This window comes from Prosthecobacter sp. (genome assembly GCF_044227185.1).
In the GTDB taxonomy this organism is placed as follows: domain Bacteria; phylum Verrucomicrobiota; class Verrucomicrobiia; order Verrucomicrobiales; family Verrucomicrobiaceae; genus Prosthecobacter.
The window spans coordinates 1-57671 of sequence record NZ_JBGAFO010000022.1; the positions used below are offsets into that span (position 1 = coordinate 1).

A 57671-nucleotide genomic window follows, 5' to 3' on the forward strand; every position below is an offset into this window, starting at 1 on the left:
TTTGGCTGGCTGTCTCCCTACGGTCGGCTCCTTCGGACTCAGCCTCACGGCTGACGCCCTTGCCTTTCAGCTAGCACTTCCCCTTGCCGGGTGTGCGGCGGACTTGAACCGCCAAGTGAGTGCGCCCTGCCGGGCGCACGTAGCAAAAAGGGCAGGACTCGCGTCCTGCCCCTTCGTGATTTGTCTGGATACCGCGCTACTCCAGCGGCGGAGTCGGCGGCGCCTTCACCGGCTTCGGCGCCGGAGCCAGAGCGGGTGCCGGTGTCAGGGCCGCAGGCGCGGCGGCATGGTCGCCATGATTTTCCCCATGATGATCGTCATCATGGTTATCGTCATTCTCGTCGTGCTTGTCCTCACGCGGGTCATGCCCCTCGTGATGCTCCATTTCGTGATGCTCCGTCACACCCTTCAGGTGCGTCTTGAACTTCCGGTGGCGCTGGCGCTCCGGCAGCGGGCTGAGCTGCATGTTGATGTTGCGGCCCGCCATGCGCGGATCCTGGTCCACATGCCCCATGGTGATGAGGTCTTCCTTGATCTTCTTGGCAAGCTGGTGCCCCAGCTCCTGATGCGCCATCTGGCGCCCGCGGAACTGCAGCTGGATGCGCACCTTGTGCCCTTCCGCCAGGAAGTCTTCCGCGTGCGTGATCTTGATCAGGTAGTCATGCGGGTCGATGCCGATGCGGAATTTCATCTCCTTCACCTTGCCGCCCTTCTGGTGCTTGTGGGCCTCCTTCTTGTGCTTCTCCTGAATGTACTTGTACTTGCCGTAGTTGACGATCTTGCACACCGGCGGCTCGGCGTTCGGCGCCACTTCCACCAGGTCCAGCCCGCGCTCCTTGGCGATGCGGATGGCCTGCGCTGTGGGCAGGATGCCGAGCTGATGATGCCCGTCCTCTTCAACCACACGCACCTTCGGCGCACGGATGCGCTCATTCACGCGCGTCTGATCCACGAACCGGCCGTTCGGGCGGTCACGTCCGCCCGGCCGATTGCCACCACCAGGACGATAGCCACCGCTGTTCGATCCTTGATAACCACCTGCGGGACGCGGAGGGCCGGAGGGTCTGGGGGCTCCCATGGGAGGGCCTGCTGGACGCGGTGCTGAATTGGGCGGGCCGCCTTGACCTGCCGGCCTCGGTGGGCCGCCTGTGCCTTGATTTTGCTGGGGACGTGGCGCAAAACTGCCGCCGCTCAACTGCTGGAATGGATTGCTTATGGGATACCTCCGGGTGTGTTCGAAACTCCAGGCAGCCCTGTTCCGGCCACCTGGAAAATTGTTGGGAAAAGACGCGCTGAAAAAAACATCATATCAGCACAGACTCGATTCCGGCATGCACGCGCCTTCCGCCTCCCGATCATGCGGGGTGTGTGGACGCGACAAAGAAAAAATCATGCGGAAAAAGTCAGATAAAAAAGCGCTCTCAGTGGAAAGCCGCTGGCGGAGCCGTGGACTCAAACGCTGCGCATAGGTAACGACTTTCATCCGATTCATCAAGCCGATTTATTCTCCCCGACCCATTCTTAGTGGTCTTTGCCACAGACCCGGCACATGAAGCGGTTCCCCCGCTCAGGAATTTCGTAGCTCTTCCCTCCGCAAAACGGACACCTTACCGGCACGCAGTTCCGCACAAACCACCGTGTGGCCATCGCAGCCGCCAGCCCGCCCACCATCATCGTCACCAGCGGCGGAATCTGGTGGTGCTCCAGCCAGCGCCAGATCAGCCCCACGAAGCCGCAAAACGCTCCGAATGCCACCACCGGCCCGAAGAAGCTGAGTACAAAATGACGCGAGGAACTCATCCGAATCAGGTACTCATCACGCCATCACGGCATTCTGCAAGCCCTCACGCATCACTTTCAGCGGTGCCGGCCGGTCAAACCAATGCTCAAATGAAATCGCCCCCTGGTGCAGCAGCAGGGAGAGACCATCCACCGTTTTCGCTCCTGCACGCCGCGCATCCGCCAGCAGCGGCGTCTCGCCCCCGGCACGATAAACCATGTCAAAGACGAGATGCCGCGCCTCCAGCGCATCCCCGGGCAGCAGCCTGCCATCAGTAGGCTTCATGCCTAGTGATGTGGCATTTACGATGAGGTCGCTGTTCCCCATTTGATTCGCCAGATGGACATCATCCATCTCGATGGCTTCCACAGCGCCTGCCTTGCCCGCCCTGCTTGCGGTGCCCACTGACTTCATCACATCGCGAATTTCAAACATGACACCGACGGCCTTTTCATGGGTGCGATTCGCCAGAACGATATTGCTGCAACCCGCCAGAGCACACTGCACCGCCACCGCCCGCCCTGCCCCGCCTCCCGCCCCAAGGATCAGCACCCGCAGATCCTTCACCTCCACGCCAAAGGCCTCCTTCACACTGCGCAGAAAACCGGGGCCGTCGCTGTTGTAGCCGTGCAGCCTGCCCTCACGAATCGCCAGCGTGTTCACCGCGCCGAGCTGTTTCGCCAGAGGGTCCAGCACATCCACCGCATCCAGCGCTTCAAACTTGTGCGGAATCGTGATGTTCACGCCGAGAAAACCACAGGCGGCGAACTGCCGGAACGCCTCCGCCACACGCCCCACCGGCACCTGCACCCGGATGTACTGCGCCTCGATTCCGCAGGCCTGCAGCGCGGGATTGTGCATCTGCGGACTGCGCGAATGCGCGATCGGATCTCCGATCACCGCCAGCCGCGCCGGCGGCGTGAAGCGCCCGGCCACCGCGTTCCAGTTCATCAAGTCTTCGTATGATAAAAAATCTCCCACGCGCCAGACATGCCCCGGAACCACGGGCTGTCAAAGCGGCCCGCAATTTTCCCGCTCGACATCCCGTTCCATCCGCGCTGCATTCAGCTCTCTCGTTTTCCCCAACCACCCACCCCTCATGCGCCTCTTCCTTCCCCTGCTCACCCTCGCCGTCTCCGCGGCCCTGTTCTTCGCCCAGGCAGCCGATACCGCCGTCAAGCCTCTGCGCGTGCTCATCGTCGCCGGCGGCTGCTGCCATGACTATGAGAAGCAGCACCAGGTGCTCAAAGACGGCATCGAAGCGCGGCTGAACGCCATCGTCGATGTGGCCTACAACCCCGACAAATCCACCAAGGCCACCTTTGCCATCTACAAGGCCAAAGACTGGGCCAAGGACTTCGACGTCATCGTACACGACGAATGCAGCGCCGATGTGACCGACCCCGCCTACGTGGGCGCCATCCTCGAAGCCCACAAGGCCGGCAAACCCGCCGTGAATCTGCACTGCGCCATGCACAGCTACCGCTGGGGAAACTTCCGCGAGCCCGTGCAGCCCGGTGCCGACAATGCCGGCTGGTATGAAATGCTCGGCCTCCAGTCCACCGGCCACGGCCCGCAGCAACCCATCGACATCACCTTCACCGACAAAAACCACCCCATCACCCAGGGCATGGAAGACTGGACCACCATCAACGAGGAGCTCTACAACAACGTCCAGATCCTCACCGGCAAGCCCCTTGCCAGCGGCCACCAGATCGTGCCGCCGAAGGCCAAGAAAGGCGAAACCCTCCCGCCCGATGCCAAGCCCACCGAAGCCACCAGCGTCGTCGCCTGGACCAATGAATACGGCCCGAACAAGACCAGGATCTTCTCCACCACCATCGGCCACAACACCGCCACCGTCAGCGACGCCCGCTACCTCGACCTCGTCACCCGCGCCATCCTCTGGACCACCGGCCACATCAACGAAAACGGCAAGGCCGAGCCGGGGTATGGCAAGTAACCCCGCCTCAAAATGAATCCCCTTCGCATTCGCCCCGCTGTTCTCGCCTGGCTGCTCATCGCTGCCCCCGCCTTCGGCGGCGAGTCGATGCTGACCGTCACCTACCAGCCGCTGGATGGAATGGGATCCGGCTCCATCGTGATTGCCGAAGTCACCTGTCATGACTGGTATGCCACGAGTGGCATGGCCACTCAGATCGGCCTGATCTCCGCACGCAACGTTCCCCCCACCAACAATCTGGAGCAGGCCAGGAACGACGTGAACCTGGCCTCTCTGTGCGGGCTGCGCTTTGAGGCCAGTGATATCGGCAATCGCACCGCTCCGCTGGGCCTGAAACTGGATGCGACCAAGTTTTCCGTCCCAAAAAGTGCCAGCGGCACGCCCGAGGAAATCATCAGAGCCTCCCTGGAGTGCCTGCGCCGCTGCCTTCCCGCAAAACTCCGCACCACCCCTGTCACCCTTTCTTGCCGTGACAGTGACAAGGAGTGGCTCCAGAAGATCGTCTCTGAATTCAACGCGCACGACCGCACCAAGGTCTTCTTCATTCCGCACACCTGAGGCTGCTTCCACCTCAACGGACAACGACCGCCACCCAAGGAGTGCAAAAGAGGATTCGTCTTCCTCATTGCATGCTCGCAGGCAGCGCGGACGTATCCTCCCGGTCCCCGCTTCCCACCACCGCCCATGCGCCGCTTCATCATTCCAGCACTCCTGCTCTCCATCTCCGTCTCTGCCTACGGCGACCCCGGCCACTCCGCCAATGGCGAAGCCTTCAATGAGGGGCCGCGCCAGGCCGCCGTTTTCATTCCCGGCTGCGGCGATGCCGTGCACTTCACCATCAGCACCAGGAACGCGGACGCGCAGAAGTTTTTCACCCAGGGCGTGGGCCAGCTCCACGGCTTCTGGTACTACGAGGCGGAGCGCTCCTTCCGCCAGGTGGCGGCGCTGGATCCCGACTGCGCCATGGCCTACTGGGGCATGAGCATGGCCAACGTGAACAACGAAAGACGCGCCAGCGCCTTCATCAAAAAAGCCACGCCCCTCAAATCCAAGGCCACACCGCGCGAGCGCCAGTGGATCGCCGCCCTGGAAAATCTCTACCGTGACAACGACAAGCGCGACAAGAAGCAGAAGAGCCTGGACTGCATCCGCGACTTCGAAGCCCTCGTGCAGGACAATCCCAAGGACACCGAAGCCAAAGCCTTCCTCATCTGGCGCATCTGGTTCTCCCGCGAGGAGGCCCCCATGTCCAGCCTCCAGGCCGTGGATGCGCTGCTGGATCAAGTCTTCGCCGCCGAGCCCACCCACCCCGCCCACCACTACCGCATCCACCTCTGGGACCAGACCAAGCCCATCCGCGCTCTCAAATCCGACGCCCAGTGCGGCCAGTCAGCCCCCGGCATCGCCCACATGTGGCACATGCCCGGCCACACCTTCTCTAAATTGAAGCGTCCGGACGACGCCGCCTGGCAGCAGGAGGCCAGCACCCGCGTGGATCACGCCTACATGATCCGCACCTTCATTTTGCCGGATCAGATACACAACTACGCCCACAATGAAGAGTGGCTGACCCGCACCTACAACGACCTCGGCCGCGCCAAAGACGCCGAAGCCCTCGCCCGCAGCCTCATCGCCATCCCCCGCCATCCCACTTACAACAACCTCGAAAAGCCCTCCACCTCAGCCAGCTACGGCCGCACCCGCCTCATCGACACGCTCATGAAGTGGGAGCACTGGAAAGAAGTGAAAGCCTTCACCGCCGCCCCCGTCGGCGTAGCCGCCCATGACATCTCACGCCTCTGGGCCCGCGGCATCGCCTGCTACCAGCTCGGAGACTCCGCCTCTCTGGCCGCCGCCCTGAAGGATCTGGAAGCCGTATCCACCGCAGCCCCCAAGCCCCCCGAGCCCAAAGCCGGTGAAAAAGTGGCCGCCAAAGCCGCTGACAAACCCGCCGAAAAAAGCGCCGACAAGCCTGCTGACAAAACAGTGGCCGGAGCCCAGAAACCAGCCGCTCCACCCACCACCAAAACCTCTTCATCATCAACCACCACCACCGCCTCCACCGACAGCAAACCCAAGCGCACGCCCCGCCCTGAAGTGAAGGCCAAAGCCAATGCCATCGCGGAACTCACGGCGCTCGTGGCCCTGGCCAGCAAAGACGGCTCCGTGCGCCGCGCGGAAACTCATAAGCTGCTCTCCGACCTCAAAAGACTCGACGTGCCCAAAGAGCGCCTGGCGCGCTACTGGCTGACGCTGGATGACAAGGTGCAGGCCGAGGAAATGACCCGCAGCTTCACCTCCGATCTCGTCGGCCTCGCCATCAAGACCGAAATCCTGCAGGCCTGCGGCAAAACGGAAGAAGCCAGGAAAGTCTTCGAAGAAGTGCGCAAGCAGGCCTTCGCCATGGACCGCGACCTGCCCATCGCCAAACGTCTCGACACACTGGCAAAAACCTTCGGCATCCAGGGCAACTGGCCCGCCCCCGCCCCGAAGCGCACGGACAGCGGCGTGCGTCCGGAAATCACCACCCTCGGCCCCGTGCACTGGCACGCTCCCGACGCCCCCGTTTTCGAAGCCCTCACCCTCGAAGGCAAACCGGTCAAAAGCACCGACTTCACCAGCAAAAAGCCCACACTCTTCCTCTTCTATCTCGGCCACGACTGCGGCCACTGTGTGGAGCAGATGCAGGCCTTCGCCAAAGCCGCGCCAGATTTCGACAAGGCCGGCATCCAGCTCGTCGCCGTGACCATCGACGACCCCAAAGCGGCCGCAGGCATTCGCCCCAAGCTCGGCCTCAAAGACGGCCAGCCCCTCCCCTTCCCCCTCCTCAGCGATACCAGCCTGAAAGCCTTCAAAGCCGTCCGCTCCTACGACGACTTCGAAAAGGAAAGCCTCCACGCCACCCTCCTCATCGACACCCACGGCAAACAACGCTGGCAGGACATCAGCTGGGAGCCCTTCAAAGACACCAAGTTTGCGCTGGAAGAGTCGAAGCGGCTCCTCACCTCAGAAAATTGAATGAAGCAGGCCGGATGGCTGTCTGCCACCTTACTTCCAGACAGCCATGGTCTTTTTATACCACTCCCGGCGTTCCGCGATTCCCGTCTGGCCACCGTTGATCAACTGGGTGATCTTGGTGATGTTGTCCGCATCAGCCCACTGGTTGCAGCCTTTCGCCTTCCACTCTTCAGCAGCGATCTTCAGCGTCACTCCGGCTGAAGACGCCAGATCAGGGTTGCCGATCAGATCAGCCTTCACCAGAGCGCCATATTTCCCGTAGTCCTCGCGGCCGGTCACCTGCATCAGACCGCGGCCGATGAAACGCCAGCCATCGCCCGACGCTTCATTGCCATTGCCCATCCGGCTGGCATAGACGTGGTTGGCCAGTTTCTCGGGATTATGTGCGTAAGGCTGCGCTGATTTCAGAGTGGGAAAGCGGCTCGGCCACACCACCATCATCCGTTCTGCGCTGTAGTTCATGCTTTCGATCAGAATGGTCAGCCCTCCCGACTCATGCAGCACCTGCGCCATGAAGTGCCGCAGCCGGAGCTTCGTATCGTTGATGCCGTAGGGCGCGAGGACTGCGTCTGCAGCTGCGAAGGCCTGCTGGTAAACAGATTTGGCATTCGGCGCGAGAATTTTGAGCTGGTCGTTGGTGATGGAGATCATGACAGGTGGGTGGGAAGTAAAAGTGAAAGAGGCGGGGGGGCTCAGAGGGGAGGCTCATCATACGAGTTTCTTCAGCGAGACGCGCAGGGCTCCGATCCTGGCGTCTTCGCCCGGCTTCTCCTCTCCCAGAGCCTTGAGCTGGTCTGCGATCTCCTGCTTGTTCTTTTTCAATTGCTCTTCAGGGCTGAGAGGAGCCGCGGAAGGATTCCCCGACGCGTCGGATGTGCTCTTGCCATCGCCGGTGCCGCTCGCGCCTTTCTCCGTGATTCCCTTGGACACCAGATAGGAACCAGAGCTGATCCCCAGCAGCATAAGAATGCCCGCCGGAATCTCAGTGGGAAAACGCGGCCTCGTTCCGTCGCCAACGATCACAAGGAAAAGTGACATCGCTATTACAAAGGTGAAAATGAAAAACTGAAACCTGGAAAAGCTCGCGTCACGGCTTCCTCCTTCACTGAACAGCCGCGACATGTCGATCTTCCCGATCCATATCTGCCAGAGAATTGTCAGACCAGCCAGCCCCACCAGCAGGCAGAGCATCCAGCCAATGGTGAGAGTCAGCACACTCATCGTAAGCAGCGGATTGGATGTGAGATAGGCTACAAGCGCAAAAAGCCCCGCAATAAGCAGCACGAGAATAAGCATGGACCGATTGTTGTTCATGGAGTGTTGGGTGTGAAATGCCGTTACAATATCCGGTTCGCTAACGCACCGGCCTTGGTGGTCAGATAGAGCACCTGGCTGCCGCCGATGAGCGCCAGGGCTTCAGGAGGGACTTCGGGAAATTGCGCCGCCTCCCCGGCGGTGGCCGTCTGCGTCAGCATGTGCATGGCAACTCCCAGGGTGCACAGCAGGGCCTGCACCCGCACTGGGCTGACCTCGAGCCCGCGCTCCTTGTCTGCCAGCAGGCCCTTCAGCCTGATCTTTCCGGTGAACATCTGCCAGACCATGAGGGCGACTGCCGCACAGAAAAACAGGCGCACTTCCAGAATGGCGAATGACAGCAGCGATTTCATGATTTCAGAGCCAGGGTCATGGGCGGGCGGGCGCGTGATTGGAGCGGTGGTTCTTCACAGGAGGGCGTCGTCAGGCGCCATCATCTTTTTTCGGGACGCCGTTCAGCGACGCCATGTTTTCAAATTTCTTCAGCCCCTCGCTGAGCCGCCGCGCATGCGTGGTGGTGGCCGCGTTCAGCTGCTGCTTCAATGCTTCCGGAATGCTGGCCCTGGTGACCTCCTTTTGGATTTCAGCTATGGCCTGCTGAGACTGCACCAGGTGCTGCTCGGCCTCTTTCTGCACCGTCTCAGTCTGCTCCCGGGCAACCTGCACTTTCCCAGCGTTGTTGCGGGCCAGGTAAAAGCTTGCTCCGGCGGAAACCACCGCAAGGCTGATGCACATCTGCATAAACCGTTTGATCAGATCAGGAACCCATCTGGGGGTTTCAGTCGAAGCCTTCGAGATCAGGGTGAAGCTTCCCAAGACGCCCAGGACGCAAATTGCACCGCAGCCGATGTTGGCGAGCTGCACGACTGTCTCAGCCGGATAGCCAAAGATAGTGCTCGATTCAGTCATAAGGAGAAAAGAGGTGAGAGTCCCTGGCTCAAATGCCGCCATCATCCATTGGGAGGAAAGGACCATCTTGTTTGCCAGAAGAGTCCTGTCCCGTCCTGATCAGATGCCTTGAAGCCATTAAGCGATGCACCTCAATTCAAGCCAGCAACTCATACAATAACAAACTTTTTATTAATCTTTGTGATAGATAATCACGACCTGATGGCAGGATAACTGCTTATTCTAAAGACTGTAAATTTCATCTTTTGAGACCCAATTTCCAGAGAAACACGCCTGATTGGATTTTTAAAACACGTCTCTTAAGGATGCCTGGAGATGAGATATCCTCAGCAATGCGCCCGGAATGACAGGGCACGCCTGAAGCCATGAGCAGGGTGTGGCCAAAGGCGCCTCTGCTGAAAAAGCCTCATATTCCCGCCGGACCCCTGCAGGGCCCGCAGTGATTCGCGTATTTTTCTCCTGCCCGCACCGTTGCCGGGCGCGCTTTTAGCAGCTAAAGGCGGAGCATGATTTTCTCTCGTGTTTTTCTCCGGGGCGTGGCGGTGCTGAACGCTCTCATTCTGGCGGCGTGCGAACTGCCCGCACCGCAGCCTGCGTATCAGCCCGCCCAGATGGCCCAGCCCCAGCAGGCTTATCAGCAGGGCCCCTTCATGCTCGGCATTGATGTTTTGGCCTCGCGAAACTTTGACCTCATCCGCGGCAAGCGCGTCGGCCTCATCACCAATCAAACCAGCATGACTGGCCGCGGCGAGCGCACCCGCACCGTCATGCAGCGTGCCCTGGGTCCCAATCTCGTCGCCCTCTACGCTCCGGAGCACGGCATCGATGGCACCATCGGCGCGGGGCTGCATGTCAGCACACGGCGGGACAACGTGACGGGCCTCACCGTCTATTCCCTCTACGGTCCCACGCGCAAACCCACTCCGGCCATGCTCGCGCCCATCGACGTGCTCGTCTTTGACCTGCAGGACATCGGCTGCCGCAGTTACACCTACATCAGCACCATGATCGTGGCCATGGAGGCCGCGGCGGAGTGCGGCAAGCAGTTCGTCGTTCTTGACCGCCCGAACCCCCTCGGCGGCTGGCGTGTAGAGGGGCCGCCACTGGAGTCCAAATGGAAATCCTTCGTGGGCCAGATCCCCGTCCCCTACGTGCATGGCATGACGGCGGGTGAACTCGCCATGATGGCCGGCGCGCGCGGCTGGATGGCACGCACGCCGCGTCTGGACGTGGTGAAAATGCAGGGCTGGAACCGCGGCATGACCTGGCAGGACACCGGACTGCACTGGTATCAAACCTCCCCGAATATCCCGCACGCCACCTCACCCTTCTACTACGTCGCCACCGGCATCCTCGGCGGCGCCACCTCGGTGGACATCGGCATCGGCACGGAGAACCCCTTCGGCTATGCCGGCGGCAGCGGCGTGAATCCGCAGGCGCTGTACGCCTACTGCCAGCGCCTCAATACTCCGGGCGTCAGCTTCTCTCCCTACTCCAAAGACGGCTTCGGCGGCGTCCGCCTCAACATCTCCCCGCGCGCCACCGCGGACATCACCGCGCTGGATGTGCTCCTGCTGGCCGAGATCAACCGCCAGACCGGTGGCAAGGTCATCGGCCGCATGAGCGGCTCCAAGCTCAATCTCTTCAACAAAGTCTATGGCAGCGAGTCCCTGTATTCAGACCTCCGCCGCGGCGTGCCCGCCACCAGCATCGTCGCCCGCTGGCAGGGCTACAATCAAAGCTTCCGCTCCCAGCGCCAGCGCTTCCTGCTCTACCCCTGACCCTGACCCCGCCAGCGGTAGCCCACGCCGCGCACCGTCTCGATGATCTCCTCGCTCTCGCGCTCGATCTTCTTGCGCAGCTTCGCGATGTGCTGGTCCAGCGTGCGGCTCTCCGGCATGTAGTCCAGCCCCCAGCACACATCCAGCAGTGTGTCCCGGCTCAGCACCTGTCCGGCACGCTCATGCAGCAGTTTGAGAATGGAAACTTCCCGTGGCGAGAGATCCATGCTCTCCTCATCCCGCTGCGCCCGCAGCTCGGCGGGAAACACCCGCAGCGCGCCCAGTTGAAATCCGCTCTCCGTCGGCGCCTTCACCGCGCGCGTGCGCCGCAGCGCCGAACCAATGCGCGCGATGAGCTCATGCTTGCCGAACGGCTTGCGCACAAAATCATCCGCCCCCAGCCGCAGCCCCACCACCACATCGATCTCCTCGCTCTTCGCCGAGAGAAAGAGAATGGGCACGCCCGCATCCACCGCGCGCACACGGCGGCACACCTCGTAGCCGTCCACACCGGGCATCATGATGTCCAGGCACAGCAGGTCCGGCTTGTGCTTCTGCCAAAGCGCCAGCGCCTCCCCGCCATCACGCGCCAGCAGCGTGCGAAATCCCTCCGGCTGCAGGCACGCGGCGAGGCTTTCGAGAGTCACGGGATCGTCATCGGCGAGGAGAATCGTCATGGAGGAAAAAGTGGTTGGCGAGAAGACAGTTCTGAATGGTTGTGGCCAATGACGAAACCAGAATGATGAACGACGAATCCGAAGGACGGCGTGAACTCCCCACGCGTCAAATATTCGCTCTTCTGATCTGCAATCAGAGTCATTCGAGTTAGGTCATTCCTTCGTCATTCGCCATTCTGGTTTCGTCATTCGAACGTTCCTTCATTCGATCCGCGTTTTCCAAAAGCACGCACAATTCAAAGCACGCCCCCTTCTCCCCCGGCAGCAGCTTCAATTCACCGCCCATCCTCCGCGCCAGATCCCGCGCGATGCTGAGGCCCAGCCCCGCACCGCTCACGCCTGCCCGCACCCGGTCATCCACACGATAGAACGGCTCAAAGATCCGCTCCACTTCACCGGCCGAAATGCCCGGCCCGCCATCCTGCACCGTCAGCCTGAACCCCTCCCCGCTCTGCCGCGTATGCACCGTGGCCGCGGCACCCGGCGCATACTTCTCCACGTTGGAGAGCAGATTCGCCGTGATCTGCGCCAGCGCATCCGCATCCAGCACGGCCTCGGCCTTCTCCCCTTCGTGCGTGCATGTCAGTGTGATCCCACGCCGTAGCAGGGCCGGCTCAAACTGCCGCACAATGCCCGCCACCACCTCCGCAGGCACGCAGGGTGCGGCGTTCAGCCTCAGCCGCCCCTCCTCCCGCCGCGAAAAAGTCAGCACGTTTTCGATCAGCCGGCTCAGCCGCCCCGCCTCCTCGCGCACCAGGGAAAAACGGCTTGTCGCCGCGTCCGGCACCGCTTCCTCGATCACATCCAGATTGAGCAGGATGTTCGTCATCGGCGTGCGCAGTTCATGGGACACACGGTTCACAAACGACACCCGCTGCTGCGCCAGCCCTGCGGCGCGGCGCTGCTGCGCGCTCAGCCCGATGCCCAGCCCCGCCACCAGCAGCGCCAGCGCCAGAGAACCCGCCAGCGTCGGCACGTGATACGTCCCCTGCACCTGCCTCTCGTCCCAGGAGAGAATCTGCCACACACCGAAGCGTGAGACCACCGGCACCAGCATGTCTGGTTCGTGGGCTGGCGGCACCCCGGCTATCTCCAGCGTCTTGCCATGGGCATCCTGCACCGCATCAGGCCCGCCCAGTTTCGCCACAGATAAAAAGCCCTCCTCCAGCCAGTTCCGGAAATGCCCTGTCATGGCCGTCTCCACCGCCTTCGGATCAATGATCAAAATCACCGCTGTCCCCAGGGTCTGCACATAAAACATCAGCGGCTTCCCCGGTTCTTCGATCCAGCCGGAGCTCTTCCCTGCGGGATCGGCAAACAGCATCCTCGACTCCAGCAGCACGCGCGGGCGTGGAATGCCCCGATGCTCCTTCTCCAGAGTCGGCTCCGGCAGCGGCGGGCTTGCCGGAAAGCCCAGGTTCAACTGCGTTTCCGGGTTCGCACTCTTCCAAAACAGCCACGCCACATGCTCCACACCCTCGATGTTTTCCGCCAGCCGCCGGGCCGTTTCCGGGTCCCGCCATGCCTGCGCCAGAAGCTCGCCCGTGCTCTGCAAATGCGTCTCGTACAGCTCCTCCAGTTTGCGCGCCTCCGCCTGCATCCGGGCCCCCAGCACGCGCTGCGCCTGCAGATCACGCTGCCTCCTCACCTCCACCTCCCGCCGGGACACCAGCACACCCCCGGCGGCGATGCAGGCCGCAAGCACGAGCATCATGCCCAGCACCATGCCCGCACTGGAAACTCGGTGGCTCTCGTGGGTGTCGCTCATTGCAAATTCACATCCATAAACACCAGCCACACGCGTTCCTCGTCCTTGTGTTCGTTCACCCCCGTGGCTCCCGGCGGGTTCAGCGTGCCGATCAGCGCCGTGGTGCCAGGCATCTGCGTGTACTCCGTGCTGAGCGTCTGACTCGAAAACACCGGCAGCTCCAGGTAGTGCTCGTTCCAGTTCCTGTCTTTCAGATTTCCCGTCATGCGCACATGCTCAACGGTCACCGTCATGCGCACAAAATTTCCGTCTTCCGCAAGCACCGGATCCAGGTCGATGCGAAACCCAAGGTCGCGGCTTTCGAGCGCCATCGGCTCCGGCCCGCCCGGCGCTTTCAGCGTCGTGGGTTTCGGAGCTTCTGCCTCTACTTCTGTCAGCGAAGGCGGAGGCATCTCGCTGCCATAGGTGTAGCGCTCGCCCGATTGATGCACGGCATGCACTCCGGAGACCGTGCACGTCGTCGAAACATGCTCCAGCACCGCCTGCTTCCCCGCCAGCAGCGGCTTCAGCTCCGCCAGGCAGGCCGCGCCATCCGCCGCATGCTTCTGGAGCAGCGCCCTTGCCTTCGTGCGGTCCAGCGAGATCACCCGCGCAGTCATTCTCACCGTGCCCGTGCGTGGGGGCGCGGGCGCTTTCGGCGCCGCCACTTCCACCACCTGCGGCGTGGCAAACACCAGCGTGATCGCATCCCCCTGCGCATCACTGAGCGTGGAAAGCAGTGCGGGCACGCCAGGAGCCAGCCGGCAGTGGGACTGGCCTTTCTGAAAAAAACACTCCGCCACCGGCACTCCCGGCAGGGTGCTGTCTGCCTTGGTCAGGCGCAGTCCCTGGAAGCGCCCCCTTGAGAAGCACTGGACAAAATCCAGCCTGCCACCCTCTTCATTCAAGGCGGGCTCAAGCTCAAACAAATCCCCCAGCAACTGCATGTCGAAGGCGCTCGGATATTGAAGGCCCTTGCTGTCGGCATCTCCCCAGTGGGTCACGTCGATCAGCTCATCCACGCATGCCACCCGGCTGCGCGCGCCGCTCTGACCCAGGATCAGGTGGCAGCCATCCAGCTTCGCCCTCCCCGCCGTCACGGCGGCCCGCACCCGCTCGTGAAGTTTGGCATGGCCCTCCGGCGCATCCAGCAGCATCGCGTAGTCTGTCTTTGAAAGCGTGCAGGTCTCCACCAGGCAGAGAATGTTTTTCGCTGCCGCCACCGCCCCACCCGCCCGCGGTTGATCCTGCGCGGCCAGCAGCCCCGCACATGCCAGAGAGAGACAGAGGAGAAGTTTCATGGTGCGGGCAGAGGGCTTTTCAATCAGCGCCAGGGTTCAACCACCTCTGTTCATTCCGAGATCACATCCATAAACAGCAGCCACATGCGGCCCTCATCCTTGTGCTCATTGGCACCGGTGTCTCCGGGCGGGTTCATCGTCCCGACCAGCGCCGTGGTGCCAATGACCTGCGCGTAGCCCGTGGTGATCTTCTGGCACGAAAACAGCGGCACATCAGGATAATGCTCGTTCCAGTTCTTGTCCTTCAGGTTGCCCGTCATTTTGACGAATTCAGGCGCCAGGGTCACCTGGGCCACCACGCCGTCCTCGCTGCGCGTCGGTTCCACCTCCAGACGAAACCCCGTGCCGCGGCTCTCCGTGGCAGTCGTCCCCGCCAGCCCCTCAGGCCGGGCCTCAGCCGCTGCTTTTTTCACATCATTGCTCCTCTGCACCAGCGCATTCGCGGTCGGGGGCGCATACTCCGTCCCATAGGTGTAAAGCACGCCCGACTCATGCACGGCACGCACGTTTGACTGCGTGTTGATCGTGGCGATGTGCTCCAGCGTCGCCTCCTTGGACGCCAGCAGGGGCTTCAGCGCCGCCAGGCATGCCCCGCCCTCCATCGCATGCGCTTTGAGCAGCTCCCAGCCCTTCATGCGATCCAGCGAGATGACGCGGGCCGTCAGCACCAGGTTGCCCCTGCCAGAATGAGCGGCCGCCTTCGGCTCGGGCAGGGTGATGAGCTGCAGGGTGGCAAACACCAGCGTGACGTCTCCCGCCTTTTCATCCTTCAGGGTGCTGAGAAACGTCGGAATGCCGGGGATCACCCGGCACGTGGATGAGCCCTGGCGCAACAGCATGTCCGTCACGGGAATGCCCGCCAGCGTGCTGTCCGCCTTGAACAGCCGCAGCCCCTGCAGCCGGTCCCGCGCAAACACCTGGGTCACGTTCAGCGCGCCGCTGCCTTCCTCCAGGGTCGGCTCAAATTCAAAATGGTCTCCCAGCTGGTGCATCTCAAACGCCGTGGGATATTGAAAGCCGGTGCGGTCCGCCTCGGTCCACTCCGTCGGGTAGATCAGCTCATCCGTGCTGTCCAGCGTGCTGCGTGTGTTGGGGTGGGTCACCACCAGATGGCAGCCATCCAGCCGCACCTTGCCCGCTTTCACCCCCGCCACCAGGTTCGTGTAAAGCTTGTCATGCCCGCCCGGCGCATCCAGCAGCGCGGCATAGTCCGCCTGCGGCAGCGTGAAGGTCTCCACGAAACAGGGGACGTTTTGCAGTTCCGCCGCCACCGCCGGACCGTCCGCGGTCGCCGGTGCGGGGGCCGCAGCCGCCGCCTTTTTGTCCTTCACAAACGGGTCCTTGGGCGCCTCCTGCCCGGTCAGCAGGCTGGCAGTGGCGAAGAGAAAACAGAGGCAGAGGTGTGGTTTCATGGTGCCGCCACACTGGCGCACCGGCCGCGCCTTGCGTCAACGCTGCATGAACGGAGTGTAAAACTTCTGTCAAAAAGACCAAATCCGTGCTTATGGCTGTGCGTTAGCTACAAACAACCATGGAAGACCTCGAAATCGCCCGCGCCTGCGCCCTTTACGCCGATGACAAAAAAGCGGAGAACATCCGCATCCTGGACCTGCGCGGCCTCTCCCCCATCTCCGACTACTTTGTACTCGTCACCGCCATGTCCACGCCGCAGCTCCGCGCCGTGCGCGATGAAATCGTCGAGCGCATGAAGGAGGAGCACCGCATGCCCCCCACCGTCAAAGACGGCAATTTCGAAAGCCAGTGGATCATCCTCGTCTATGGCAGCGTCATGGTGCACATCCTCACTCCGGAGAAGCGCGAATTCTACGCCCTCGAAGAACTCTGGGGCGACGCCCCCGAACTCGCTCTCACCGCCGAGGCCCCGCCGCCCGAACCCAAGGAGCCAAAGCCCAAGGCCGTAAAGAAAAAAGCCGTCGCCAAAAAGACCGCTGCCAGGAAAGCCCCCGCCAAAAAAGCCGCGAAGAAAAAGTAGCTCCCCCGTCAGTACGATAGACACTCCTGTCTGTCGATCAGCGCCCCCGCCAAAATCCCGGCTCCCGCACTGCCCCTCACCAACGCCACATCAAAGGCATGGGCCTCCAGCGCGTCCGTCTCGGAGCAAATCGTAAACCCACCCGCCAGCGAAAGCGCTGATCAACGGGCAGGAGCCCCCTCGTACCTTCTCCGCACAGCCCCCAAGCCGCAGGCTTGCACTGCGCCCCCGCATTCGCTAAACAGCGGTCATGTCCGCCCGCACCCTGCTCGTTCTCGTCTCCTGCGCCCTGAGCGTCATCACCGGCCTCGTCATCGCCCGCGGCGGCACAGGCCTCACCGCAGCGCGCCAGCGCCCGCTCATCGGCCTCTCCATGGACACCCTCAAAGAAGAACGCTGGCAGGAGGACCGCGATCTCTTCACCGCCAAGGTCAAGGCCGCAGGCGCCGATGTGATGGTACAGTGCGCCAACAGCGATGACGCCGCCCAGCTCCAAAACGTCGAGAGCCTCATCACCCAAAAAGTCGATGCCCTCGTCATCATCCCTCACAACGGCGTCGCCATGGCCAAGGCGGTCAATCTCGCCCATCAGGCCGGCATCCCCGTGCTGTCTTACGACCGCCTCATCACCGGCTGCGATCTCGACCTCTACCTCACCTTTGACAATGTGAAGGTGGGAGAGCTCCAGGCGAAATTCCTCACCGACCGCATGCCTCAAAACGGCAGGCTGCGCCTCATCCGCATCTACGGCGCCAAGACCGACAACAACGCCAGACTCTTCAAACAAGGTCAGGACAACATCCTCCAGCCCCTGATCGCCGCCGGCAAGGTGGAGGTCGTCTTTGAAGACTGGGCCGAAGACTGGAAACCCGAAAGCGCCAAGAAGATCACCAACGCCGCCATCACCAAAAACGGCCCCAACTTCGACGCCATCCTCGCCAGCAACGACGGCACCGCCGGCGGCGCCATCCAGGCCCTCACCGAAGAAGGACTCGCCGGCAAGATCCTCGTCACCGGCCAGGACGCCGACCTCGCCGCCTGCCAGCGCATCGCCCAGGGCACCCAGGCCATGACCGTGTACAAGCCCATCCAAAGCATCTCCACCGTCCTGGTCGAGCTCGCCTTGAAACTGGCCCAGCGAAAACCCATCGTCGCCAAAGACTCCACCTCCAACGGCCACACCGACGTCCCCTCCGTCCTCATCAACATCATCCCCGTCACGAAGGAAAACCTGCGCGACACCGTTGTGAAAGATGGCTTCCACAAAGAGGCCGAAGTTTTCCAGCCCACCCAGCCATGATCCTCAGCGCGTACAACATCACCAAACGCTTCCCCGGCGTCACCGCCCTGAAAGACGTCTCGTTCGATCTCAAAGAAGGCGAAATCCACGCACTCTGCGGCGAAAACGGCGCGGGCAAAAGCACGCTGATCAAGCTCCTCTCCGGCATTCACCCACACGGCAGCTACGAGGGCCGCTTTGATGTGAATGGAGAAGAGGCAAAGTTTGCCACCATCAAAGACGCGGAGAAAGCAGGCATCGCCGTCATCTACCAGGAGCTCGCGCTGGTGGAGGAAATGACCGTCGCGGAAAACATCTTCCTCGGCCGCGAGCCCCGCCGCTGGGGCGTCTTCATCGACTGGCCGCGCATGTATCGCGAAGCGCAGGCATTGCTGAACCGTTTCAAAGTGAACCTCGATCCCGCAGCCCCCGTGCGCACGCTCGGCGTCGGGCAGAAGCAGCTCGTCGAAATCATCAAGGCCCTCGCCAAGAATTCCAAGATCCTCATTCTCGACGAGCCCACCGCCGCTCTCGCCGAACACGAGGTGCTGATCCTTCTCGACATCCTGCGCGATCTCCGCCAGCGCGGCATCGCCAGCATCTACATCTCTCACAAGCTCGATGAAGTCTTCGGCGTCGCAGACCGCATCACCGTGCTGCGCGACGGTTCCACCGTGGGCACCAAAGACGCCGCAGACACCAGCAAGGCCGAAGTCATCCGCCAGATGGTGGGCCGTGAACTCGGCGATCTCTTCCCCCGCCGCACCACCCATCCGGGAGAAGTCATTCTGCGCGCTGACTCCCTCAGCGTGGCCGATGCGGAAACCGGCGCCACACGCCTGCAGGACATCAGCTTTGAGCTCCGCGCCGGCGAAGTGCTCGGCATCGGCGGCCTCATGGGCGCCGGGCGTACAGAGCTCCTCATGCATCTCTTCGGCGCCTGGGGCCGCCCTGTTTCCGGCAGTGTCAGCTTGAATGGACAGCCTCTCTCCGGTCTCACGCCCGAGACCATCATTCAGCGCGGCCTCGTGCTCGCCTCCGAAGACCGCCGCCGTTACGGCCTGCACCTTGAGCAGGAGATCGGCTTCAATCTCTCGCTCTCCTCCCTCGGCGCCGTCACGCGTGGCGGATTCATCCAGCGCAATGCCGAAATCCGCCGCAATCAAAGCATGTTCGCCTCCCTCCGCGTCAAGGCCACCGGCCTCGAAGCCATCGTCGGCAGGCTCTCCGGCGGCAATCAGCAAAAGGTCGTGCTGGGCAAGGCCCTCCTCACCGAGCCCACCGTCATCCTGCTCGATGAACCCACCCGCGGCATCGACGTCGGCGCCAAGCTGGAGATCTACGAGATCGTCAATCAGCTCACCGCCGCGGGCAAAGCCGTCATCCTCGTCTCCAGCGAGCTCCCCGAGCTCATCGGCATGAGCGACCGCATCCTCATGCTCAATGAAGGCCGCGTCGGCGGCTCCTTCACCCGCGCCGAAGCCACCCAGGAAAAACTCATGGCCGCCGCCATGGGCCACGCGGGGTGAGGTGAAGCCTCTATGGAGCGCGGGCCTCGGAGGCTGATCTTTACCCACAAAGGTGAAGATAGAAATTGTACTCTGGCGGTGAAGGCTATCTTCGGGCGGGTGTCCACTGCATCCGACTGTCCTTGTCCGCCCTTCCAAGCAACGCCCGATGGGCGGCCCAGGAGCTTGGCTCCGTTGAGCTGGGGGATGCGCGCAGCAGCCGGCGGGTGGTCAAAGTCTTCACTCAAATGCTCAACTCTCCCGGCAAATCCATCCCCCAGTGCTCGCGCAGCGTGGCCGAAGCCAAGGCCTTCTACCGTCTGCTCGATGTGGAGGAGCTCACCGAAACCGTGCTCTTTGAAGTCCACCGCCAGGCGGTGCTGCGGCGTGCTCAAAGCAGCGGCTGCGGCGTTCTGCTGGCCATCCAGGACACCACGGCGTGCAACTTCAACACCCATCATTCGCTTGAAGGCCTGGGCTCGATCTCCAGCAGCAAGGTGCGTCCGAGCATCGCCGGGCTGCATGTCCACAGCACCTTGCTGAGCTCCGCCGACGAGGATGCCGTCTTTGGCCTGCTGGGAGCCAAGTTTTACGCCCGCAAGCCGCCGGGCAAAGGGCGGAAAGTGGGTGCGCGCAACCGCGAGCCCATCGAGAGCAAGGAAAGCATGCGCTGGCTTGAGAGCCTGGAGCTGGCCGGCCAGGCCCGGCAATGGCTTGAGTCCGCATCTGAGAGCTCACCGGCGCAGCCCCCGCTCATTGTCAGCGTGGGGGACCGCGAGGCGGACATTTACGAGCTGCTGGCCGAAGCGCAGCAGCACCGTGAGCAGGGGCTTGGCCTGCTGGTGCGCTCACAGCACAACCGCAGCCTGGAGGGCGAGGAGGCGCAGATGTGGCAGCACCTTGCAGAGAGCGAACAGGCAGGCAGCCTCACACTGCATCTGCCGCGCAGCCAGGGAGAGAAAGCACGCGAGGCCACGCTGAGCGTACGCTTTGCCGCCGTGACACTGGCCGTGCCGGTCAAAAAGGCGAAGTATAGGAAGAAGGACACGCCGGTGGAGGCCCGCGTGGTGGAGCTGCGCGAGCAGGATGCGCCAGCGGGCAAAGGTGTTTGCTGGCGGCTGCTGAGCACGCTGAAGGTGGACACACTGGAGCGAGCGCTGGAGCTGGCGCGCTGGCATGCCAAGCGCTGGCAGATCGAGGAGTTCCACCGCATCCTCAAAACGGGCTGCCGGGTGGAGGCGCGGCAGATGCGCAGCCTGGAGCGGCTGCGGCCGATGATGGCGCTGGACATGCTGGTGGCGTGCCGGATCATGGGCATGAGCGCAGGAGCGCGGCAGAGCCCGCAGGACCCGGCCACAGACTGGCTCGATGAGGATGAGATCAACGCGCTGGAAGCGTATGAAAGTGAGGGGAAGAAGCCGGCAAAAAATAAAAATGCGCCGCCGATGAGCCTGGGAGCAGCAGTCAAAAGCATCGCGCGCCTGGGCGGTCACCTCGGTCGTAAAAGCGACGGTCACCCCGGAGCACAGGTCCTCTGGCAGGGGCTCACCAAGCTCGACACAATCACCGCTGTCTGGCGCAGGCTTCGCACCCAGCAGACTTATGGGTAAAGATCAGCCCGCAGCAGGTGGCAAACACCTGTGAGGATGACCATGGTTCTACGTGGGTGGCAAACGGCGCGGCGTTGAGAAGATTTGGAAACGTGGATGTGCATAGCCAACGCTGATCCTGAGCAGCAGCGCTGGGAATATGCGCAGCATGAGGTATGGCGGAGCGCTGCAGGGTCGGAGGCCCGCGCTCCTGGATTGCACACCTCCCCACTTTTCTTGCAAAGACTCCCCGTTTCCTTCGTTCGCACATCACACTCATCCGCACGCATTCGAGCTTCCGTCATTCATTCGTCATTCCTCATTCTGATTTCGTCATTCCATCCAGCCATGCTCCGCTCCCTCCTCGCCTCCTTGCTGCTCGCCTCCGCCGCCAGCGCGGCCCAGCCGCCAAACATCGTCTTCATCTTCTGCGATGACCTCGCCTACCAGGCCATCAGCAGCTACGGCGACCACCGCAAGCTGCTCGACACACCCAACATGGACCGCATTGCCAGGGAAGGCATGCGCTTTGATCGCTGCCTCGTCACCAACTCCATCTGCGGCCCCAGCCGTGCCGTCATTCAGACCGGCAAGTACTCCCACGCCAACGGCTTCTACAATAACAGCAACAGCAAGTTCGACAGCAGCCAGCCCACCTTCCCCAAGATCATGCACGAGCACGGCTACCAGATGGCCATGATCGGCAAATGGCACCTCATGACCGATCCCGTCGGCTACGACTACTGGAACGTCCTTCCCGGTCAGGGCGCCTACTACAACCCGCCCATGATCGACAACGGCAAGCCCGTGAAGCATGAAGGCTACGTCACCGACATCATCGGCGATCTCACCCTCGACTGGCTCAAGCAGCGGGACAAAACCAAGCCCTTCATGATGATGTGCCAGCACAAGGCCCCCCACCGCGAGTGGGAGCCGCCCCTCCGCCTCCTGAACTTTGACAACGACCGCGTGTATGAGGAGCCTGAGACCCTCTTCGACAGCTACTCCGGCCGCAGCAAGGCCGTCAGCGACCACGACATGGGCATCGACCGCACCATGACCGACCGTGACACCAAGCTCGTCACCCCCGGCAATCTCAACGAAGAACAAAAGAAAGCCTGGGACGCCTACTACCAGCCACGCAACGCCAAGTACCGCGAAGCCGCTCCCGCCGGCCGCGACCTCGTCAAATGGCGCTACCAGCGCTACATGCACGACTACCTCGCCTGCGTGAAGGCCGTGGACGAAAACGTGGGCCGCGTGCTCGACTACCTCGACAAAGAAGGCCTCGCCGAAAACACCGTCGTCATGCTCAGCAGCGATCAGGGCTTCTACCTCGGCGAGCACGGCTGGTTCGACAAACGCTGGATCTTCGAAGAGTCCCTGCGCACGCCCTTCATGGTGCGCTGGCCCGGCGTCATCAAGCCCGGCACCGTGAACAACAAAATCGTCAGTCTCATCGACTTCGCCAGCACCTTCCTGGACATCGCCCAGTGCCCCAATCTCCCGGACGTTCACGGCCGCAGCCTCGTCCCTCTCTTCAAAGGCGAAGCCCCCGCCGACTGGCGCAAATCCTTGTACTACCACTACTACGAGTACCCCGTGCCCCACCACGTGCGCCCGCACTACGGCGTCATCACCGACCGCTACAAGCTCATCCACTACTACAAGCCCGACGTCGATGATTGGGAGCTCATGGACCGCGAGAAAGACCCGCTCGAAGTGAAAAGCTTCTACAACGACCCCGCCTACGCCGACACCGTGAAGGAGCTCAAAGCCGAAATCCTCCGCCTCCAGGCCGAAGTCAAAGAGTCCATGCCCCCGCCCCGCTACGCCTACGGCAACAAAGCCTTCGAAGGCGAAGCCAATCCCCCTGTCCAGCCGCAGGGCCAGGGCAAAGGCAAAGGCGCCGGAAAGAAAAAAGCGGGAGCCAAGAAGGCAGAATAGTCGCGCACGAAGCTGGCGGCAGCAAAGTAGCCTTGTTGCTGTGCAACAAGGGTCAGCTCCGTCACACCCACATTCCACGCCATTCCCGCGCTCCTGCCCATGGCGATGCGCCGCATGCTCCACAAGAACAGGGCGAACCTCACCGCCACATCGTCTTGCCCGCTACACCTTCACCCGCTTCGACATCGACGGACACAGTCCCGATGCCTTCGCCGCCGTCTCCTCGCTGCCTTTGAGGAAAAAATGCAGCACTCCCTTTGGGTCGCAGAACCACACCTCTTCAGCACCCGCCGCAAAGTAAAGTTCACGCTTGTTCTCCATCTCCTGCCGGGTGTTCCCAGGCGACACCACTTCAACACAAATCTCCGGCGCGATCGTCAGCACATCGTCCTTCAATCCACGCTTCACCCGGCTCTCCGAGATCCAGGCTGCATCGGCACCTTTGATGCCATCGCTTGTCAGCACGGCGCATTCAGTGAGCGCACGCCCCCCCGTTCATGAGCACCTTGAGGAGATGACCGATTTCCAATTGAAGATTGGAATGAGTGAACCCAGGTGTCGGCATCATGACGATGTGTCCGTAGCGGTTGGTTTCGATCCGGCCCGGCAGTTGTCTCAGTCTCGGATCGGCGGACACCTTCCTCCAGCGCTGCAGATGGAACGCGGTGGCATTCTTAATGCGGGGGATCCCAAGCAGCGCCGCCATGATGTCAGAGGGTAGTGGTTCGCGGACTTGCCTTCAACCCGAAAACTTGGGTTGAGGAAATCTCAATCTCTGTCCCGCCACGGCCCTGATCTCACCGCCACATCGTCTTGCTCACATACCACTCCACCATCTGCGGGCCGTAGAAGAGCCACAGCACCGCCGCCATCGCCAGATACGGGCCAAAGGGAATCTTCGCGCTCCATTCCGCCTTGCCCAGAATCCGTGGCACCGTGGCAAACACGGTCCCCAGCACGGACGCCGCGAAAATGGTGAAGAGCACCGCCTGCCATCCGCAGAAAGCTCCGATCATCATCAGAAACAGCACATCGCCAAAGCCCATCGCCTCCCGCGGTATCACCACCTGCGTCACCGTCCCGCGCAGCGTTTTCACTCCTTCCAGGGGAAACTCCTCACCGCCCTCCTTGTCCGCGGCCTTGGACTTCACCAGCAGCTTTTCCATCCACATCACCGCCGTCACATCGCGCCAGGTGCGGTCGTTCACCTGCAGCTCCTCGCAGGTGACCACCATATGGTCGGAGTCGCGGTATCCATAAATGTCCTCCCACGCCATCTTTTTGGCTCCGATCGAAACGACCGGCGGCGTCTCCTCATCCTCCTGCACCACGCTCCATTTCACCGGCCCGTCCAGCCACTCGCTGCCCATGAATTTCCCCGCCAGCCGGCACATCGCAGGCGAGGCAGACTTCAGAAAGCCCGGCTTCTGCCGGTGGTTCACCTTGCCAAAGGCCAGCTTCCCCAGCTCCACAATGATCCACAGCAGCCCCAGCCCCAGCGCGGCGCTGGCCAGCGAGATCAGCAGCCCGCGCAGATGCGTCGTTTCTCCCACCAAAGCCGGCACCCACCAGGAACACAGCACGCCTGCCACCGCCCCGCCCACGGTAATCGTATGCGGCAGAATGAAGTGGTCGATGTCAATGAACGTCCCCGAGATAAGCAGGCTCATGAACACCCACAGGCACAGCACCTGCAGCCCCCACAGCTTGATCATCGGCCAGGGATTGCCACCCGCCGCGTACTCCGCGCTCACCTTCATGAAGACCATGTAAAACATCACCCCCGTCAGCAGCTCCACCAGAAAGTACCTCACGGAAATCCGGCTGCCGCAGTTCGCGCACTTGCCCCGCAGCAGCAGCCAGCTCAGCAGCGGAATGTTCTGCCACATCGGGATCTGGTATTTGCAGGAGGGGCAGAAGCTCCGCTTCGGATTGTTCACCGAAATGTCCAGCGGCAGCCGGTAGATGACCACATTGAGAAACGAGCCGATGCCCGCCCCCACGTAAAAGGCCAGGCAGTGCAGCAGGGTGTTGAGAATTTGGAAGCGCATGAAAAGTGGCAGAGTTTGCAAACTTGGCCCGCCGTGCGTGAATACGGAAGCAAAAATCTCGGCATGACTTCAGATTCCTGGCACCGGCCGCCCCTTCTCCTCCTCCTCCTCCTTTCCGCCCTCGCTCTCATCGCAGCCTCCTGCGCCGGTCCGCAGGCGGGCCGCGGCACGCAGGTGTCCGCCCGCACCCTGGCCCTGGCACGCGAGCGCAAGCTCGTGGACCTGCGCAAGGAGATACCCGGCATCGTCATCCACCTCCGCTACGCCACCGCCGCAAACATCACCGGCAGCCCCATCTACCCGCCCCGCATGCCCTGCCTGCTGCGCATCGAGACCACGGAGAAGCTCAAGACCGCCCAGGCGCTCCTGAAAGCCCAGGGCTACGGCCTCTGCATCTGGGATGCCTACCGCCCGCCCGAAGCTCAGGAGACCCTGCACCGCCACAGCGGCAGCACCGGCATGTTTCTTTCCCCCAATGCCGGATGGAGCCGCCACTGCGGCGGCATCGCCGTCGATCTCACCCTCGTGGATGCCCAGGGCCGCCCGCAGCGCATGCCCACAGATTTCGACCAGGACTTTGCCCATGCCGGCGTCAACTACACCGGCACCGATCCCCTCGTGCGGCAGAACCTCCAGATCCTGAAGGCCGCCATGAAGCAGGCCGGTTTCATTCAACTCGAATCCGAATGGTGGCACTTCGATGATGCCGACTACCTCACCGATCCCCAGCCCGTCATCTACGGCAGAAAAATCGAGCTCCCTGCCATGTGACCCCCGTGAGCATCCGCAACAACGCCACCTTCACCGTCATCGACGAAACGGACGACTACATCGTCGTCAACAAACCCGCGCCTCTGCAGATCCATCCCGGCGACCCCAAGGGGCCGCCCACCCTCTGGCACCGCGTCTGCGATCTCCTCTCCTATGAAATCGCCAACGGCGGCCAGGTCTCCATCATCAACCGCCTCGACCGCGAAACCAGCGGCGTCGTGCTCATCGCCAAAAACCACGAGCACGCCCGCCTCTTCGGCATGGCCATGCAGGAGCGCCGCATTCACAAAACCTACACCGCCCTCGTCCACGGCTGGCCCGATTGGGAGCAGCAGACACTCGACGCCCCCATCGCCAACGCACGCGATGTCCAGCCCACCGACATCTGGGTCAAGCAAATCGTCCACCCTCACGGCACCGCCTGCCTCACCGCCTTCCGCACGTTGGAGCGTTTTGAGCGCTCCGGCGAACGCTTCGCCCTCATCGAGGCCCGCCCCGAAACCGGCCGCATGCACCAGATCCGCGTCCACCTCCATCATCTCGGCCTCCCCATCGTCGGAGACAAACTCTACGGCCGCGACGACCGCTGCTACCTCGAGTTCATCGAGACCGGCTGGACCGCAGCCTTGGAGCAGCGACTCCTCCTCCCCCGCCAAGCCCTCCATTCCTCACGCCTGGAGCTGAACCTCGAAGGCTTTCCCAGCCATTGGGACGCGCCGCTGCCAGAAGCATTTGTATTGTAGTACCGGCTTTAGTTCTACATTGTTAAGCGCTCCGCCAGGGCGGCAGCCCCAAGTAGCTCAGTTCCTGTGGAACTGAGGAGCGGCACCGTCATGCCGGACGTGTGAGTGGTTCAAGCAGGGGACTTGCTGGGGCAGTGTGTTCCATTTTTAACAATGTAGAATTAGCCGGTTCTGGATGTCATACCACGATCTATTGAAAACGGGGCGATTCTCTTCATCCACACCGCCTCCGCACTTTCACCAGCCCCAAAGGGGCGGCGGATTCAGCCCAGGGCGCCGCGAGGAACGAGCAAGCCCTGGGTCACCCACGCAAAATCCGGTCGAGCAAACCCAGCGCTCCTCAATACCACGCAGGGTTCCAGCAGCGCCTGCACCGCGTCCCGCCGCGCTCTTCTTGCGCAATCACCCATCCCTTTCATCTCACAATGCGACGCCGCATGACCTCATCACCTGCTTCAATGGAATGCCACTCGCGCAGACTCATTTTCAACTGCGTCTGGTATCAGGGACGCCCGCCCAGAACCGGCTAAAGCCGCCACGACAATACTCTGAGTCTACGCCCATCGCCGCACCCGGCTGTCGAGCTGAAACACCTGCCCGCTCACGCTCTCCATGCCATGCAGAAACACAACAAACCGCGCCGCGTCCTCCACCGTGTTCAATCGGCCCAGCGCGTGGCCGTCGAGGAGCCCCTCCTTCCACGCCACATCCTCCAGCAGGTGTCGCGTCATCTTGGTCTCCAAAAAACCCGGCAGCACACAGTTCGCCCGCACATTCCGCGCGCCGTATTCTTGGGCCGTGCTCTGCGTCAGCCCGATCAGCCCCGCCTTCGCCGCCGCATAGTTCGCCTGCCCCGCAGGCCCGCTGAGCGCGGAGTAGGAGCCAATGTTGACGATGTGCCCGTGGCGCTGCCTGGACATGAGCTTCACCGCAGCCTGCGTGGTGAGAAAAGCGCCCTTCAGACTCACATCGACGACGTGGTCGAAATCGGCCTCGCTCATCTTCACCACAGAGACATCACGGCACACACCCGCATTGTTGACGAGCAGATCCAGTCCCGGCAGCGCTGCAAAGAAACCGCGCACGGAGTCCGCGCGGGTCACATCCAGTTCATCACGCCCGGGAGCAAAGACCTTGAACCCCGCGCCCCGCAACTCCGCCGCGATGCATTGCGCCAAATCCCCTTCACCGCCGGTGATGACGGCGGTTCTGACGGATTCAGACGACAGTGGCATGGATGGCAATGGGCCCAGAATCCAAGCAATGGCAAATCTCTGTCTTCAGGATTGGCGGTAAAAAAATGGGGGCTAAAAAGATTTTTCCAGACTCTGATTCTGAAATTTTTTACCCCTAATTTTTTTGCCCTAACCCTCTTGCTTCTTCACCCCAGCGTGAACGCCGGCAGCTTCACAATCTTCCCGCCCGCCATCGCCGACTCATGCGCGCAAAGGCCCACGCAGGTCCAGTTGGCCGACTGCGCCGCATTCGGAAACGGCTGCCGCTTCTCCGCCAGCGCGCTCGCAAACTCATGCGCCAGATGCGGATGGCTCCCGCCATGGCCGCTGCCCTGGGTGAAGCTCAGGTGCGTCTTCGTGCCCAGGTCATACACACCCTTCGTCGTGAAGCGCTGGATCGCCTTCGGCAGCCGCTTCGCAAAGTCAGGCGCTTTCACCAGCTTCGGAATCTTGTGCTCCGGCAGCTTCGCGCGGTGCATCACCAGCGGCTCATGCTCGATCAGCGGCCACTCAATCGACACCTTGTCTCCATACACATCGATGCTCTCCCGATACTGCCGCGCCGTGTCAAACAGGCTGCGAATGATGCGCGCATTCACATCCGTGCCCTTGAACTTGATGTGCGCCGTCTCCACCGCAAAGGGGGAGCCATAGCACTTCTGCAGCTCCTTGCGCACCGTCCCCGAGCCAAAGCAGCTCACGTATTCCGCCGGCTTGCCGATCAGACCCGCCACCGGCCCCACGCAGTGCGTGGCGTACCACATCGGCGGCAGCCCCGGCCAGTAGTTTGGCCAGCCGTCCATGTCCTGCTGGTGGGAGGCCTGCACAAACTGCAGCTTGCCCAGCGTGCCCTTGTCCAGCTGCTCCTTCATGTAGAGATACTCGCGTGCATACACCACGGTCTCCATCATCATGTAGCTCAGACCCGTCTTCTTCACCAGATCACAGATCTTCTTGCAGTCCTCGATGTTCGTGGCCATCGGCACCGTGCAGGCCACATGCTTGCCCGCCTTCAGCGCCTCGATGCTCATCCAGCCATGATCCGGAATCGGCGAGTTGATATGCACCGCGTCGATGCTCGGGTCCTTCAGCATCGCCTTGAAATCCGTGTACCGCACATCCACCCCGAAGGCATCCCCGATCGTCTTCAGCTTCTTCTCATCTCGCTGGCAGATCGCGTAGCAGGTGGTCAGCGGATGACGCTGCCAGATGGGGATGAATTCCGCCCCGAATCCGAGGCCGACGACGGCGATGTTGAGTTTTTTCTCAGGCATGGTGGTTGAAAGGATGACGCCCTCTTATAGGCGGGAATCCCGAAACATGGGAAGGACAAAGTTTGGGAGGAATCGGACGAAGGCCCGCTCCGCGGGCGTTTGCAATGGTTGAGACCCTCGCGACACAAACGCCCCAGCGCACCCCCTCCCTCCGACAACCATTGCAAACAATCGCAAACCACTGCAAACAATCGCCAGCTCCTCCCCAATGCTCACTTCCGACTTCGACTACCACCTCCCCCCCGAGCTCATCGCCAGCGAGCCCCTGGCAGATCGTTCGGCTTCGCGGATGATGGTGGTTCACCGCCAGGAGGGACGCATCGAGCACCGCAGCTTTCGGGACATCGGCCATTTCATCTCACGCGAAGCCGGAGACCTCCTCGTGCTGAATGACACCCGTGTCGTGCCCGCGCGCTACTTCACGAATCATGGTCACGAGGTGCTGCGCCTGGAGCCCCTCACGCCCACCCGCTGGCGCTGCATGGTCAGGCCCGGAAAAAAATTCCGCCTCGGCCACACCGTCCCCATCGGCGAGGCCACCGGCACCGTCGTCGAGATCATGGAGGAAAACGGCGACCGCATCATCGAGTTCGACCGCGTCGTCGATGAGTCAAAGCACGGCCACCTCGCCCTCCCCCACTACATGGGCCGCGAGGACCAGCCCGCCGACCGCGAACGCTACCAGACCGTCTTCGCCCGCAGCGAGGGCTCCATCGCCGCACCCACCGCCGGCCTCCACTTCACGCCCGAAGTATTGACTCCCCTGCCCCACACCTTCGTCACCCTGCACGTCGGCGTCGGCACCTTCCAGCCCGTCAAAGTGGAAAACATCGCCGAGCACAGGATGCACTCCGAAGTCTATGAGGTTTCCGCCGCCACCGCCCAGGCCGTGCAGTCCGCGAAACGCGTCATCCCCGTCGGCACCACCGCCCTCCGCACCCTGGAAACCGTCGCCCGCGATCACGGCCAGGTCATCGCCACCCACGGCAGCACAGACATCTTCATCCATCCGGGCTTTGAATTCAAAGTCGCCGGCGGCCTCCTCACCAATTTCCACCTGCCCAAGTCCACTCTCATCATGCTCGTCAGCGCGTTTGCCGGGCGGGAGCTGGTCATGCACGCCTACGAGGAAGCCATTCGCGAACGCTATCGCTTCTTCAGCTACGGGGATTGCATGCTGATTGTGTGAGGCATAAACCTCCGCCAGCCCAGCCTGCGCCAATGACACAGGACGTGAAATGACAGCAGCCATCAAATCAGCCTGGGGCTGGACTTGCAACTTTCCACGTACATCATTCTGAGATGTTAAAGCTCCTCCGCTGGCTTTTTGTAATTCCGGGAAATGCCAAGCGCAGCCTGCTTATCTTAGCCATAGCGGCAGTCTTGGTGGTGTTGATCTCCCTGCTTTTTCATTGGAGCGGTGCTGGCCTCGTTTTGATTTTCGCAGCCGTGCTGGCCAGATGCCTAGATATCAGAGACTACGAACGGCGGAATGCGGAGTCCGAACAACGGACACAGGAACGCAGCAGATGAGCCACGACGCTGCGGCCACGACATCGCCCCTCTTGAAGGCGCACCTACGCAGTGGACGAAAACGACAAACCAGAAACGCGAGGCACCTGAAAAGTTGACCAGTTGCGCCGCAACTGGTTTGGAACCGACTCCAGTTGCAGCGCAACTGGCCAACTTTGCCCCCTTGAACCATTACTGCCGCATCTCCCGCCTCATTTGCCTTGCGACCATCCCTGGAACCCCATCATGTTGGTGCGACCCAGGCTTTGCTCAGGCGGAGTGGTGCAGGAAGGCAGCAACGACAGAGCAGTGCTGAGCGAAAGTGCCGCAGCCTTCGTCAGCAGGTGCCTGAGCGGATCCGCCTCTGACAAGGCCGTCACATCAATCGCTGCACCGTTCACCTCTTTGAAATAAGCCACACAAGGACTCTCTCCCTCGGCCGTCAGCAGAGCTCTGCGCTCCTGCCTGCTCATCATGGAGAGGTTGTGCACCTGACGGTTGCAGACATCGCAAAAGCGGGTCTTCTCGTCGCCCCGCATCTGCGACCAGACCTTCGGGCATTGGAACGTTATCTCTGGAAAGTCAGGTAGAGGATTGCTCATGAGAAGTGCCGTAAGCTTGACCCGGCCTGATAAACCACCAGCCCCTGACTTGGTCAATCCCAGAAGCGTGTCGTTCAATCACAGAGAGGCTCGGAAAAAGTTCCCCATTGCGCCGCAACTGGAACCCCTCCCAAGACCTCAGAACTCCGGAAAAATTTTTCTACCCCTAATTTTTCTACCTTCACTTCTTTAAAATCACCCCATGCACCGACCTGAGTCGAGCGCAGCACATTCCAAACCCGTTGCGGTGCAACGGGTCAACTTTACATCCCCGCCTTCGCGATCTTCTCGCAGCTCTGCACGTCCAGCTTCCCGGACGCCAGCACCGGAATATCGCTCACACGGATCATCTTCTTCGGAATCCACAGCGGCGGCATGCCCTTGTCCAGCAGGCGGTAGCGCAGGTCCAGAATCTCCTGGTGCTCCGGCCCGCCGGGCATGCTCGTCAGCAAAATGAGAGCCTCGCCCTTGTCCACATCCGGCACGCCCACCACGGCAATTTTACGCACCGTCTCATTCTCCAGTCCCATCGCTTTCACCAGCGCCTCCTCCACCGTCTCATGCGGCACCATCTCACCCGCGATCTTCGAGAAGCGGCTCAGGCGCCCTTCAATGTACAGGAAGCCGTCCAGATCCACGCGGCCGATATCCCCCGTGCGGAACCACTCGTCCTGCAGCACTTCCGCGCTGCGCTTCGGATCGTTGAGATAGCCTTCAAAAACGTTCGGCCCCTTGAACCAGATCATCCCGCTCTGGTGCAGCGGCACCGGCTTGTCCGTCTCCGGATTCGTGATGCGCACCGCCATCCCCGGCAGCACATGCCCCACCGATCCCTGCCTGTGGCTCGGCAGCCAGCTATAGCCGTTGTCGTCCTCCCCATGCGATTCGGGATCCGGCAGGTTCAGGTTCGTGGCCGGAGACGTTTCCGTCAGGCCGTAGCCTTCCAGCACACTCTTGCCAAAGCGCGTTTCAAACGCCTCCGCCACCGTGCTCGGCAGCTTCTCCGCACCCGTCACACAGTACTTGATCGAGGCCAGCGACTCCCGGTTCACACCCCGCAGGTAGCTGCGCAGGAAGGTCGGCGTCGAGATCATCAGCGTGACGCGGTACTTCTCAACGAGCTGCGCCAGCTTCTTCACCTCCATCGGTGAGGGATACGTCACCAGGTGCAGCCCGTAAATAATGGGAAACCACAGCGTCACCGTGCAGCCAAAGCTGTGAAACAGCGGCAGACATCCCAGGATGCTGTCATTGCTCTGCATCCCCAGCCGGCTGCCAAACTGCATCACGTTCGCCACCAGGTTCCGGTGCGTCAGTGCCACGCCCTTGGGCTCCCCGGAGCTCCCGCTGGTAAAGAGCAGCAGCGCCTCCTTGCGCCCGCCCTTCTTGGAAATCCCTAGCAGCGCCGCCAGCACCGCCGCCGGCAGCACCTTGCTCAGCACCAGCCATTTCGCGATGGACACCTTCATCTTCGGCAGCAGGCGCTCGATGAGGATGAGCTGCTTGCTCGGCGGCCACGGAAAGCTCTGCATCTTCCGCACAAAAATGTCCGCCGTCAGGAAGCGGTCGATGTCTCCTCGCCGGATCGCACTGTCGATCGCCGCGCGCCCGGCCGTGAAGTTCAGGTTCACCGGGATCTTCCCGGCCATGACCACCGCCACATTGCAGATGAGCCCCCCCAGCCCCGGCGGCAGAATGATCCCCACCCGCGCCTTCTTCGTCTCCTTCTTCACCACCTCGGACAAAGCCAGCGCCGTGGCAAAAACCTTGTCAAACTTCAGGATCTTCTCGTCCTTGCCATCCACCACGCTGTTGCGGGAGCCATGCTTTTTAAAACCCTGGATCAGGGCATACCCCAGGCTGAGATCCAGCGCCGGAGAGTCATTGAAGCTCTGCTCGGACAGCAGCAGCAGGCTCTCCTGGTAGTTCGCCAGGTTCACCTCGGGGCCCTGCAGCAGTTTGCCAAAAGTGAAGATCGTCTCCGCATCACTGTAGCGCCGCTCGATCGGCAGGGCGATGTCCTGCCGCCTCTGCACAAACAGCGGCAGCACCGGAATCTCCGCCTTCAGCAGAAACTCCAGCTTCGTCCCCGGCACCGTCGTCATCGGCGCGTTCATCGTCGCCGCCTCCGCCGGCAGGTAAATGATCACCGCCCCGCTCTTCGCCGCCTCCGCCATGGCGCTCCGGTAGGCGGACACCTCCGTCTCCCCCGGGGAAAACTCCATCGCATGCACACTGTCCCGCTCCAGATGCACCCGCAGCAGCGGATGCAGCGCCGCTCCCTTCTTCACCACATAAATCACCTCCCTGCCCCCCAGCACCAGCTCCAGCCTCAAAAGGTCAAAATACCCCAGCTGGCTGGGCAGGATCAGGTATCCACCACCAGACGGCAGGTGCTCTTTGCCAAGGATGGTCAGATCTTTGAGGGTGACGGGCTTTTCAGAGGCCATGGTGAATGCGCGGAATGCAGGTGTACATCGTAAGTAAGCGGGGAGCAACGCGCATGCCAGCGGGAAAAGCCGCCGGAGCAGAGTTGACGGTTGTTTACAGTGGTTGACGGTGGTTGACAGTGGTTCGCATTGGAAAGAAAGAACGGCGTGCGACCCATGCTTGCGCAGCGGGCCTCCCAAACCACCGTCAACGCTTGCGCAGCAAGCCTTCAGCCACCGTCAACAACCGTCAACTCCCCTCCGATGCCCCCTCCCCCGCGCCATCCCCGCCGTGACTCCCCTCCCGCCCCGCCCCCGGGCAGCGCGGACTGGCTGCGGCCCTGGGCGCAGATGAAGTATTTCTCCTTCCACCCCGCCGTGTATCCAAACATGATCCGCGCCGTCTCTCCTGACGCCGGCGCCGGGGACCTGGTGAATGTCTACGACAAGGAGGGCCAGCTCTTCGGCAGCGGCTTCTACAATCCCAAGGCCCACGTCCCCCTCCGCGTCCTGCAGCACGGCGAAAACGTCCTCAGTGAGGACGCGCTGGACGCCCGGCTGGACGCCGCGCTGGACCTCCGCCTCAAAACCCTCCGCCTCAATGAGACCACCGATGCCTGGCGCGTGGTCTCCTCGGACGGAGACGGCCTCAGCGGTCTCGTCGTGGACCGCTATGCCGATGTCCTCTCCATCGAGGTCACCACCCTCGGCGTCTGGCGGCGGCTGCCTCGCTGGCTGCCCCGGCTCCATGCCGCCCTCGGCACCAGGCAGCACCTCATCGAGGTCGATCCCGACATCGCCCGCATCGAGGGCATGCGCTGGGCGGACGTCCCCCAGGCGGATGAGCCCTCCCCCCGCAGCGTGCGCATCCGCGAAAACGGCGTGCGCTATCAGGTCAGCTTCGAGGACGGCCACAAGACCGGCTTCTTCTGCGACCAGCGCGACAACCGCCTCAAATTCGGCCACCTCGCCCGCGGCCGCCGCGTGCTGGATCTCTGCAGCTACACCGGCGGTTTTTCCCTCAGCGCACGCGTACACGGCGGCTGCGAGGACGTCACCGCGGTGGATCTGGATGAAAAAGCCATCGCCCAGGCAAAGAAGAACGCCGACTTAAACCAGGTCCGCATCGACTGGGTCCATGCGGACACCTTCACCTGGGGGCGCCAGATGCAGCAAAACGGCACCCTGTGGGACGCCGTCGTGCTCGACCCTCCCAAGCTCGTCTTCTCCCGCGATGCCGAGGAAGGCCAGCTCGGCCGCAACAAGTACTACGACATGAATGCCGTTGCCCTGGGCCTGCTCCGTCGCGGCGGCCTCTTCGTCACCTGCTCCTGCTCCGGCCTGCTGGATGTGGCTGAATTTGAAGACATCGTCATGCGCGCCGCCCACCGCAGCAAGCGCCGCCTCCAGATCCTGGACCGCACCGGCGCCGGCGCCGACCACCCCGTCATGTCCAACTGCCCCGAAAGCCGCTACCTGAAGGTGCTCTGGTGCCTCGCGTGGTAGAAGGCAAAGTTTCAAGTGACAGGTTAAAAGTTTCAAGTTGCTTCGCCAGGGCTGGGCACGGTCCGCCGCATTCGCAGCCCCGCCCCACAACTTTAAACTTTAGACCTGAAACTTTAAACTCTCCCCCGCCCCGCGCGAATCCCCCGCAGGTTTCCTTTGCTACCTCATCCCGACTGTTTACTCTAAACGTCCCATGAATCCAGAGGTGCAAAACATTGTGGCCGCAGGAAAGCTCCCTGCAGCCGACGGCGAAAAACTTTCCAAACTCGAACCCGGAACTTTCGTGCTCCACAAAAGCTGGGGCGTCGGGAAAATCGCCGAATGGGATCTGCTCGGAGACCGCGTGCTCATCGACTTCGAAGGCAAGCCCGGCCACCCGCTCAAGCTCGCCTTTGCCGTGAGCTCCCTCGAAATCCTTTCGCCGGACCACCTCCTCGCCCGCCGTCTGGCAGATCTCGACTCGCTCAAGGAGATGGCGGCCAAGAACCCTCCGGCCCTCGTGGAGCTGGCTCTCAAGAGCAGCGGCAACACCCTCCATCTCGACGACCTGGAAAAACTCCTCAAAGGCCGCATCATCCCCGACGCCGACTACAAAAAGTGGTGGGAAGGCGCCAAGCGCGCGCTCAAAACCCACCGCCACATCGTCGTCCCTGCCAAACGCACTGAAAAGCTCGTCCTGCGCGACCAGGCCGAAAACGCCGGCACCCAGATGGTGAAGTCCTTCCTCGCCGCGCGCGACCTGAAAACCAAGCTCGCAACCCTGGCCTCCATCCAGAAGGACATCGATCTCTTCACCGATCCCAAGACTGAGCTCATCCCCGTCTTCCAGGACATCTCCGACTCCGCGCGCAAAAGCGTGAAGCTCAATCTCAAAGAGTGCCTCCAGCTCCTTCTCGCCCGCGATGAACTGGTGGAAAACCTCAGCGTCTCCGCCCCGATGGGCTCCATGAAAATTGCCGACCTCATCTGCGAGACCAAGGAAGTTCTCGCAGACGCCATCAAGGGCATGTCCTCCGGCCCCCTAGGCCGCATCTACCGCGCCTTCCCCGAAGCCTTCCCAAACCGCGCCTGGGTGCCTGAAATCCTCCACCACCTCACCAAGACCGGCGGCCGCGCCGTGGCAGAGATCGCCACCGTGCTGGACGCCAATGATGAGCGCGACGTCCTGGCCGAAGCCCTCAAGAAATCCCTGCGCAACCGCATGCTCTCCGCTGACCTCCTCATCTGGATGGCCCGCGAGCGCAAAGGCCTCGCCGAATCCGTGTTCGACATCGATCTCGGCCACGCCATCCTCGGCGTCATTGAAAGCGACCACATGGAGGGCGGGCCAAAGCGCACCGGCCGCCTTCAGGATCTCCTCTCCGACGACAAAACCCTGCTGGGCGAAATGGTGGCCGAGGCGGATGAAGAAGACGTGCGCCTGCTGGCCAAGCGCCTCATCAACGGCTCCCTCTTTGATGAACTGACCCGCCGCTCCCTCATGGCCCGCATCATCAAGGTGCGCCCCGAAATGGAGTCCATCATGGACGAAAATGCCGCCGCCACCCACAAGGACGACTCCCTCATCGTCTCCTGGGAAAGCCTGGAGCGCAAAAAGCTGGAGCTGGAGGACCTCGTCAACGTCAAGATCCCGGACAACAAACGCGAGATCCAGATCGCCCGCGATGAGGGCGACCTCCGCGAAAACGGCGGCTACAAGGCCGCGCGCGACCAGCAGTCCGTCCTCCTGCGCATGCAGGGCAAGCTCGAGCGCGAGCTCCGCAACGCACGCGGCACCGACTTTGCCAATGTCGCGACCGACAAGGTCGGCATCGGCACCATCGTGGATGTGGAAGACATCCCTTCCGGCGAAAAGGAAACCTTCACCATTCTCGGCGCCTGGGACGGCGACCTCGACAAGAACATCATCAGCTATCTTTCCGAGTCCGCCAAAGCTCTCATCGGCAAGACCACGGGTGAGGAGCTGGAGCTTCCCACGGACAGCCACCACGTCAGCCGCAGGGCCAAAGTGATGGCGATTCGCCCTTTTAAAGTGTAAGCCAGGGTGCTCTAAATGAAATCTCCGTCACAAGCGGCGATTTTTCTTCGCGCACACTGATTCAGCGTGATTTTTCCTGAATCTTCTGCACGTATTCATCACCAATCCCCCCCTCACATGGGGATTGTTCTAAGCCGCGTAAGCCGCTTATGATTTGATGCAAGCCCCCAACCAATGCCTTCAGCCCCCCCTTCTTTTTCTATTCCGCGCAGCCTTCGAAAGAAGCTTACGGCTGCCGGCGGTGCCAGCCTTTCCTTGCTGGCGCTGATCGTGGCCGGGCTCTCATTTCCGGCGGCCTCGCAGGCGCAGATCAGCCGGTCTGAAAATCTCAGCGTCATCCTCAGCGGCTCCTCCGGAACCATCCAGTCCCAGCCCCCCGCCGTTCCCGCGGTGCCCAACAGCTCCGCCGTTTTTGATGCGCAGCCCGGCCCCTGGGGGCCGCTGAAATGCGCCTACGTCTATCTGGAGGCCCCCGCCAGCCTCATCGAGGAGTTCCCTCTTCCCAGTCCCATTCCACGCTGGACCTTCCCTGCCGCCCTGCTGCCCAGCCTGCCCTCCTTTTTTTCCAAAGCCGGCCTCTCGGATTCCCTCGTCGCCACCATCCTTTCACCAAAGCATCTGGTCAAAGAAGGCGCCTTTGTCCATCTCCTCCCCCCTCTGGCTGAACTCGAAGGCATGACCGCGGAAACGCGGGCGGTGATCTACTCCGAACTCGCGCGCTACCCGGAAAACGAATACCATGCCGACCCCGTCCTGATCATCGGCACCAGCATTGATGAATGGTACAAAAGCAGCAGGCTGCGCCCGGAGCTCATCAGCAAAATCAAGCAGCTCAGCTACCCACGCGGAGAGGCCATGGCATTCAGCGACATCCCCGCCCTCCTGAACTACGCCCAGTCAGACTCCGAGGCCCGCGCCATCTTCAAGGCCTGCACCCGCACCCGCAACCTCATGATCCGTCTCCAGCTCGACAAAAACTCCAACGCTGAGGAGATCATTAAATACTGGAGCTTCGGCACCGGCCTCCGCCGCAAGGACCTGGAGCCCCTCGTCCGTTCCGTCATCGAGCTCGATGGCGTGGATGACCTGGGCATCGTCCACATCCTGCCCGCCCTCGCGCGCAAGCTCCTCTACACTTACCCGGGCCTCGACATGGCCAAGCACGGTGTCATGCCGGACTGCCACTGGACCTCCCTGAACTTCTTCAACTACGAGCCCCACGAGTACCTCCTCGACGCCCGCCTCGCCACCAGCCAGGTGCTGGAGCAGTTCACTCCCGTGGATCCTCCCTACCAGTTTGCCGACATCCTCTTCTTCCTCGACAACACCACTGGAGACGCCTTTCACTCCTGCGTCCATCTCGCGGACAACATCGTCTTCACCAAAAACGGCCGCAACATCCTCTCCCCCTGGGTCATCATGCGTCTCGAAGACGTCAAAAAAATCTACCTCTACAAGGGCAACGGCCGCGTGCAGGGCTTCCGCCGCAAGGACATCGCCGCTGAAAAGAAAGCGGCCCAGGACACCCCGTAAAGCCACGGCGCAGCGCCCTGCCCGCGCAAACAGCCTCTTCGTTCCCGGCACCGCCGGAGCTGGAGTGTGGAGGTGCCTCCGCATTCTGCCGGACGGCACAGCCACCTTTTGACAGCCCGCTGCAATGAGTCCTCCATGGCGGGCGTTTACCACCCCGCCACCACCATGTCCACCCGCCGCCACTTTCTCCACACCGTCCTCGGCACCAGTGCCGCCGCCGCCTTCTCCGCAGAGCCCCGCCTCAGCTACAAAGGAGAAAACATTCAGTTTGGCCTCGTCACCTACATGTGGGGCGCTGACTGGGACCTGCCCACCCTCCTCAAAAACTGCGAGACCGCCAAGGTCCTCGCGGTCGAGCTGCGCATCGATCACGCGCACAAGGTCAGCACCGCCCTCACACCGGAGGAGCGCGCCTCAGTACGAAAGCAGTTTGAAGACTCCCCCGTCGATCTCCTCGGCATGGGCACCAATTTCGAGTTCCATTCCCCCAAGGAGGACGAACTGAAAAAGAACATCGAAGGCGCAAAGCAGTACATCAAGCTCAGCCACGACCTCGGCGCCAGCGGCGTCAAAGTGAAGCCCAATGCCCTGCCCAAGGACGTGCCCGTGGAAAAGACCCTCGCCCAGATCGGCAAGGCCCTCGCAGAGTTGGGCGACTACGCCGTCGGCTTTGGCCAGGAAATCCGCCTCGAAGTTCACGGCAAGGACACCTCCGAGCTCCCCAACATCAAGACCATCATGGACGCCGCCGACCGCGACAACGTGCGCGTCTGCTGGAACTCCAACGACACCGACCTCAACGGCGCCGGCCTGGAGGCAAACTTCGCCATGGTCAAAGACCGCCTCGGCCACACCGTCCACATCCGCGGCGTCAATCAGAGCAGCTACCCTCTCGACAAGCTCGCCAAACTCCTCGTCGAAGCCGACTACGTTGGCCACGTCTGCCTCGAAGCCCACAAGCTCCCCCCCGGAGACCGCGTCGCCGCCCTCGCCGAACAGCGCGAGCTGTGGATGAATCTGGTCACCGAAGCGCGCAAAGCCGTGAAGGACTGAGAACGCCCTCAGGAGTGCGTGCGGAAACACTCCGCACCATGGCATTCGAAGCTCACAAATACATTCGGTATGCCGCAGGGGGCGGGGAGGCAGAGGGAGCAGAGAATCAAAAAATTCAATCTCTGCCACCTCTGCTCCTTTGCCCCTCTGCGGCAAACCGAACGTCCTCGCCGTATCGCAAGTGAGATTCGTAAAGCGCCTCCATCCCCCTCCGGAAAATCGTAAATCATAAATCCCCCGCTGCTCGTATGACCAGTACACCCCCTTGACACCCCCCGTGCTTTCTGCCATCTCAGGTCACACCATTCGTCATTCCTCATTCTGATTTCGTCATTCCCGCCCATGGCCTCCCCCTCCCCCGCTCACAACTACACTGAAGACTCCATCAAATCCCTCGACTGGCGCGAGCACATCCGTCTGCGCCCCGGCATGTACATCGGCAAGCTGGGAGACGGCTCCCTGCCCGAGGACGGCATCTACGTGCTGCTGAAGGAGGTGCTGGACAACTGCATCGACGAGCACGTGATGGGCTTTGGCAACTCCATCGAGATCACCATCACCGAAGACCAGACCGTCACCGTCCGCGACTACGGCCGCGGCATCCCCCTGGGCAAGCTCCTGGAATGCGCCGCCCAGATCAACACCGGCGCCAAATACGACAGCGAAGTCTTCAAGCGCTCCGTCGGCCTCAACGGCGTCGGCATCAAGGCCGTCAACGCTCTCTCCGAATTCTTCGAAATCCAGGCCGTGCGCGAAAAGCAGACCCGCTCCATCGAGTTCAGCCAGGGCATCGTGGTCTATGACATGGGCAAACCCAAGCCCTGCGACGAGCCAAACGGCACCCGCATCGCCTTCCGTGCCGATGCCGAAAGCTTCGCCGAAGACACGCACTACCGCCTCGATTTCGTCCGCGAGATGCTGCGCTTCTACGCCTGGCTCAATCCCGGCCTCTCCCTCATCCTCAAAACACCCGCCGGCGAGGAAAAGTTCAAGTCCAAGGACGGCCTGATGGACCTCGTGCGCGCCAAGCTCACCGAAGAACCCCAGTACCCCATCGTCCATCTCGAAGGCAAGGACGTCGAAGTCGCCTTCACCCACGGCAGCGGCTATGGCGAGGAGTACTACAGCTTCGTCAACGGCCAGCACACCACCCAGGGCGGCACCCATCTCGCCGCCTTCCGCGAGGCCATCGTTCAGGAATGCCGCGAGTTTTACAAAAAGCAGTTCGACCCCGCCGACGTCCGCGGCAGCCTCATCGCCGCCGTCAGCGTGAAGGTCCAGGAGCCGGTTTTCGAGTCTCAGACCAAGACCAAGCTCGGCTCCACCCACATGGAGCCCAACGGGCGCAACCTCCGCGGCCACATCACCAGCGTCATCACCGCCCAGCTCGACAACTTCCTCCACAAGCACGCAGACATCGCCAAGTCGCTGCAGGACAAGATCAACGCCAACGAAAAGGAGCGCAAGGAGATCAGCGGCATCCAGAAGGCCGCCCGCGAAAACGCCCGCAAGGCCAAGGTCTGCAACAAAAAGCTCCGCGACTGCCGCATCCACTTCGACACCAAGGACAAGCGCCGCGACGAAAGCACCCTCTTCATCACCGAGGGCGACAGCGCCTCCGGCAGCATCACCAAGAGCCGCGACGTGGAAACCCAGGCCGTCTTCAGCCTCCGCGGCAAGCCCCTGAACTGCTACGGCCTCACCCGCAAGATCGTCTATGAAAACGAGGAGTTCTACCTCCTTGCCAACGCCCTTCAAATCGAAGAAGACCTCGAAGAGCTCCGCTTCAACCGTGTCGTGCTCGCCACCGACGCCGACGTGGACGGCATGCACATCCGCCTGCTGATGATCACCTACTTCCTCCAGTTCTTCCCCGAACTCGTGCGCAAAGGCCACCTCTACATCCTGCAGACGCCCCTCTTCCGCGTCCGCAACAAAAAGGAGACCTACTACTGCTACAGCGACGAAGAGCGCCAGCGCGCCATCCACCGCTGCGGCAAGTCCGCCGAAATCACCCGCTTCAAAGGCCTCGGCGAAATCAGCCCCGATGAGTTCAAGCACTTCATCGGCCCCCACATGCGCCTGGAGCCCGTCAAAATCCGCGACCACGAAACCGACGCCGACGGCAACGCCCTCCCCTCCGACCACCGCAGCGTGAAGGAGATGCTCTCCTTCTACATGGGCAAAAACACCCCCGAACGCCAGAGCTACATCGTGGACAACCTCCGCATCGAGCAGGAACTGGAGTTCAAGGAGACAGCCGAGACCGCCGCGCTGGCCGAGGCGGCGTAGCGTAGTACGGCCTGAAGGGCCGCAGGACTCAGCCCAGGGCGCCGCGAGGAACGAGCAAGCCCTGGGTGTCGTGTCGCCACACCCCGGTCATTGAGCGCGCTCCGAAGGTGCGCGGGAGACCGTGCTTCAACCCGAAACCCAATTGCGTCCTGTCCGGCGTGACGGTCTGCAATTCACTGTCGCATCCTGCCCCCCTCTCCCCAAATCATAAATCGTAAATCGTAAATCATAAATCCGCGTCCCCTCAAAAAAACCCGCCAGACCTCACGGCCCGGCGGGTTCACAAAAGCTCAGAGGCTCGCGCCTTACTTCGTCTTCACCTTGAAGCTCCGGAACACCACAGGATCACTGTGTCCCGCAAATCCAAGGAAGCCCTTCGCGGAATCCCTCTCCCTCGAGTTCAGATCTCTGCGTCCGTCCATTCTCCTGAATAAGACCATGAGCAATTGAAAACGGGTCTGCCTGCGCGGCGCGCGGCAGCAGGGCTGGTAGGGCCCCGCTGCGTCGGGGCCGAAGTTTCGGGTCTGTGGCGTCTCAGGCGCTGAAAAAGGTTCGCCGTCCTAAAAATAGGAAGAGGCGGGCACCTGGCTTGATGCCCCTCCCGCAAATCTTACCACAGCCGCACAGAGGCCGCTTTTCAACTGTGGATGGTATAACCACGCCTGCCGTCCTCCGCTCCACCATCACACATCGCCCCTCATCTCTCAATTTCTGGACATTCCCTTGCTCACCATTCCCTTGCCAAAAACACCCCCCCCCACGTCTCACACCGCCTGCACCATCATCGCAGTCACCGCCCCTGACTTTCCCACAACACCCAAGTCCGGTACGCAAACACCACAAAAAAAACTGCATTCAGCAGCGTCACCCACCGCAGCATCCTCTGCCGGTCACGAAGAGAAAGAGACGACCGCGCCAAAAACAAACTGACCCCTCCCGCGATCACCCCCATCAAATGCGCCCCCATCACCACACCATGGCGCATCAGCACCGTCACCCGGCCTGGCAGAACACCGTTCAAAACCACCGCCGCCACAAACAGCACCATCCCCGCCAGCCCAAGATAAACAAACCAGGGCCGCCTGCCGTATTCATTGAGCAGCATCTTCTCTGCCTCACCTTCGCCGGCGCGTGCTTGATCCTCTTCAGGCATGTCTTTCTGATGGTTAACTGTGTGGAATAACCGTGCCATGACATGGCATGGCATCAGGGCAGGCTCATCATTGATTCAAAAAATCAGGAATCGCCTCCAACCCCTGCAAGAAAATCCAGCGCCCCTTGACGAATAAATAAGAGCCAGACCCCGCCGACCCGCCGCGTTTGCCCGTTTTAATGATTCGACAAACCGGGATGTCCTTGGGGATCACCTGCAAAACCTTTTCGTATCTCCCTGTGGGATCATCTTTTCTCACATCAATCACCTTGATGTCAATCCACTCGTCCCTTGCCAGCTCTTCCGCCACCTTGTCGATGTTCATTTTCATTTGCTCGTAGCGCATCGAAAGTTTCTCCCAAAGCTTGTCCGCCCCATTTGGAAAAAGCAGTTGGATGTCTGCCTTCGTAGGAAGCAAACCTTCCAGGGCGGCTTTTTTAGCCTCCACCGAAGTGTCCGCCATTTGTTTATGCCACTCCACCAGCCTGTCTGACAGAGACTTCAAAGAGCCGTTTGTCGTTTCCTCCCCAATGCTGAGATGGGTGGTGATAAAAAGACAGGCGACAACAAGGGCGCTTTTTATTTTGATCGTCATGTCAGCGACTCTAAATTTGGATCGATTGATCGTCAAACACGACTGAACGAAGGGGGCTTTTGTACTGCCTGCCAGACCAAAACTCAGCGAATCAACCACCTGACGAGGCCGCTCCTAAACACGGGGCCAGCCTGCCTCAGAAAATTTTTCCACCCCAATCTTTCTACCATCAAAGAGTGTCGCACCCTCACATCCCCTTCATGGAGCGCGCACGCCCATGATGCGCGGGAGATAGAGCATCCATCCGGGCACGCCTGATGTGTAGCTGGCAGAGGCGTCTTGACCCGAAATGCTTTTGCGCACAGCAGTGGGTGTTGTTCGACGCTTTGTCGGCCGCTGCTCAAAAACGGGAACTGACACATCATGCGCGCATCCGCTGCCATTCTATTAGTCGTCCTGGCTGCACTGGCCATGCTCGGCACGCCATTCGTTATTCTTCGGCTGCCTTACGTGCCCAACTGGCCTTACGTCGGTGCTGTTTGTCTTGCAGTGAGTGTCCTGGCAGGAGTTATTTACCTGATTGTCGCATGGCGGCATCTGAACAAGCCTTCGCCGGTCACCGCGGCCTGGCTGCTGCGCGTTTTTCCACTGTGGCTCTCGGCATTCGCACTGTTCTGGAGCTGGATTCGTCTATCGAATGAGGAAATGGAGAGTCTGGATTTCTCCGATGGTGTGGTTGTAGAAAAATATCACAGCCACAATCATCATTATCCGAGTGTTCGAGTGCAGATCGAGGGCCGTGGCACGTTCGCCATCGAAGGCGTGCCTGCCAACACCTGGGATATGATTGCCACCGGCTCAAGAGTCAGCAAACGCTGTGGAAGACACATCGTGGTGAAAATCCCCTGAAAAATCGACTGGGCATGCGCTTTAGCACGCACCTGATCCAATACCCCAAAAATAACCCGCCCCCTTCGATCTCGCAGGTATTGAATTCCACCATTCTCTGAACCGCAGACACAAAAAAACCTCCCGTTTACCCCACGACTATTCATCCATCCTGACAACCCCTCTCATCAACAACACAAATCAAAAAAAATCGCCTCCTCCGGCCTCCGGAAAATTTTTCTACCCCTAATCTTTCTACCTTCAAAAAAAGGCACCGACCTCATCCACCACTCCCTCCCCAACCACTGTAAACCACCGTCAACTCCGCTCCTCACTCCACCACCTGAAACTCCCCGCTTTGCATCACCGCATGGCACATCTGCACCCATCCCTCCGGCGTGTCTCCCACGCTGGCTAGAAACTCCCGCATCATCCCCAGCTCCTCCCGCGTCGGCACGCGGCAGCAGGCCATCTTCCACGCGCGCACCATCTTCTCCTCCACGCTCCCGCCGCCCAGGTGTTTTGAAAAACCCTCCGCCTGCTTCATCACCAACTCGCTGTTCATCATCAGCAGCGCCTGCACCGGCGTGATGCTCGCCGAGCGCCCGCCCACCACCAGCCCCGGGTCGGCCGCGTTGAAGCACTGCATCATCGGCATCTGCGCCCCCCGCACGATCGGCAGGTAAATGCTCCGGTGCGTCGTGTCATCCTTCAGGTCATTCAGAAAATGCCTCCGCCCCACCTCACGCCCCTGCGGAGTGATCGCCTGCGCCTTCTCCGCGATCGGCGATCCCTCACGCGGCGCCAGGTTCAGCGTGCCCCCCAGCGCCAGCAGCGCATCCCGCAGCGGCTCCGCCTCCAGCCGCTTCCGGTTCGCGCGCCACAGCAGCACATTCGCCGCATCCTTCGCCCGCCCAGCCTCCGACCTCGTGCTCGAGCTCATCTGGTACGTCCGCGTCAGCACCAGTTCGCGGATCAGTCCTTTGATCGACCACCCCTCCTTCACAAACCGCGCCGCCAGATCATCCAGCAGCTCCGGGTGGCTCGGCGCCTGCCCTAGGCGGCCAAAATCATCCGGCGTCGCCACCAGCCCGCGCCCAAACAAATGCAGCCACACCCGGTTCACGATCACCCGCGCCGTCAGCGGATTCTCCGGGCTCGCCAGCCAGTCCGCCAGTTGCCGCCGCCCGCTCTCCTTCGGGCCGATCGGCGCCAGTTTCACCGGAATTGCCGAGAGCGCCCCGCGCTTCACAGCCGCCAGCGGCTTCTTGACCTCCCCCTTGTCAAACACCGGGCAGTCGATCGGCACCTCCGCATCCCGTACCGACATCCCCACCGGCGGCGGCGTCGGCGCGCTCTTCTGCTTCTCCGCCAGCCTCTTCTGCCACTCGCTCACATCCTTCTCCAGCACCGTCAGCGTGCTCATCTTCTCCGCCATCTCCTTCGGCATCACCGCCGGCGCCTTCGCAGCGGGGTTGATCCCCGCCTTCACCAGCTCCTCCCGCATCGTGTTCCGCTTCTTCGCCACCTCCGCGTAGTCCTTCTGCATGTCCGCCACGTCCTTCTCGTGCTGCTTCACCGCCGCCATCCGCCGCACCCCGTCCCGCCCCAGCGGCATCGCCTCCGCCTCCTTCCTCACATTGTTCGTCTCCACCCCGGAAAGATTTTGAGTGCTCCTGAAAATCCCTGCCAGCGCGTGGTAGTCCGTGGTAGGGATCGGGTCAAACTTGTGGTCATGGCACCGCGCGCAGTTCGCGCTCAGCGCCAGAAACGCATGGCACGTCGCGTCGATCTGGTCGTCCGCCACGTTCATGTCATACAGCATCACGTCAGACTCCCCCAGCGACTTCACCCCCACATTGAGAAACCCCGTCGCCAGAAGCTGGTCATCCCGCCGCACCGCATCCCCCGCCGGCGGCAGCAGATCCCCCGCGATCTGCTCGCGGATAAATTCATCAAACGGCGTGTCCCGGTTCAGCGCCCGCACCACATAGTTCCGGTACCGCCACGCCAGCACATACGCCATGTTCCGCGTGTTCCCGCTCGTCTCCGCATACCGCGCCACATCCAGCCAGTGCCGCCCCCAGCGCGCGCCAAACTCCGGCGAGGCCAGCAGCGCATCCACCACCGCCGGAAACTTCCGCATCTCAAACCCTTCCACCACCTCCAGCGGCGGCGGCAGCCCCGTCAGGTCAAAATACACCCGCCGCAGCAGCGTCAGCCCCTCCGCATCCTCATTCGGCCTCAGCCCCTCGGCCTCCAGCCGCGCCAGAATAAAACGATCCACCCGCGACCTCGCCCACCCCGCCTCCTTCACCACCGGCACCTCCCGCGCCCCAAAAGGCTTCAACGACCACAGCCCCTCCGCCGACGGCGCACCACCCGCCACCACCAAAACCGGCAGCATCCACCCAAAAACTGTGAGTCTCACATTCACAGCCCCTGAATACGCCCCACCCGAAGCATTCTTGAAAACCCAAACCAAATTTTTGCCCCCGCCCCTCAAAGCCCCCTCTCCCAACCTCTGTGTCCCTCCGTGCCCTCCGTGGTTAAAAAAAAGCCCCCCTCATCAACCACAGCCCCCCACCCATCAAAAAAACAACCACGCCCCCAACCGAGAACCGAGAACCGAGAACCGAGAACCGAGAACAGCGAACAGCGAACAGCGAACAAAAAAACCACGCCCCACCTCCCCCAAATCATAAATCATAAATCGTAAATCATAAATCCCCCTCCAGTTCCCTCGCCCATCACTTCCCGGGAGTTGCCTTGCCGCCCACTCTGCTCTAATGTTCGCTCGCCTGAAACGATGACCGAACCGGAACAAAACCTCGATTACCTCGAACAGCAGATTCCCGGCCTCACGGGAGCCGCCGTCGGAGTGGCCTACTGGCAGGCGCTGGCCTCCGGGCAGAGGGTGCTGGTCAGCGGTGAGGACGGAATTTATCAGGTCTTCCCAGACGGAACTCAGAAACTGGTGAAACCCGCAGGCAGGCCGCTCAGCGTTCCCGTGGGCACGCGCGTCAAAATCCCGTGATCATGAGCATGCCCCGCCTGCGCATGTTTGCCGGGCCGAATGGCTCTGGTAAAAGCACTATCAAAAGCGTGGTGCCTCCGGGGCTCCTGGGAGTTTATCTCAACCCGGATGAAATCCAGCAGGCCATCGAACAACATGGCTTTCTCGATGTGAGCCACTACGGCGTGAAGACGGCCAAAGAAGAAATACTGCCTTTCTTTCAAAGATCGGCGTTGCTGCGTAAGGCGGGCCTGCACGAAGCGGCCATGGCCCTGCGCTTTGATGACAGCAGACTCGACTTCCGTGCCTTGCGCGTAAATGCCTACTTCGCCTCCGTCGCTGCGGACTTCCTCGCCAAAAACTGCTGGATCTGCGGGTCTCCTTTTCCTTCGAGACCGTCATGTCCTCCGCTGACAAAGTTGCTCTGCTGAAAAAGGCGCAGGAGCTCGGCTATCGCACCTATCTCTACTACATCGCCACGGAGGATCCTTCAATCAACGTGGCACGCGTAAAAGCACGCGTGAATCTCGGCGGGCACGACGTGCCGGAAGACAAGATCATCAGCCGCTATGCGCGCTCCCTCAGCCTGTTGCTGGAGGCGGTGAAACACACCAACCGGGCTTATCTTTTCGACAATTCCAGAGCCGGTGGCGAACGTCTCTGGGTGGCCGAGATTACCAATGGCAGCGATCTGGAACTGAAATGCGACCCCATGCCCCGCTGGTTTCAACAAGCCGTCTGGGAAAAGATCACCCCCGCGCGGTGATTCCCTTCCCTAAATCCTCACTCCCCTGAGCGAAACGCCACCCACATCAAGCCGCCCCCACACGGCCCGACGAATCCGCTCATCCCCCTTTCTCAGCATCATCCTCCGCGTCCCTCCGTGCATCCGTGGTTACCCCCCCCAACCGAGAACCGAGAACCGAGAACAGCGAACAGCGAACAGCGAACAGCGAACAAAAAACCACGCCCCCACCTCCCCCAAATCATAAATCATAAATCGTAAATCATAAATCCGCCTCCAGCTCCCTCCCCACTCAAACAATTGCAAACCATTGCCAGCCATCGCAAACAACTGCAAACCTCCCCCAAAAAAACCCCTTGCATCCTCGCCCTCCATCCCGCACACTTCACCCGTTCCAAGTTCTCTCAACTTGGTGAACACTTGGTGATGTCACCGGCAGGACTGCCGAAGTTTCTCCAGCCCCCGTGCTGATGAAACGCGACCCCGCACTCGTTGCGTGGCCGTCATTCCTGCAGGCGCTCACCGCGGCGATGCCGCTTCCCCTCCCCCTACATTTCCCCAAAACCCCACCGCACGGATGGCCGCCGTCATTGTCATGGCCGCACCGCTCCGCTGCATTCCCACTGACATTGTTCTCATCATGGCAGGCCACAATAAATGGTCCAAAATCAAGCGTGGCAAAGCCATCACGGATGCCAAGCGCGGCAATGCCTTCAGCAAGCTCTCCAAGGAAATCACCCTGGCGGCCAAGCACGGCGGCGGCAGCCCCGACATGAACGCACGCCTCCGCAGCGCCATCCTCGCCGCTCGCGCCGCCAATGTCCCCAATGACAACATCGACCGCGCCATCAAAAAAGGCACCGGCGAGCTCGGCGGCGCCCAGATCGAAGAAGTCCTCTACGAAGCCTACGCCCCCGGCGGCGTCGCCATGATGATCGAAATCGTCACCGACAACCGCAACCGCTCCTTCAACGACATCCGCGTCCTCCTCTCCAAAAACAGCGGCACCCTCGCAGACTCCGGCTCCGTCGCCTACATGTTCACCCGCCGCGGCGAGATCCGTCTCGACAAAGCCGCCGGCTCCGAAGACCAGGTCATGGAGGCCGCCCTCGACGCCGGCGCCGAGGACATCCAGGAAGACTCAGACGACTGGGTCGTCTTCACCGCCACCGACCAGCTCTTCCAGGTCAATACCGCCCTGCGTGACAAAGGCCTCTCCTCCCGCTCCCAGAAGCTCATCTACCAGCCCCAGACCACCGTCACCATCAGCGACGCAGACACCGCGAAGTCCCTCATCCGCCTGTACGACATCCTCGACGACTACGACGACGCGCAAAACATCCACGCCAATTTCGAAATCGACGACGCCATTGCCGATCAGCTCGATTAGAAAAAAACGCGAGCTTCTCAAAAGCACCCCGCAGCCATGCCAGCGCTCAAAACATCCCCAGGACGCCACGAGGTAGTTATCACCTCAAGCTCCCGCTTCGCCCCAGCCCCAACGGGGCTGCGGATCATAGCCCAGGGGTGCCGAGCCTTGGCGAGCCTGCCCTTCGTAGCTTTAGCAAAGAAGGGGCTCCCCTGGGTCATTGCGCACCCCTCCGGGAAGCAAACCCTCCGCCCCCTTCACACACCCCGCTCCCCAGCAGCGTCGCTCACACGCTCCCACTTCACGCCAGCCCCAACGGGGCTGCGGATTATAGCCCAGGGTCAGCCGAGCCTAAGCGAGGCGACCCTGGGTTCAGCCCACCCCTCCGGGAAGCAAACCCAGCGCCCCCTTCACACACCCCGCTCCCCAGCAGCGTTGCTCACGCCCTCCCGCCGCACCCATTCCCGAGCGTTCCCGCACTCCCCAAATCGGCCCCTCAATGCCTTCGGCCGCTGATCCAGCGCCCTGAAAGAATCTAAAACGCTCCCCATCCCCCCCTTTCCTGTTTATGCCTGACGAAACCACCGCCGAGCTCGAAGCCCCCAAAACCAAGCGCAAAGCCCCGGCCAAAAAAGCAGCAGCCGTTAAAAAGCCCGCCGCCAAAAAAACCGTCAAAGCCAAGCCCGCCCCCGCTCCCGCCCCAGTCGAGGAGATCATCGTGGAGGAAGCCCCAGCCCCCGTCGTCGCCAAGGCCACGGCCAAAGCCAAGCCCGCGCGCAAAACCGCCGCCAAAAAGAAAGCCTCCCCCGCAGCAGAAGAAGCGCCCGAGCTCAATCTCACCCCCGCCAGCGCAGCCGCAGCCCCCGCTCCCGCTGAGATCACCGCCGCCGCGCCCGAAGCTCCCGCCCCAGCCTCCATCGTCAGCGAAACCCCGGCCGCCCCGGCGAGCGCCGCAGACAGCGACAGCGTAAACGAAAACGACAGCGACATCGAAGGCGATGACGACGCCGCAGAAGACGGCACCACCAGCCCCTCAGGCACCGGCGCCCCCGCCACCCCCGGCAGCGGCGAAAACCAGGGCCTCTCCCGCTACACCGTCATCGGCGAAAACGGCCAGCCCCGCCCCATGACCGCCAAAGAGCGCCGCAAAGCCAAGTTCGAGCGCTGGAAGCAGCGCCGCGCCGAGCGCGATGCCCAGCGCCGCGCCGGACGCGATGGCGGCCCCGCACCCCACTCCCAGAACGGCTCCGACCGCAGCGACCGTGGCGATCGCAATGATCGCGGCGACCGCGACCGCGATCCCTCCCAGCAGTCCCAGGGCGGCCGCCACTACGAGCCCGAGCCCCCCGTCCCCCTCGGCCCCCCGGAGCCCGCCAACGGCATCCTCGAAATGTCCCCCAAAGGCTACGGCTTCCTCCGCCGCCGCGAGCTCTCCTTCACCCAGCATCCGCAGGATGCCTTCATCGCCCCCGAGTTCATCCGCAAATACGGCCTCCGCGAAGGCATGCAGATCGTCGGCGTCCAGTGCAAAGGCGCACGCGGCCCCCAGATCACCGAAGTCACCGAGGTCAATGGCCGCAATCCCCTCGTCATGCGCGACCTCCCCCTCTTCGAAGAGCTCAAGGCCGTCAATCCCAACAAGCGTTACCAGCTCGAGACCGTCAAAGACCGCCTCACCACCCGCGTCATCGACATGATGACCCCCGTCGGCCGCGGCCAGCGCGGCCTCATCGTCGCCGCACCCCGCGCCGGAAAGACCACCATCCTCCAGCACATCGCCGAGGCCGTCGTCACCAATCATCCCGGCACCCACCTCATGATCCTCCTCGTCGATGAACGCCCCGAGGAAGTCACCGAGTTCAAGCGCATCCTCCCCCAGGCCGAAATCTACGCCAGCAACAACGACCAGGACGTCAAGAGCCACACCCGCATCTCCACCTTCGCCATCGAGCGCGCCAAGCGCCTCGTCGAATGCGGAGAGCACGTCTTCATGCTCATGGACTCCATCACCCGCATGGCCCGCGCCTTCAACAACACCGCCAAATCCGGCGCCGTCATGAGCGGCGGCGTCGGCGTCGGCGCCCTCGAAATTCCCCGCCGCCTCTTCGCCGCCGCGCGCAACACCCGCACCGCCGGCTCCCTCACCATCCTCGGCACCGCCCTCGTCGAAACCGGCACCCGCATGGACGACCTCATCTTCCAGGAGTTCAAAGGCACCGGCAACATGGAGCTCGTCCTCGACCGCAAGATCGCCGAGCAGTTCGTCTATCCCGCCGTGAACATCTTCAAATCCGGCACCCGTCGCGAAGAGCTCCTCCTCCAGGCCTTCCAGCTCGACAAGATCCACATGCTCCGCCGCGGCCTCGCCGGCCACAAGCCCGTCGAAGCCATCCAGCGCGTCATCTCCCTCCTCGAGCGCTACCCCAGCAACGCCCAGATGCTCGTCGACCTCCCCAGCAAGTCCTAACCCTTCCCAGTTCTCTGTTCGTAGTTCGGGCTTCAGCCCGTTCCGGTTCTTCGCATCGTAGTACCAGGTTGGCTTCGCGGCTTCGCAGCAGCCCGTTCCGCCTCCCCGTTCGTAGTTCGGGCTTCAGCCCGTTCCGGTTCTTCACATCGTAGTACCGGGTTCGCTTCGCGGCTTCGCAGCAGCCGGTTCCGGAATCCCCGTTCGTAGTTGATTCACTCCGCTCACCCTTCGGGCCCCTTTCAGTCGTCTGTCTCGCTGCGCTCGGCTCGGCCTTCAGCCGGAATCCATGGCATCCATCCGTGCTGCTCGTGAAATCCGTGGTTCATAATACCACGATCCATTGAAATCTGGTCTGCCATCCACTCACAGCCCCGCTCCCCGCCCGCAGGTTGGGTCTGTTTGGTGGCGTCCAAATCATTTCAGTCTCCACCGCCACCTCCGCCAAACCGCCCGACTGCGCTGACTCCCCCACGCCCGTAACCTTCCGTACACCCAGCCTCACAGGCAGACTGCCGCCCCCCTCCCCACATCTAGAATTCGCCATTCACCCCTCCACTGCGTCACCCACCGTCCCCCCACTGACGCACCGCCCACTGACGCACCACGCCATCCAGCATCCAGCATCCAGCATCCAGCCCCCCCACCACCCACTTGCCCCCGCCCTCCCCCCAGCGTATCCAGTCCCCCATGCCCCCTCCCCCTGACATCAAAGTGGACCAGGTGCTCCCCCCGCAGATCAATCTCATCGCCGCCAAGCTCGCCGCCAGCAAAAACCCCGTCGACAACGCCGCCGCGCGCATCCTCACCCGTTACCTCGACGAGCTCATCCCCCTCCCCGGCACCCGCGTCCGCATCGGCCTCGACCCCATCCTCGCCTTCATCCCCGCCATAGGCGACACCGTCGCCTCCGGCGCCGGCGTCATCATCCTGCTCGATGCCCTCCGCTCCGGCATCCCCATTCACGTCTTCCTCCGCATGTCCATCAACATGGGGCTCAACTTCCTCCTCGGCCTCATCCCCGCCGCCGGCCCGGTGGCCTCCATCTTCTTCAAATCCAACTCCCGAAACCTGAAACTCCTCCTCGCCTGGCAGGCCGGACATCAGGCCAAAGTCCGCCGCAGCACTTTTCATTTTTATCTCGGCATCTTCATCCTCATCGCCCTCGTCCTCAGCCTCATCCTCATCGCCTGGGCCTTCTACACCTGGCTCTTCTACACCGCCGCCCAGACCCTCCTCCACGCCCTCGGCTTCCGCTAACGCCCTCTTCCTCTTCCTCTTCCTCCTACTCCTACTCTTCCTCCCCCCTTTCGTCCCCAGCTTGCCTTCATAGCTTCAGCGAAGAATAGGCCCTCGCCTCGTCCTCGTCCTCCTACCTTGGGCTCCGTAGCTTTAGCGAAGGAGACTCGAACTCAGCCTGCCCTTCGTCGTGTCCTCCGTAGCTCGCAGAGCGAAGGAGGAAGCTTCAGCGAAGAATGGGTCCTCGCCCCACCCACTCCGCAAACACCCGCCCTCCGCACTCCACTTCTCCCAGTATTGTAGTCCCGCCTTTAGGCGGTCCGGAAAACCCCACAAACACCCCACACTCCGCCCAGCCCCACACCTCCACGCCACCCTGCACCCCAAATGCAGCCGTGGCTTTTTTCATGCCCCTCCCCAAACTCCCCTCGCGCCCACCACACCCCATCATCCATCATCCAGCATCCAGCATCCAGCATCCCCCATGCCCCACCCCACCCTCCACACCCTCGCCCCCGACTTCACCGCCCCCGTCATCGGCGGCAGCTACAAACCCGGAGACACCCTCACCCTCAGCCACCTCCGCGGCCAAGGCCACAAAGTCGTCCTCTACTTCTATCCCAAAGACGACACCCCCGGCTGCACCACCCAAGCCTGCGCCCTCCGCGACGCCTGGACCCAAATCTCATCCAAAGCCCACCTTTTCGGCATCAGCCCCGACCCCATCAAAAAGCACGCCAAATTCATCCAAAAATACCAGCTCCCCTTCCCCCTCATCGCCGACGATGAAGCCCACACCATCGCCACCGCCTACGGCGTCTGGGTCCAGAAGCAGCTCTACGGCCGCACCTACATGGGCGTCGAGCGCACCACCTTCATCATCGGCGAGGATGGGAGGATCACGACCATCTTGGAGAAGGTGAAGCCTGCTGAGCATCTCGAAAAGGTCCTCTCCGCCCTCGCTTCCTAGCTCTATTTTTCGTCCTCGTCCTCCTACTCGAACTCAGTCTGCCCTTCTGAATAACTACACCGCAGAGGTGGAAACGCCGCAGCTCTGGAGCGCAGCGGAAGCAGGCGAAGCCAATTTTTCAGAATGGGACCCGGAAGAAATCTCTGCGGCGTTCCAGCCTCTGCGGTGCAAATCTCCGGCCATTCCCTTGCTCCTTCATTCCTTTGCCAAAAAAACAGCGCTCCCTTTCTCGAACAGCCTCCGCCGTTACTCTCTGTTCCACAATCGAGTCGTCTTGAGTTCAGGTGCTTCGTAGCGCAAAGCGCGAAGAATGGGTGCTCGGTCCTTGCGCGCGAATACCCCCCAGCGCCTTCGAGCCACCCCATCGCCCTTCTGTCATACCGGCGCAGACGGCCTGCGTTCGTAGTTCGGGCTTCAGCCCGTTCTGGATTTCCGGTTCAGCCACACCTGACAGCTTTCAGACGACTCAAGGCTTTTTCACCAAATGAGTCAGGGGCGCGAACTCCTTTTCAGTTGGACAAGGGGCTGGGAAAAGCAGTGGGGGTTGCGAAAAAATGTTTTTCGACCATTTCTGCCACAAGCTTTTCATCGTCGTTAATGCTCGAACCTTTCGCTTTCGCCAGCTTGAGGAAGGCCAAGATTGTGGAGTATGGATCCGCCTCGAATCCATCGAACGATTCCCGCATTCGAGCGAACATTTCGGAGCTGCATTTCTTTACGGCAGGATCGGAATAGGCGATAACACACTCGAGCCATAGATTCATTTCCGGACCAATCTCATCATAATTGAACTCTTCATCACGGCCCTTGGTGTTTTTTAAGTGGGCCCTGGCCTTTCTGAGCGCATTCCGAGCGGAGAGCCAGTCACCGACAACGATGGACAGCCGGCACTCTTCCCAATAAGCATCCATATAGCATTCTTCCTTGCTTTGTGCTTTCTGCGCCAGCTCTACTCCTCTTTTGTATTCAGCAGACTCCATTCCGGGCGATGGTTGGTCACCCCTGATTCGTCGTCCAATGTAATTCGCCCAGTTCGAATACAGGATGGCCCACCGGCCTGGCCTTTTCGCGGCATCTAGCCTCCTTTCGGTTTCAATCAGGTGCGCCTCCGCCTTGACGAAGAAGTCCTCAGCCATTTTCCAGTCTTGGATGTCCGCGTATGCAAGAGCTATGTTTTGCAATATCCCTGATGTAGGCTGAACAGCAAGCACTTGCTGCCAGCAGGCAATGGCCTTCGGAACATCATGCAAGTCTTCATAATAATGATTGCCTAGCGCCATGCCCGCCCATTTGAGATGGAATCGAGAAACCCCGGGCATCTTCATGATTTGTTCATAGTATGAAACAGCATCTTGTTTCTGGCCCGCTTGTTCGAAACTGCTTCCGGCCATGAGCAGGGCCCAAATTCTCATGGGCGGTTGAGCTCGGCCTACATAAAGCACATAATGATTACCTTCCTTGATGTATTCCTCTTTTGTCCGTTTCTTCGCACTGCTCTGTAAAAACTCGATCACCATTTCGAGAAAATTGACCATCTCATTGTTTGCGAACCGTGGCTGCTGCCGCAGTTGCATTAAATCCGCCTGGATCACCTCGACCCTTTCACGGCTCGCAGTTTCAAGCTCAGCAAAGAGCTGCGCAATTCGATCAGGTGGCGGGCCGATATAGATCGCAGCAGCAATCGCCATCATGGCCAGAAAAAGGAATGCAGTGGCAGGCAGCCCATGACGGAAAATACGCACCCTCCACTCCGTCCATTTGAACTGCCCTAATTTGGTCCAGTTTGCGATCCGAAGAATGCTAAGTCCCAGCAAAGCGCCCCCCAATGACGAACCCAAACCCATTAGGAGAGAGGGGATCTGCAATAAATCATATTGCGTCCAAACTGTTCGGCTTCCAAGCCAGCAAACCGCACCCAGCAGAACTAGATAAGCCGTTAACACTGTAGCGGCGTGGCGTAGCAGTTTTCGAAAACCAAGTTGAACCATTCGTCTCGGGCTCGGTACTTTCATGAAGGAAAAGTGTGTAGTTAACCTCAAATGATGTGCGCCGCCGCATTCCTCTGGCAGCAACTCGGCGCGTCCTTCGTCGAGGCAAACTTCGCGGGAACCCGCAGCGAGGCCACATGCTCAAACCGCTTCGTTCCAGCGTCAATTATTTCGCCAGTGCTCCCCCTGTCCAAGTCGAATGCCCAAATCGTGCTCATAGACCGCTATAGACTTGGGCCGCTTTTACAAAGCGCAAGCACTGAATCTGACCTAATTCACCATCCGCCCCTTTCCTCGGATAACAACCGCATTTCGGCCACTCACATCCCACTCATTAGGAAACTCTGAAGTGCCTTTCATCAGCGTCTCATAAGCGTCCCATCAGCGGTTAAAACCTCCGGGAACCAGTTTCCCCAACAAGTCTCCGTCAAGGCAACCTCCGCCGGAATCAGCAGCGAAGCCACATGCTCAAACCGCTTCGTCCCAGCGTCCAAACCACCTCGCCAACACTCCCCTCACCCACCTTGTTTTCAGTTTCTTGATCGTCCCTGAGCATCCCCATTCAAATGCCTTTCATCAGCGTCTCATAAGCGTCCCATCAGCGGTTAAAAACCTCCGGAACCGCCTCCATCCAAACACCCCTCAACAACCACATCGCCCCACGCCCACGTCCCTCCCCTTCTTGCGCCTTCTGCGCCCCTCCCGTCCTTCGCAGCCCAGAGGGCAAAGAACGGATTGCGGTCATTCCGGTTTCCGCGTCTTCCGCGTATTCCGTAGGCCCTCACCTCCCATGCTTGAGCGAAGACCTCGCCTCAGGCAAGCCATCTCTGTGCACCTCGGTTGGGACTCTGTGGTTAAAAATCCCCTTCCCTTCTTTTTGACCACAGAGTTCACAGAGCAACACCGAGGACGGATCTGACGAGGGCTGAAGACTTGGATTCATCACCGCCCTCCCCTCCCGTCCTTCGCAGCCCAGAGGGCGAAGAACGGATTGCGGTCATTCCGGTTTCCGCGTCTTCCGCGTGTTCCGTAGGCCATCACCGCCAACGCCGCCCTGCGCCCCACCCGTGAAATCCGTGGTCCAAACCCAGTCCACTCAACTTCACCTCTGCTCCCTCAGCCTCTCCGCCCCTCTGCGGCCAAAATCGAACTTCCCATCCACATCAAAACACCCCAGCCTCCCACTCTCCCCATCGGCTCCTCCAACCTCCGTCCATTCCCTTGCTCCACCATTCCTTTGCTAAAAAACACACCCCGCCTCCCCCCACATCCCAGGTTCACCTCATCCTCGGCAAAGAACCAAAGTAACAAAATCTTCACAATCAACCACTCCCCCACCGCCCCCACCACGTCTTCCCTCCCCAAAACGTCCGCCACTGTCACAAAACCGTCACCCACCCCACGCTTCCCGGAAATCACCGTCAACCACTGTCATCCCCTCCGTTCCCCCTCCGGCAAA

General features: G+C 61.4%; 47 protein-coding genes. 25 read left to right on the top strand and 22 right to left on the bottom strand.

Annotation, left to right across the window (positions count from 1 at the left end):
• Positions 1-196 precede the first annotated feature (196 nt).
• The 3 genes from infC to aroE form a co-directional block, all read right to left on the bottom strand.
• Positions 197-1078 (bottom strand): translation initiation factor IF-3, encoded by an 882-nt coding sequence (gene infC / locus ACILSQ_RS30810; RefSeq protein WP_395747551.1) that lies wholly within the window; start codon positions 1076-1078, stop codon positions 197-199.
• A gap of 443 nt (positions 1079-1521) precedes the next feature.
• Positions 1522-1800, bottom strand: a complete 279-nt coding sequence (locus ACILSQ_RS30815; protein WP_395747552.1) for a hypothetical protein — start codon at positions 1798-1800, stop codon at positions 1522-1524.
• A gap of 16 nt (positions 1801-1816) precedes the next feature.
• Positions 1817-2731 (bottom strand): shikimate dehydrogenase, encoded by a 915-nt coding sequence (aroE, locus tag ACILSQ_RS30820; protein ID WP_395747553.1) that lies wholly within the window; start codon positions 2729-2731, stop codon positions 1817-1819.
• A 148-nt stretch (positions 2732-2879) separates the two neighbouring features.
• On the opposite strand from aroE, the gene ACILSQ_RS30825 reads away from it, so the two are divergent.
• The 3 genes from ACILSQ_RS30825 (at position 2880) to ACILSQ_RS30835 (ending at position 6761) form a co-directional block, all read left to right on the top strand.
• The gene (locus tag ACILSQ_RS30825) at positions 2880-3743 is read left to right on the top strand and encodes a ThuA domain-containing protein (RefSeq protein ID WP_395747554.1); all 864 of its coding nucleotides are present in this window, start codon (positions 2880-2882) and stop codon (positions 3741-3743) included.
• 12 nt (positions 3744-3755) lie between these two features.
• Entirely contained in the window at positions 3756-4301 is a 546-nt protein-coding gene (locus ACILSQ_RS30830; RefSeq protein WP_395747555.1) for a hypothetical protein, read from the top strand.
• A gap of 126 nt (positions 4302-4427) precedes the next feature.
• Positions 4428-6761, top strand: coding sequence for a redoxin domain-containing protein (locus ACILSQ_RS30835; protein WP_395747556.1), 2334 nt, complete (start codon positions 4428-4430; stop codon positions 6759-6761).
• Positions 6762-6791: 30 nt separating this feature from the next.
• Here ACILSQ_RS30835 and ACILSQ_RS30840 read toward each other — a convergent pair whose 3' ends face one another.
• The 4 genes from ACILSQ_RS30840 to ACILSQ_RS30855 form a co-directional block, all read right to left on the bottom strand.
• Positions 6792-7412 (bottom strand): glycoside hydrolase family 19 protein, encoded by a 621-nt coding sequence (locus ACILSQ_RS30840; RefSeq protein ID WP_395747557.1) that lies wholly within the window; start codon positions 7410-7412, stop codon positions 6792-6794.
• Between the two features lie 57 nt (positions 7413-7469).
• Entirely contained in the window at positions 7470-8075 is a 606-nt protein-coding gene (locus ACILSQ_RS30845; protein WP_395747558.1) for a hypothetical protein, read from the bottom strand.
• 23 nt (positions 8076-8098) lie between these two features.
• Positions 8099-8428, bottom strand: coding sequence for a hypothetical protein (locus ACILSQ_RS30850; RefSeq protein WP_395747559.1), 330 nt, complete (start codon positions 8426-8428; stop codon positions 8099-8101).
• Between the two features lie 70 nt (positions 8429-8498).
• On the bottom strand, positions 8499-8984 hold the full coding sequence (locus ACILSQ_RS30855; protein ID WP_395747560.1) for a hypothetical protein: 486 nt from the start codon (positions 8982-8984) through the stop codon (positions 8499-8501).
• A 506-nt stretch (positions 8985-9490) separates the two neighbouring features.
• Between ACILSQ_RS30855 and ACILSQ_RS30860 the strand changes: the two genes are divergently transcribed.
• Positions 9491-10765, top strand: coding sequence for an exo-beta-N-acetylmuramidase NamZ domain-containing protein (locus tag ACILSQ_RS30860; protein ID WP_395747561.1), 1275 nt, complete (start codon positions 9491-9493; stop codon positions 10763-10765).
• Here the strand turns inward: ACILSQ_RS30860 and ACILSQ_RS30865 are convergent.
• The 4 genes from ACILSQ_RS30865 to ACILSQ_RS30880 all read right to left on the bottom strand — a co-directional run bounded on the left by ACILSQ_RS30865 (position 10756) and on the right by ACILSQ_RS30880 (position 15902).
• On the bottom strand, positions 10756-11442 hold the full coding sequence (locus tag ACILSQ_RS30865) for a response regulator transcription factor (protein WP_395747562.1): 687 nt from the start codon (positions 11440-11442) through the stop codon (positions 10756-10758). The two genes, ACILSQ_RS30860 and ACILSQ_RS30865, sit on opposite strands and share 10 nt — an antisense overlap.
• A 148-nt stretch (positions 11443-11590) precedes the next feature.
• The gene (locus tag ACILSQ_RS30870) at positions 11591-13210 is read right to left on the bottom strand and encodes a sensor histidine kinase (RefSeq protein WP_395747563.1); all 1620 of its coding nucleotides are present in this window, start codon (positions 13208-13210) and stop codon (positions 11591-11593) included.
• Complete coding sequence (locus ACILSQ_RS30875; protein WP_395747564.1) at positions 13207-14490, bottom strand: hypothetical protein; 1284 nt, start codon at positions 14488-14490, stop codon at positions 13207-13209. Before ACILSQ_RS30875 ends, ACILSQ_RS30870 begins: the two co-directional genes overlap by 4 nt.
• A gap of 50 nt (positions 14491-14540) precedes the next feature.
• Positions 14541-15902, bottom strand: coding sequence for a hypothetical protein (locus ACILSQ_RS30880; protein ID WP_395747565.1), 1362 nt, complete (start codon positions 15900-15902; stop codon positions 14541-14543).
• 119 nt (positions 15903-16021) lie between these two features.
• On the opposite strand from ACILSQ_RS30880, the gene rsfS reads away from it, so the two are divergent.
• From rsfS to ACILSQ_RS30905, 5 genes are all read left to right on the top strand, one after another.
• Positions 16022-16483 carry a ribosome silencing factor gene (rsfS, locus tag ACILSQ_RS30885; protein WP_395747566.1) on the top strand — a complete coding sequence of 154 codons (462 nt, stop codon included), beginning with the start codon at positions 16022-16024 and terminating at the stop codon, positions 16481-16483.
• Positions 16484-16733: 250 nt separating this feature from the next.
• On the top strand, positions 16734-17783 hold the full coding sequence (locus ACILSQ_RS30890) for a sugar ABC transporter substrate-binding protein (RefSeq protein WP_395747567.1): 1050 nt from the start codon (positions 16734-16736) through the stop codon (positions 17781-17783).
• Positions 17780-19291, top strand: coding sequence for a sugar ABC transporter ATP-binding protein (locus tag ACILSQ_RS30895; RefSeq protein ID WP_395747568.1), 1512 nt, complete (start codon positions 17780-17782; stop codon positions 19289-19291). Before ACILSQ_RS30890 ends, ACILSQ_RS30895 begins: the two co-directional genes overlap by 4 nt.
• A 122-nt stretch (positions 19292-19413) precedes the next feature.
• Positions 19414-20880 (top strand): IS4 family transposase, encoded by a 1467-nt coding sequence (locus ACILSQ_RS30900; RefSeq protein ID WP_395747569.1) that lies wholly within the window; start codon positions 19414-19416, stop codon positions 20878-20880.
• Positions 20881-21207: 327 nt separating this feature from the next.
• Positions 21208-22806, top strand: coding sequence for a sulfatase (locus ACILSQ_RS30905; RefSeq protein ID WP_395747570.1), 1599 nt, complete (start codon positions 21208-21210; stop codon positions 22804-22806).
• A gap of 162 nt (positions 22807-22968) precedes the next feature.
• Here ACILSQ_RS30905 and ACILSQ_RS30910 read toward each other — a convergent pair whose 3' ends face one another.
• The 3 genes from ACILSQ_RS30910 to ACILSQ_RS30920 all read right to left on the bottom strand — a co-directional run bounded on the left by ACILSQ_RS30910 (position 22969) and on the right by ACILSQ_RS30920 (position 24857).
• Complete coding sequence (locus ACILSQ_RS30910) at positions 22969-23271, bottom strand: Uma2 family endonuclease (RefSeq protein ID WP_395747571.1); 303 nt, start codon at positions 23269-23271, stop codon at positions 22969-22971.
• A gap of 7 nt (positions 23272-23278) precedes the next feature.
• Positions 23279-23512, bottom strand: coding sequence for a hypothetical protein (locus tag ACILSQ_RS30915; protein ID WP_395747572.1), 234 nt, complete (start codon positions 23510-23512; stop codon positions 23279-23281).
• A 91-nt stretch (positions 23513-23603) separates the two neighbouring features.
• On the bottom strand, positions 23604-24857 hold the full coding sequence (locus ACILSQ_RS30920) for a prepilin peptidase (protein WP_395747573.1): 1254 nt from the start codon (positions 24855-24857) through the stop codon (positions 23604-23606).
• A gap of 63 nt (positions 24858-24920) precedes the next feature.
• Between ACILSQ_RS30920 and ACILSQ_RS30925 the strand changes: the two genes are divergently transcribed.
• Positions 24921-25628, top strand: coding sequence for a M15 family metallopeptidase (locus tag ACILSQ_RS30925; protein ID WP_395747574.1), 708 nt, complete (start codon positions 24921-24923; stop codon positions 25626-25628).
• A 5-nt stretch (positions 25629-25633) separates the two neighbouring features.
• Positions 25634-26371 (top strand): RluA family pseudouridine synthase, encoded by a 738-nt coding sequence (locus ACILSQ_RS30930; RefSeq protein WP_395747575.1) that lies wholly within the window; start codon positions 25634-25636, stop codon positions 26369-26371.
• A 554-nt stretch (positions 26372-26925) separates the two neighbouring features.
• Here ACILSQ_RS30930 and ACILSQ_RS30935 read toward each other — a convergent pair.
• Positions 26926-27606, bottom strand: coding sequence for an SDR family oxidoreductase (locus ACILSQ_RS30935; protein WP_395747576.1), 681 nt, complete (start codon positions 27604-27606; stop codon positions 26926-26928).
• Between the two features lie 146 nt (positions 27607-27752).
• Entirely contained in the window at positions 27753-28880 is a 1128-nt protein-coding gene (locus tag ACILSQ_RS30940) for a Gfo/Idh/MocA family protein (RefSeq protein WP_395747577.1), read from the bottom strand.
• Between the two features lie 208 nt (positions 28881-29088).
• Between ACILSQ_RS30940 and queA the strand changes: the two genes are divergently transcribed.
• Positions 29089-30069, top strand: a complete 981-nt coding sequence (gene queA, locus ACILSQ_RS30945) for a tRNA preQ1(34) S-adenosylmethionine ribosyltransferase-isomerase QueA (RefSeq protein ID WP_395747578.1) — start codon at positions 29089-29091, stop codon at positions 30067-30069.
• 535 nt (positions 30070-30604) lie between these two features.
• On the opposite strand, the gene ACILSQ_RS30950 is transcribed toward queA, so the two are convergent.
• Both ACILSQ_RS30950 and ACILSQ_RS30955 read right to left on the bottom strand, forming a co-directional pair.
• Positions 30605-31072 (bottom strand): hypothetical protein, encoded by a 468-nt coding sequence (locus ACILSQ_RS30950; RefSeq protein ID WP_395747579.1) that lies wholly within the window; start codon positions 31070-31072, stop codon positions 30605-30607.
• A gap of 185 nt (positions 31073-31257) precedes the next feature.
• Complete coding sequence (locus tag ACILSQ_RS30955) at positions 31258-33444, bottom strand: AMP-binding protein (RefSeq protein ID WP_395747580.1); 2187 nt, start codon at positions 33442-33444, stop codon at positions 31258-31260.
• 243 nt (positions 33445-33687) lie between these two features.
• Between ACILSQ_RS30955 and ACILSQ_RS30960 the strand changes: the two genes are divergently transcribed.
• The 5 genes from ACILSQ_RS30960 to ACILSQ_RS30980 all read left to right on the top strand — a co-directional run bounded on the left by ACILSQ_RS30960 (position 33688) and on the right by ACILSQ_RS30980 (position 41845).
• Positions 33688-34929: a class I SAM-dependent rRNA methyltransferase gene (locus ACILSQ_RS30960; protein WP_395747581.1), complete on the top strand. Its 1242-nt coding sequence runs from the start codon at positions 33688-33690 to the stop codon at positions 34927-34929.
• Positions 34930-35122: 193 nt separating this feature from the next.
• A complete protein-coding gene (locus ACILSQ_RS30965) occupies positions 35123-36967 on the top strand; it encodes a GreA/GreB family elongation factor (RefSeq protein ID WP_395747582.1) in 1845 nt (614 codons plus the stop codon).
• A gap of 174 nt (positions 36968-37141) precedes the next feature.
• Positions 37142-38500 carry a hypothetical protein gene (locus tag ACILSQ_RS30970; RefSeq protein WP_395747583.1) on the top strand — a complete coding sequence of 453 codons (1359 nt, stop codon included), beginning with the start codon at positions 37142-37144 and terminating at the stop codon, positions 38498-38500.
• 165 nt (positions 38501-38665) lie between these two features.
• On the top strand, positions 38666-39553 hold the full coding sequence (locus ACILSQ_RS30975; protein ID WP_395747584.1) for a sugar phosphate isomerase/epimerase family protein: 888 nt from the start codon (positions 38666-38668) through the stop codon (positions 39551-39553).
• Between the two features lie 342 nt (positions 39554-39895).
• Complete coding sequence (locus ACILSQ_RS30980; protein WP_395747585.1) at positions 39896-41845, top strand: DNA topoisomerase IV subunit B; 1950 nt, start codon at positions 39896-39898, stop codon at positions 41843-41845.
• A 790-nt stretch (positions 41846-42635) separates the two neighbouring features.
• Here ACILSQ_RS30980 and ACILSQ_RS30985 read toward each other — a convergent pair.
• Together ACILSQ_RS30985 and ACILSQ_RS30990 are read right to left on the bottom strand one after the other, a co-directional pair.
• Positions 42636-42998: a hypothetical protein gene (locus ACILSQ_RS30985; RefSeq protein ID WP_395747586.1), complete on the bottom strand. Its 363-nt coding sequence runs from the start codon at positions 42996-42998 to the stop codon at positions 42636-42638.
• A 67-nt stretch (positions 42999-43065) separates the two neighbouring features.
• The gene (locus ACILSQ_RS30990) at positions 43066-43593 is read right to left on the bottom strand and encodes a hypothetical protein (protein WP_395747587.1); all 528 of its coding nucleotides are present in this window, start codon (positions 43591-43593) and stop codon (positions 43066-43068) included.
• Between the two features lie 363 nt (positions 43594-43956).
• Here ACILSQ_RS30990 and ACILSQ_RS30995 point away from each other — a divergent pair, with 363 nt between their 5' ends.
• On the top strand, positions 43957-44442 hold the full coding sequence (locus tag ACILSQ_RS30995) for a hypothetical protein (protein WP_395747588.1): 486 nt from the start codon (positions 43957-43959) through the stop codon (positions 44440-44442).
• A gap of 310 nt (positions 44443-44752) precedes the next feature.
• On the opposite strand, the gene ACILSQ_RS31000 is transcribed toward ACILSQ_RS30995, so the two are convergent.
• Positions 44753-46828, bottom strand: coding sequence for a DUF1549 and DUF1553 domain-containing protein (locus tag ACILSQ_RS31000; RefSeq protein ID WP_395747589.1), 2076 nt, complete (start codon positions 46826-46828; stop codon positions 44753-44755).
• A gap of 402 nt (positions 46829-47230) precedes the next feature.
• Here ACILSQ_RS31000 and ACILSQ_RS31005 point away from each other — a divergent pair, with 402 nt between their 5' ends.
• The 7 genes from ACILSQ_RS31005 to ACILSQ_RS31035 all read left to right on the top strand — a co-directional run bounded on the left by ACILSQ_RS31005 (position 47231) and on the right by ACILSQ_RS31035 (position 54224).
• The gene (locus tag ACILSQ_RS31005; protein ID WP_395747590.1) at positions 47231-47458 is read left to right on the top strand and encodes a hypothetical protein; all 228 of its coding nucleotides are present in this window, start codon (positions 47231-47233) and stop codon (positions 47456-47458) included.
• An 8-nt stretch (positions 47459-47466) separates the two neighbouring features.
• The gene (locus ACILSQ_RS31010) at positions 47467-47868 is read left to right on the top strand and encodes a hypothetical protein (RefSeq protein ID WP_395747591.1); all 402 of its coding nucleotides are present in this window, start codon (positions 47467-47469) and stop codon (positions 47866-47868) included.
• Positions 47838-48203 carry a hypothetical protein gene (locus ACILSQ_RS31015; RefSeq protein WP_395747592.1) on the top strand — a complete coding sequence of 122 codons (366 nt, stop codon included), beginning with the start codon at positions 47838-47840 and terminating at the stop codon, positions 48201-48203. The genes ACILSQ_RS31010 and ACILSQ_RS31015 overlap by 31 nt, the downstream gene beginning before the upstream one ends.
• Positions 48204-48822: 619 nt before the next feature.
• Positions 48823-49572, top strand: a complete 750-nt coding sequence (locus tag ACILSQ_RS31020; protein ID WP_395747597.1) for a YebC/PmpR family DNA-binding transcriptional regulator — start codon at positions 48823-48825, stop codon at positions 49570-49572.
• 547 nt (positions 49573-50119) lie between these two features.
• Positions 50120-52018 carry a transcription termination factor Rho gene (rho, locus tag ACILSQ_RS31025; RefSeq protein WP_395747593.1) on the top strand — a complete coding sequence of 633 codons (1899 nt, stop codon included), beginning with the start codon at positions 50120-50122 and terminating at the stop codon, positions 52016-52018.
• A 687-nt stretch (positions 52019-52705) separates the two neighbouring features.
• Complete coding sequence (locus ACILSQ_RS31030; protein ID WP_395747594.1) at positions 52706-53275, top strand: DUF4112 domain-containing protein; 570 nt, start codon at positions 52706-52708, stop codon at positions 53273-53275.
• A gap of 463 nt (positions 53276-53738) precedes the next feature.
• Positions 53739-54224 carry a peroxiredoxin gene (locus ACILSQ_RS31035; protein ID WP_395747595.1) on the top strand — a complete coding sequence of 162 codons (486 nt, stop codon included), beginning with the start codon at positions 53739-53741 and terminating at the stop codon, positions 54222-54224.
• A gap of 509 nt (positions 54225-54733) precedes the next feature.
• Here the strand turns inward: ACILSQ_RS31035 and ACILSQ_RS31040 are convergent.
• Positions 54734-56236 carry a hypothetical protein gene (locus ACILSQ_RS31040; protein ID WP_395747596.1) on the bottom strand — a complete coding sequence of 501 codons (1503 nt, stop codon included), beginning with the start codon at positions 56234-56236 and terminating at the stop codon, positions 54734-54736.
• Positions 56237-57671 lie beyond the last annotated feature (1435 nt).

What these genes read in the sequence shown, in the direction of transcription:
- infC (WP_395747551.1), bottom strand. Translation starts at nt 1,078, where the DNA reads ATGGGAGCCCCCAGACCCTCCGGCCCTCCGCGTCCCGCAGGTGGTTAT.
- ACILSQ_RS30815 (WP_395747552.1), bottom strand. Translation starts at nt 1,800, where the DNA reads ATGAGTTCCTCGCGTCATTTTGTACTCAGCTTCTTCGGGCCGGTGGTG.
- aroE (WP_395747553.1), bottom strand. Translation starts at nt 2,731, where the DNA reads ATGAACTGGAACGCGGTGGCCGGGCGCTTCACGCCGCCGGCGCGGCTG.
- ACILSQ_RS30825 (WP_395747554.1), top strand. Translation starts at nt 2,880, where the DNA reads ATGCGCCTCTTCCTTCCCCTGCTCACCCTCGCCGTCTCCGCGGCCCTG.
- ACILSQ_RS30830 (WP_395747555.1), top strand. Translation starts at nt 3,756, where the DNA reads ATGAATCCCCTTCGCATTCGCCCCGCTGTTCTCGCCTGGCTGCTCATC.
- ACILSQ_RS30835 (WP_395747556.1), top strand. Translation starts at nt 4,428, where the DNA reads ATGCGCCGCTTCATCATTCCAGCACTCCTGCTCTCCATCTCCGTCTCT.
- ACILSQ_RS30840 (WP_395747557.1), bottom strand. Translation starts at nt 7,412, where the DNA reads ATGATCTCCATCACCAACGACCAGCTCAAAATTCTCGCGCCGAATGCC.
- ACILSQ_RS30845 (WP_395747558.1), bottom strand. Translation starts at nt 8,075, where the DNA reads ATGAACAACAATCGGTCCATGCTTATTCTCGTGCTGCTTATTGCGGGG.
- ACILSQ_RS30850 (WP_395747559.1), bottom strand. Translation starts at nt 8,428, where the DNA reads ATGAAATCGCTGCTGTCATTCGCCATTCTGGAAGTGCGCCTGTTTTTC.
- ACILSQ_RS30855 (WP_395747560.1), bottom strand. Translation starts at nt 8,984, where the DNA reads ATGACTGAATCGAGCACTATCTTTGGCTATCCGGCTGAGACAGTCGTG.
- ACILSQ_RS30860 (WP_395747561.1), top strand. Translation starts at nt 9,491, where the DNA reads ATGATTTTCTCTCGTGTTTTTCTCCGGGGCGTGGCGGTGCTGAACGCT.
- ACILSQ_RS30865 (WP_395747562.1), bottom strand. Translation starts at nt 11,442, where the DNA reads ATGACGATTCTCCTCGCCGATGACGATCCCGTGACTCTCGAAAGCCTC.
- ACILSQ_RS30870 (WP_395747563.1), bottom strand. Translation starts at nt 13,210, where the DNA reads ATGAGCGACACCCACGAGAGCCACCGAGTTTCCAGTGCGGGCATGGTG.
- ACILSQ_RS30875 (WP_395747564.1), bottom strand. Translation starts at nt 14,490, where the DNA reads ATGAAACTTCTCCTCTGTCTCTCTCTGGCATGTGCGGGGCTGCTGGCC.
- ACILSQ_RS30880 (WP_395747565.1), bottom strand. Translation starts at nt 15,902, where the DNA reads ATGAAACCACACCTCTGCCTCTGTTTTCTCTTCGCCACTGCCAGCCTG.
- rsfS (WP_395747566.1), top strand. Translation starts at nt 16,022, where the DNA reads ATGGAAGACCTCGAAATCGCCCGCGCCTGCGCCCTTTACGCCGATGAC.
- ACILSQ_RS30890 (WP_395747567.1), top strand. Translation starts at nt 16,734, where the DNA reads ATGTCCGCCCGCACCCTGCTCGTTCTCGTCTCCTGCGCCCTGAGCGTC.
- ACILSQ_RS30895 (WP_395747568.1), top strand. Translation starts at nt 17,780, where the DNA reads ATGATCCTCAGCGCGTACAACATCACCAAACGCTTCCCCGGCGTCACC.
- ACILSQ_RS30905 (WP_395747570.1), top strand. Translation starts at nt 21,208, where the DNA reads ATGCTCCGCTCCCTCCTCGCCTCCTTGCTGCTCGCCTCCGCCGCCAGC.
- ACILSQ_RS30915 (WP_395747572.1), bottom strand. Translation starts at nt 23,512, where the DNA reads ATGGCGGCGCTGCTTGGGATCCCCCGCATTAAGAATGCCACCGCGTTC.
- ACILSQ_RS30920 (WP_395747573.1), bottom strand. Translation starts at nt 24,857, where the DNA reads ATGCGCTTCCAAATTCTCAACACCCTGCTGCACTGCCTGGCCTTTTAC.
- ACILSQ_RS30925 (WP_395747574.1), top strand. Translation starts at nt 24,921, where the DNA reads ATGACTTCAGATTCCTGGCACCGGCCGCCCCTTCTCCTCCTCCTCCTC.
- ACILSQ_RS30935 (WP_395747576.1), bottom strand. Translation starts at nt 27,606, where the DNA reads ATGCCACTGTCGTCTGAATCCGTCAGAACCGCCGTCATCACCGGCGGT.
- ACILSQ_RS30940 (WP_395747577.1), bottom strand. Translation starts at nt 28,880, where the DNA reads ATGCCTGAGAAAAAACTCAACATCGCCGTCGTCGGCCTCGGATTCGGG.
- queA (WP_395747578.1), top strand. Translation starts at nt 29,089, where the DNA reads ATGCTCACTTCCGACTTCGACTACCACCTCCCCCCCGAGCTCATCGCC.
- ACILSQ_RS30955 (WP_395747580.1), bottom strand. Translation starts at nt 33,444, where the DNA reads ATGGCCTCTGAAAAGCCCGTCACCCTCAAAGATCTGACCATCCTTGGC.
- ACILSQ_RS30960 (WP_395747581.1), top strand. Translation starts at nt 33,688, where the DNA reads ATGCCCCCTCCCCCGCGCCATCCCCGCCGTGACTCCCCTCCCGCCCCG.
- ACILSQ_RS30965 (WP_395747582.1), top strand. Translation starts at nt 35,123, where the DNA reads ATGAATCCAGAGGTGCAAAACATTGTGGCCGCAGGAAAGCTCCCTGCA.
- ACILSQ_RS30970 (WP_395747583.1), top strand. Translation starts at nt 37,142, where the DNA reads ATGCCTTCAGCCCCCCCTTCTTTTTCTATTCCGCGCAGCCTTCGAAAG.
- ACILSQ_RS30975 (WP_395747584.1), top strand. Translation starts at nt 38,666, where the DNA reads ATGTCCACCCGCCGCCACTTTCTCCACACCGTCCTCGGCACCAGTGCC.
- ACILSQ_RS30980 (WP_395747585.1), top strand. Translation starts at nt 39,896, where the DNA reads ATGGCCTCCCCCTCCCCCGCTCACAACTACACTGAAGACTCCATCAAA.
- ACILSQ_RS30985 (WP_395747586.1), bottom strand. Translation starts at nt 42,998, where the DNA reads ATGCCTGAAGAGGATCAAGCACGCGCCGGCGAAGGTGAGGCAGAGAAG.
- ACILSQ_RS30990 (WP_395747587.1), bottom strand. Translation starts at nt 43,593, where the DNA reads ATGACGATCAAAATAAAAAGCGCCCTTGTTGTCGCCTGTCTTTTTATC.
- ACILSQ_RS30995 (WP_395747588.1), top strand. Translation starts at nt 43,957, where the DNA reads ATGCGCGCATCCGCTGCCATTCTATTAGTCGTCCTGGCTGCACTGGCC.
- ACILSQ_RS31000 (WP_395747589.1), bottom strand. Translation starts at nt 46,828, where the DNA reads ATGCTGCCGGTTTTGGTGGTGGCGGGTGGTGCGCCGTCGGCGGAGGGG.
- ACILSQ_RS31005 (WP_395747590.1), top strand. Translation starts at nt 47,231, where the DNA reads ATGACCGAACCGGAACAAAACCTCGATTACCTCGAACAGCAGATTCCC.
- ACILSQ_RS31010 (WP_395747591.1), top strand. Translation starts at nt 47,467, where the DNA reads ATGCCCCGCCTGCGCATGTTTGCCGGGCCGAATGGCTCTGGTAAAAGC.
- ACILSQ_RS31015 (WP_395747592.1), top strand. Translation starts at nt 47,838, where the DNA reads ATGTCCTCCGCTGACAAAGTTGCTCTGCTGAAAAAGGCGCAGGAGCTC.
- ACILSQ_RS31020 (WP_395747597.1), top strand. Translation starts at nt 48,823, where the DNA reads ATGGCAGGCCACAATAAATGGTCCAAAATCAAGCGTGGCAAAGCCATC.
- rho (WP_395747593.1), top strand. Translation starts at nt 50,120, where the DNA reads ATGCCTGACGAAACCACCGCCGAGCTCGAAGCCCCCAAAACCAAGCGC.
- ACILSQ_RS31030 (WP_395747594.1), top strand. Translation starts at nt 52,706, where the DNA reads ATGCCCCCTCCCCCTGACATCAAAGTGGACCAGGTGCTCCCCCCGCAG.
- ACILSQ_RS31035 (WP_395747595.1), top strand. Translation starts at nt 53,739, where the DNA reads ATGCCCCACCCCACCCTCCACACCCTCGCCCCCGACTTCACCGCCCCC.
- ACILSQ_RS31040 (WP_395747596.1), bottom strand. Translation starts at nt 56,236, where the DNA reads ATGAAAGTACCGAGCCCGAGACGAATGGTTCAACTTGGTTTTCGAAAA.